General features: G+C 47.2%; 46 protein-coding genes and 1 riboswitch (1 of these 47 running past the window's edge). Of the genes, 20 read left to right on the top strand and 26 right to left on the bottom strand.

Annotation, left to right across the window (positions count from 1 at the left end):
- The 6 genes from N836_RS55745 to N836_RS55720 all read right to left on the bottom strand — a co-directional run.
- Positions 1-541, bottom strand: partial view of a hypothetical protein gene (locus N836_RS55745; RefSeq protein WP_152532170.1) — the start only. 833 nt of this gene lie to the left of the window's left edge; 541 of the gene's 1,374 nt are visible here — the first part of the coding sequence; its start codon is at positions 539-541; its stop codon lies off the left edge, out of view.
- Positions 542-1,149: 608 nt separating this feature from the next.
- Positions 1,150-2,238: a chemotaxis protein CheW gene (locus N836_RS55740; RefSeq protein ID WP_023073544.1), complete on the bottom strand. Its 1,089-nt coding sequence runs from the start codon at positions 2,236-2,238 to the stop codon at positions 1,150-1,152.
- A gap of 9 nt (positions 2,239-2,247) precedes the next feature.
- Positions 2,248-3,348 carry a CheR family methyltransferase gene (locus N836_RS55735; protein WP_023073543.1) on the bottom strand — a complete coding sequence of 367 codons (1,101 nt, stop codon included), beginning with the start codon at positions 3,346-3,348 and terminating at the stop codon, positions 2,248-2,250.
- A 37-nt stretch (positions 3,349-3,385) separates the two neighbouring features.
- A complete protein-coding gene (cheB, locus tag N836_RS55730) occupies positions 3,386-4,459 on the bottom strand; it encodes a chemotaxis-specific protein-glutamate methyltransferase CheB (RefSeq protein WP_023073542.1) in 1,074 nt (357 codons plus the stop codon).
- 28 nt (positions 4,460-4,487) lie between these two features.
- Positions 4,488-7,559 carry a hybrid sensor histidine kinase/response regulator gene (locus N836_RS55725; protein ID WP_023073541.1) on the bottom strand — a complete coding sequence of 1,024 codons (3,072 nt, stop codon included), beginning with the start codon at positions 7,557-7,559 and terminating at the stop codon, positions 4,488-4,490.
- A gap of 250 nt (positions 7,560-7,809) precedes the next feature.
- On the bottom strand, positions 7,810-9,696 hold the full coding sequence (locus tag N836_RS55720) for a methyl-accepting chemotaxis protein (RefSeq protein WP_023073540.1): 1,887 nt from the start codon (positions 9,694-9,696) through the stop codon (positions 7,810-7,812).
- A gap of 1,397 nt (positions 9,697-11,093) precedes the next feature.
- Here N836_RS55720 and N836_RS55715 point away from each other — a divergent pair.
- Positions 11,094-12,335, top strand: coding sequence for a response regulator (locus N836_RS55715; protein ID WP_023073539.1), 1,242 nt, complete (start codon positions 11,094-11,096; stop codon positions 12,333-12,335).
- Here the strand turns inward: N836_RS55715 and N836_RS55710 are convergent.
- Positions 12,332-13,312 carry a phosphotransferase enzyme family protein gene (locus N836_RS55710; protein WP_023073538.1) on the bottom strand — a complete coding sequence of 327 codons (981 nt, stop codon included), beginning with the start codon at positions 13,310-13,312 and terminating at the stop codon, positions 12,332-12,334. The genes N836_RS55715 and N836_RS55710 overlap by 4 nt on opposite strands.
- A gap of 211 nt (positions 13,313-13,523) precedes the next feature.
- A riboswitch (cobalamin riboswitch) is annotated at positions 13,524-13,739 on the top strand.
- 381 nt (positions 13,740-14,120) lie between these two features.
- Between N836_RS55710 and N836_RS55705 the strand changes: the two genes are divergently transcribed.
- From N836_RS55705 to N836_RS55690, 4 genes are all read left to right on the top strand, one after another.
- Positions 14,121-16,151, top strand: coding sequence for a TonB-dependent receptor plug domain-containing protein (locus N836_RS55705; RefSeq protein ID WP_023073537.1), 2,031 nt, complete (start codon positions 14,121-14,123; stop codon positions 16,149-16,151).
- 35 nt (positions 16,152-16,186) lie between these two features.
- The gene (locus tag N836_RS55700; protein WP_023073536.1) at positions 16,187-17,548 is read left to right on the top strand and encodes an ABC transporter substrate-binding protein; all 1,362 of its coding nucleotides are present in this window, start codon (positions 16,187-16,189) and stop codon (positions 17,546-17,548) included.
- Positions 17,545-18,339, top strand: coding sequence for a metallophosphoesterase (locus N836_RS55695; protein ID WP_023073535.1), 795 nt, complete (start codon positions 17,545-17,547; stop codon positions 18,337-18,339). The genes N836_RS55700 and N836_RS55695 overlap by 4 nt, the downstream gene beginning before the upstream one ends.
- A gap of 84 nt (positions 18,340-18,423) precedes the next feature.
- Positions 18,424-19,536 carry an iron ABC transporter permease gene (locus N836_RS55690; RefSeq protein WP_023073534.1) on the top strand — a complete coding sequence of 371 codons (1,113 nt, stop codon included), beginning with the start codon at positions 18,424-18,426 and terminating at the stop codon, positions 19,534-19,536.
- Between the two features lie 33 nt (positions 19,537-19,569).
- On the opposite strand, the gene N836_RS55685 is transcribed toward N836_RS55690, so the two are convergent.
- From N836_RS55685 to N836_RS55680, 3 genes are all read right to left on the bottom strand, one after another.
- Positions 19,570-21,555 carry an amylo-alpha-1,6-glucosidase gene (locus N836_RS55685; RefSeq protein WP_023073533.1) on the bottom strand — a complete coding sequence of 662 codons (1,986 nt, stop codon included), beginning with the start codon at positions 21,553-21,555 and terminating at the stop codon, positions 19,570-19,572.
- A 255-nt stretch (positions 21,556-21,810) separates the two neighbouring features.
- Positions 21,811-22,602: a PEP-CTERM sorting domain-containing protein gene (locus tag N836_RS73460; protein ID WP_152532169.1), complete on the bottom strand. Its 792-nt coding sequence runs from the start codon at positions 22,600-22,602 to the stop codon at positions 21,811-21,813.
- A 228-nt stretch (positions 22,603-22,830) separates the two neighbouring features.
- A complete protein-coding gene (locus N836_RS55680) occupies positions 22,831-23,730 on the bottom strand; it encodes a hypothetical protein (protein WP_031293040.1) in 900 nt (299 codons plus the stop codon).
- A gap of 464 nt (positions 23,731-24,194) precedes the next feature.
- On the opposite strand from N836_RS55680, the gene N836_RS74205 reads away from it, so the two are divergent.
- The 5 genes from N836_RS74205 (at position 24,195) to N836_RS55655 (ending at position 30,740) form a co-directional block, all read left to right on the top strand.
- The gene (locus tag N836_RS74205) at positions 24,195-25,376 is read left to right on the top strand and encodes a response regulator (RefSeq protein ID WP_023073530.1); all 1,182 of its coding nucleotides are present in this window, start codon (positions 24,195-24,197) and stop codon (positions 25,374-25,376) included.
- Positions 25,377-25,423: 47 nt separating this feature from the next.
- On the top strand, positions 25,424-26,512 hold the full coding sequence (locus N836_RS55670) for a chemotaxis protein CheW (RefSeq protein ID WP_023073529.1): 1,089 nt from the start codon (positions 25,424-25,426) through the stop codon (positions 26,510-26,512).
- A 66-nt stretch (positions 26,513-26,578) separates the two neighbouring features.
- Positions 26,579-27,937: a methyl-accepting chemotaxis protein gene (locus tag N836_RS55665; protein ID WP_023073528.1), complete on the top strand. Its 1,359-nt coding sequence runs from the start codon at positions 26,579-26,581 to the stop codon at positions 27,935-27,937.
- Between the two features lie 20 nt (positions 27,938-27,957).
- Positions 27,958-30,324, top strand: coding sequence for a hybrid sensor histidine kinase/response regulator (locus tag N836_RS55660; protein ID WP_023073527.1), 2,367 nt, complete (start codon positions 27,958-27,960; stop codon positions 30,322-30,324).
- A gap of 2 nt (positions 30,325-30,326) precedes the next feature.
- Entirely contained in the window at positions 30,327-30,740 is a 414-nt protein-coding gene (locus N836_RS55655; protein WP_023073526.1) for a response regulator, read from the top strand.
- A 331-nt stretch (positions 30,741-31,071) separates the two neighbouring features.
- On the opposite strand, the gene N836_RS55650 is transcribed toward N836_RS55655, so the two are convergent.
- Positions 31,072-31,449, bottom strand: coding sequence for a hypothetical protein (locus N836_RS55650; RefSeq protein ID WP_023073525.1), 378 nt, complete (start codon positions 31,447-31,449; stop codon positions 31,072-31,074).
- Between the two features lie 207 nt (positions 31,450-31,656).
- Here N836_RS55650 and N836_RS55645 point away from each other — a divergent pair, with 207 nt between their 5' ends.
- On the top strand, positions 31,657-32,658 hold the full coding sequence (locus N836_RS55645; RefSeq protein WP_023073524.1) for a hypothetical protein: 1,002 nt from the start codon (positions 31,657-31,659) through the stop codon (positions 32,656-32,658).
- A 54-nt stretch (positions 32,659-32,712) separates the two neighbouring features.
- Here the strand turns inward: N836_RS55645 and N836_RS73450 are convergent, their stop codons facing one another.
- Positions 32,713-33,648: a response regulator transcription factor gene (locus tag N836_RS73450; RefSeq protein WP_023073523.1), complete on the bottom strand. Its 936-nt coding sequence runs from the start codon at positions 33,646-33,648 to the stop codon at positions 32,713-32,715.
- A gap of 879 nt (positions 33,649-34,527) precedes the next feature.
- Positions 34,528-36,003 (bottom strand): AAA family ATPase, encoded by a 1,476-nt coding sequence (locus tag N836_RS55635; RefSeq protein ID WP_023073521.1) that lies wholly within the window; start codon positions 36,001-36,003, stop codon positions 34,528-34,530.
- 221 nt (positions 36,004-36,224) lie between these two features.
- Here N836_RS55635 and N836_RS55630 point away from each other — a divergent pair, with 221 nt between their 5' ends.
- Positions 36,225-38,624, top strand: coding sequence for a VIT domain-containing protein (locus N836_RS55630; protein ID WP_023073520.1), 2,400 nt, complete (start codon positions 36,225-36,227; stop codon positions 38,622-38,624).
- A 9-nt stretch (positions 38,625-38,633) separates the two neighbouring features.
- Here the strand turns inward: N836_RS55630 and N836_RS55625 are convergent, their stop codons facing one another.
- From N836_RS55625 to N836_RS76580, 3 genes are all read right to left on the bottom strand, one after another.
- Complete coding sequence (locus tag N836_RS55625) at positions 38,634-39,542, bottom strand: cytochrome b N-terminal domain-containing protein (protein ID WP_023073519.1); 909 nt, start codon at positions 39,540-39,542, stop codon at positions 38,634-38,636.
- A gap of 1 nt (position 39,543) precedes the next feature.
- The gene (locus tag N836_RS55620; protein WP_023073518.1) at positions 39,544-39,873 is read right to left on the bottom strand and encodes a PadR family transcriptional regulator; all 330 of its coding nucleotides are present in this window, start codon (positions 39,871-39,873) and stop codon (positions 39,544-39,546) included.
- A 518-nt stretch (positions 39,874-40,391) separates the two neighbouring features.
- The gene (locus N836_RS76580; RefSeq protein WP_161634981.1) at positions 40,392-40,544 is read right to left on the bottom strand and encodes a hypothetical protein; all 153 of its coding nucleotides are present in this window, start codon (positions 40,542-40,544) and stop codon (positions 40,392-40,394) included.
- A 370-nt stretch (positions 40,545-40,914) separates the two neighbouring features.
- Between N836_RS76580 and N836_RS55610 the strand changes: the two genes are divergently transcribed.
- Positions 40,915-41,169 (top strand): hypothetical protein, encoded by a 255-nt coding sequence (locus N836_RS55610; RefSeq protein WP_152532168.1) that lies wholly within the window; start codon positions 40,915-40,917, stop codon positions 41,167-41,169.
- Positions 41,170-41,199: 30 nt separating this feature from the next.
- On the opposite strand, the gene N836_RS55605 is transcribed toward N836_RS55610, so the two are convergent.
- The 3 genes from N836_RS55605 to N836_RS55595 form a co-directional block, all read right to left on the bottom strand.
- Entirely contained in the window at positions 41,200-41,412 is a 213-nt protein-coding gene (locus N836_RS55605) for a hypothetical protein (RefSeq protein WP_152532167.1), read from the bottom strand.
- Positions 41,384-41,596, bottom strand: a complete 213-nt coding sequence (locus N836_RS55600; protein ID WP_161634980.1) for a hypothetical protein — start codon at positions 41,594-41,596, stop codon at positions 41,384-41,386. Before N836_RS55600 ends, N836_RS55605 begins: the two co-directional genes overlap by 29 nt.
- A gap of 295 nt (positions 41,597-41,891) precedes the next feature.
- Positions 41,892-42,302, bottom strand: a complete 411-nt coding sequence (locus N836_RS55595; protein ID WP_023073513.1) for a hypothetical protein — start codon at positions 42,300-42,302, stop codon at positions 41,892-41,894.
- 256 nt (positions 42,303-42,558) lie between these two features.
- On the opposite strand from N836_RS55595, the gene N836_RS55590 reads away from it, so the two are divergent.
- The 4 genes from N836_RS55590 to N836_RS55575 all read left to right on the top strand — a co-directional run bounded on the left by N836_RS55590 (position 42,559) and on the right by N836_RS55575 (position 46,403).
- Positions 42,559-43,347 (top strand): DUF4230 domain-containing protein, encoded by a 789-nt coding sequence (locus N836_RS55590; RefSeq protein ID WP_023073511.1) that lies wholly within the window; start codon positions 42,559-42,561, stop codon positions 43,345-43,347.
- Between the two features lie 64 nt (positions 43,348-43,411).
- Positions 43,412-44,206 (top strand): glutathione S-transferase family protein, encoded by a 795-nt coding sequence (locus tag N836_RS55585; RefSeq protein ID WP_023073510.1) that lies wholly within the window; start codon positions 43,412-43,414, stop codon positions 44,204-44,206.
- Positions 44,207-44,253: 47 nt separating this feature from the next.
- Entirely contained in the window at positions 44,254-45,504 is a 1,251-nt protein-coding gene (locus tag N836_RS55580) for an FAD-binding oxidoreductase (protein WP_023073509.1), read from the top strand.
- 164 nt (positions 45,505-45,668) lie between these two features.
- Positions 45,669-46,403 (top strand): 2-phosphosulfolactate phosphatase family protein, encoded by a 735-nt coding sequence (locus tag N836_RS55575; RefSeq protein ID WP_023073508.1) that lies wholly within the window; start codon positions 45,669-45,671, stop codon positions 46,401-46,403.
- Between the two features lie 21 nt (positions 46,404-46,424).
- Here the strand turns inward: N836_RS55575 and N836_RS55570 are convergent, their stop codons facing one another.
- Positions 46,425-47,390 carry a Gfo/Idh/MocA family protein gene (locus tag N836_RS55570; protein ID WP_023073507.1) on the bottom strand — a complete coding sequence of 322 codons (966 nt, stop codon included), beginning with the start codon at positions 47,388-47,390 and terminating at the stop codon, positions 46,425-46,427.
- A 521-nt stretch (positions 47,391-47,911) separates the two neighbouring features.
- Here N836_RS55570 and N836_RS55565 point away from each other — a divergent pair.
- Positions 47,912-48,211, top strand: a complete 300-nt coding sequence (locus tag N836_RS55565; protein WP_023073506.1) for a ferredoxin — start codon at positions 47,912-47,914, stop codon at positions 48,209-48,211.
- 144 nt (positions 48,212-48,355) lie between these two features.
- Here N836_RS55565 and N836_RS55560 read toward each other — a convergent pair whose 3' ends face one another.
- The gene (locus N836_RS55560) at positions 48,356-50,074 is read right to left on the bottom strand and encodes a SpoIID/LytB domain-containing protein (RefSeq protein ID WP_023073505.1); all 1,719 of its coding nucleotides are present in this window, start codon (positions 50,072-50,074) and stop codon (positions 48,356-48,358) included.
- A gap of 315 nt (positions 50,075-50,389) precedes the next feature.
- On the opposite strand from N836_RS55560, the gene N836_RS55555 reads away from it, so the two are divergent.
- Positions 50,390-50,872, top strand: coding sequence for a Dps family protein (locus N836_RS55555; protein ID WP_023073504.1), 483 nt, complete (start codon positions 50,390-50,392; stop codon positions 50,870-50,872).
- A gap of 119 nt (positions 50,873-50,991) precedes the next feature.
- Here N836_RS55555 and bchH read toward each other — a convergent pair whose 3' ends face one another.
- The 4 genes from bchH to N836_RS55540 form a co-directional block, all read right to left on the bottom strand.
- Complete coding sequence (bchH, locus tag N836_RS55550; RefSeq protein WP_023073503.1) at positions 50,992-54,771, bottom strand: magnesium chelatase subunit H; 3,780 nt, start codon at positions 54,769-54,771, stop codon at positions 50,992-50,994.
- A 111-nt stretch (positions 54,772-54,882) separates the two neighbouring features.
- Entirely contained in the window at positions 54,883-55,020 is a 138-nt protein-coding gene (locus N836_RS77905; RefSeq protein ID WP_081716890.1) for an element excision factor XisI family protein, read from the bottom strand.
- Positions 54,996-55,172 carry an element excision factor XisI family protein gene (locus N836_RS78055; RefSeq protein WP_023073502.1) on the bottom strand — a complete coding sequence of 59 codons (177 nt, stop codon included), beginning with the start codon at positions 55,170-55,172 and terminating at the stop codon, positions 54,996-54,998. The genes N836_RS77905 and N836_RS78055 overlap by 25 nt, the downstream gene beginning before the upstream one ends.
- A gap of 131 nt (positions 55,173-55,303) precedes the next feature.
- Positions 55,304-56,317 (bottom strand): class I fructose-bisphosphate aldolase, encoded by a 1,014-nt coding sequence (locus N836_RS55540; protein ID WP_235071113.1) that lies wholly within the window; start codon positions 56,315-56,317, stop codon positions 55,304-55,306.
- Between the two features lie 185 nt (positions 56,318-56,502).
- On the opposite strand from N836_RS55540, the gene N836_RS55535 reads away from it, so the two are divergent.
- The gene (locus tag N836_RS55535; RefSeq protein WP_023073500.1) at positions 56,503-56,940 is read left to right on the top strand and encodes a hypothetical protein; all 438 of its coding nucleotides are present in this window, start codon (positions 56,503-56,505) and stop codon (positions 56,938-56,940) included.
- 209 nt (positions 56,941-57,149) lie between these two features.
- On the opposite strand, the gene N836_RS0138390 is transcribed toward N836_RS55535, so the two are convergent.
- On the bottom strand, positions 57,150-57,671 hold a 522-nt coding region (locus N836_RS0138390; RefSeq protein ID WP_023071891.1), incomplete at its 5' end, for an HARBI1 family protein.

The following is a 57,671-nucleotide window of genomic DNA, read 5'->3' as shown; positions in this document are numbered from 1 at the left end:
AGATTGCGAGTTCCCAGTAACCCGCGCCTAAACAGTTATTAGTTAGGCCAATTGACAATTGGTCAGCACTATAACCACCAAACCCTCCGGGAATATCAATATGTTCAGAACCAGCAGAAAATATAACCCGCTGTCGATTAAACTCACGTTCGGTCAAAAACCATCGTGTCAAGGCAGGATCATCCTTAGCAAACTCTGGCACTTGGGGAATAAACCGGCTAAGGTCAATATCACGCAGGTTAAGGGTTGTTTCTCCATCAGGGCCAGCAATGTCAAATGCGACATCTGTCTGGTAATTCTCGCCGACTTGAAAACTGATATTTGAGCCAACGAAGGTGGCATCTTCCGCTGGTGTTTGGAGCGCTATCTGTTCGATGTTTTTATTGCTATAGCGATTAATGAACAATAAAAACCCCGAGCCTGAAATAAGCGCGGGGACTAAAAACCATAAAAGAAAGGTTCTCTTGCGGGTCGGTGTTTCCTTGGGATTAGGTGACTGATCAGGCAGAGCTTGCTCTTGATTTGGGAGCGAAAGAGTCATGGTAAAGCCCAGATTCATATATGTACATAAGCCATATTACTTAATAAATTAAGCAGTTTTTGTAATCAAGACTGCAGAAAATTTAATACAAGTAGGTAAATTGTTGATATTACTTAGATGAATTTGATCAAAATTATCAGAATTAGGCATCTTCTCCCAGTATTTACTCGTATGGCATGTAGTTTTTTACAATAAACCATCCTTGAAATTACTTAAAGCGTCATGGAGGCCTGATATTGTTAACTTTTAAAATGTTTTCTGAGATTTATCCTGCTGGGCGTGAAAGCCTTGAAAACACGTTTATTTTTCTTGGTCAATAAAAATAAACAACCTCTTATATCGCAGTTTTTCTAACCAATAAAATAAGAAATTTCTTATTTTATTGGTTGCATACAAATGTATATTTGTAGTTGTATTTCCGATAAATTTTTACAGTTTTTTATTGGGATTAGATGTATTGAAAATAGCCTATAAGACGCATTGAAAATAGTCCATAAGCTTAATTATCAAATATCCATTAATCACTAAATTTTAAGCATCTGGTTATCCATGTAATGCCATGCTTGTTTGCTGATTTTTTTGTCTTTAGTGAATAACCTAAAAGACGTTTAGAGGATTTCGTTAACTACAAGTTCACTGCTGCCTAAAAGCGTTGGCAGATCCAATATTTGCATCACCTGTTCCCCATAGGACACTAGTCCTTGAACATAGGTGCTGCCCATACTCAGAGAGTTATCGGCGACTTCTTGGATGTCGCTTGGGTTGGCAGAAAAGAGTGCATCCCGAATATCTTCTACGAAGATAGCGATCAGAATATCTTGATACTCTACGACAATAGCTTTAGGTAGTCTTGGGATTGCCTTTGATGGTAGCCCTAAGAGCTGGGCAATATCGATAACAGTTAAAATTTCGCCCCGTAAATTGACGGTTCCAATAATGTGTTTTGGACAGCAGGGGACTGGAGTTGCCTGATTAACTGTGATAAACTCTCGAACCAGACCGGAGTCAATGCCAAAAAGATTGTCGTCTAAAGAGACCACGATTAAGGCTCTAGATTCTGTAGTTGCACCTTCCTCATCAATTGACTGCCTCAAGTTTTCAGCTCGCTGACGAAAGGTTGCTTTCTCCTCCAGGGTTGCCGTAGGTGCAAATGTCATGCTGGAATCAGCATTCAATACCTGTGCTTCAGAGATAGATTGCTCAGTTTGGGAGCTATAGAAATCATCAACTAAAAAGCGAGTAACAGAGATAAACTGCTGAATTTCACCAGTTTTGAACCAGTCTTGAGGGGCATTTAAAATAAAAATGTCAGTTTCATCTGTGACCATGCCTGAAAAAAATCTTTTTAGATCAAGATTAGATGTCTCATGCTGTTTATCTATATTAGTATTTACCTCTAATGTAGATATTTCTTGAATTCCTTTCACTGAGTCAACAATGATACCGATGCTTAAATCTGCTTGTTTGAGCACAACAATGCTGTCACTGAGTTGGTAATGTCGTGGTTGGGACTCATCATGAACTCGGAAGTCAACAATGGGTAAGCTTTCTCCGCGACGATCAAGAACCCCGATAATACTCAGGGGCGCATTGGGGATAAGTACAAGCTCTGGCAAAGCAAATACTTCTTCAACATAGGCTGCGTTGACTGCACCTTGACACTGGTTGATTTCAAAGAGGCAATAAGATGTTTCCATAACGTTTCTCTAATCAATTTTCTTTAAGGCTTGTTCGTACTGTTGAATCAGCTCGGAGGCTGTGAGATTACCAAGTTTGGCAATTCTAGTTTCCCCAGGGAGTTGCCGGAGAAGATTTAAGGCTGCTTTTTGCATTTGCAGGTTAACACCTGTTAGGGAATTATCTAGAGTCTGAAGCTGATCTTCAGTTGTTGCTGTTGGAGATGGGATCTGTTGGGGGAGAGCTGATGACCGGCTGGCTATTGGCTGGGTAGTTGTATCTCCTGGTCGCTGGTAAGCCATCGATTCTTCAAACATTTTGACCCAAAATCTGTCGGGGTTTTGACTGTAAAGCTCAGCATGTCCTACGAGGAGATAACCCAAGGGGCAAAGGGCATTATAGAATTTATCTAAAACTGTTTTAACCGCTGTACTACTAAAGTAAATAAAGACATTGCGACACAGTATTAAATCTATGTCTTTGACGTGACAGAAGGGATTTGAGGATGAATTATCAAGGAGGTTGCCAGTCTGGAAACTGACCATGGTTTTGATATCATCACTAATGTGATAGTGATCGTTTGTTTGCCTAAAAAAACGTTTCTGAATATCTTGATCAACTCCTCGAAAGGACCAGGGGCGATAGATTCCTTCTCTGGCTTTCTCCAGTGCTATCGAGTTAATGTCTACTCCTAAAATTGTCAGGTTCCATTCTTTGATGTCTGGGATTAAGTCGTATAGCAGCATAGCGATGGAGTAGGGCTCTTCACCGGTTGAACAACCGGCACTGCAAATACGCATTGTTTTTGTCTGCGCCTGGCGCTTAATTAAATCTGGAAAAATATGATTTTTGAGTAGTTTGAACTGCCCCTTATCCCGAAAAAAGAAACTCTCGGTATTGGTGATTTCTGTGGTTAAGCTGTCCCATTCCTCCTGACTTTTGTACGTCTCGGCTGCGAGTAATCGATAGTATGCGGCGATGGAATCTGAACCTGTGAGTTTAATTCTTTGGGAAATCGTTTCTTCAAAGGCTGTCTGATCGCTTTCTCTAATGATGATGCCAGTACGCTTGACAATTAGCTGGATAAAAGCTTGAGTCAGCTCTGGACTTAATGACTCTGTGGGTGGCACGATTAGTTTTTACTCTAGATGTAAAGATAAACATTGATTATTGAGGACCGAGCACAAACTGTTGCACAACATTTAAAACTGTTGGTCCAATTGCTTGGATAGGTAAAACGTGTTGGGCAGCTCCTAGAGCAATAGCTTCTTTGGGCATCCCAAATACGATGGACGTTGCTTCATCCTGGGCAATGGTTAGACCACCGACATCAGTAATAGTTTTCATGCCATCTGCACCATCGCGTCCCATTCCTGTTAATAAAACTCCGATGGTTCGACGTCCATAAAATCCGGCAATTGATTTAAATGAGGTGGTCACAGAAGGACGATGCCCATCGACAGGAGGTAATTTTGAGTGAACAAATCGACCTTGGCGATCAATCTCTAGATGTTGGCGCTCAGGTGGAAAGTAAATGTTACCGGGTTTAGGGCGTTCTCCTGCTGGAGCGATCTGGATGGGGAGATGACAGGATTCACTGAGCCAATCTATCAGTCCCTGTAAAAATCCAAGGCTGATATGCTGCACACAGACTACCGGTAGTGGAAAATCTGGGGGTAGTGATGCTAATACCTTTTGTAATGCCAGGGGACCACCGGTTGAAGAGCCCACCGCTAAAATTTTTGGTCTGCTACTTAGTTTTATGGATGAGGCGATTCGATTATGGCGGTTAAATGCTGAATGAGGCTGAGATTTTCCGTGTTTTTTCTTAAAGACTTTGACGCCGGATAGTACTTTAATTTTATTAATAAGAGCTTGCTTAAGTCGGATATTGTCGCTGTCTAATCCAGCTTTTGGTTTAGGTAAAATATCTACTGCTCCAGCCTCTAGCAGCTGAAAAATACGATGGGTATCTTCTTCCTCTTGCACTGAGGCACTGACCACTAATATAGGTCGCGGGTAGCGCAGCATGACCTGGGATGTGAATTCAAGACCATTCATATGGGGCATGAAAAAATCGGTGCAAATCACATCGGGACATGCCTCAGGAATCAGTTCTAATCCTTCCATTCCGCTGCGTGCTGTCCCCACGATTTCAATGTCAGGTGATGAACTGAGAATTTTTTTGAGAATTGCCAAGGCAATGGGCGAGTCTTCAACAACTAGAACACGAATAGGCATCAGGTGCTAAGAATAATATAGATAGGTACTAGATCAGTTTGCCTAAGGTTTCTAAAAGTGCCTCTTGGTTAAATCGACCTTTCAGAATGTAGGCATTGGCCCCCGCGTCGGCACCGCGTTGGCGATCCGCAGCCGAGTCTAACGTGGTCACTAGAATGATAGGTAAATTGTCAAACTTTTGATGTTGACGAATTTTAGTGGCCAGGGAAAACCCATCCAGGTAGGGCATTTCTACATCCGAGACAACGGCATCAAAGATGCCACTTTGGAGTGTGTTATAACCTTCGAGACCGTTGTTAGCTGTGACGACTACATAGCCAGCACCTTCAAACAATCGTTTTTCTTGAATCCGAACGGGCGGCGAGTCTTCTACTAAAAGAATGACAGGTTTTTTCTGTGTGTTTGCTTTATTTGTCGCTAGTGTTTCGGATAGCGATTGTTGCTGTAGGGACTTGAGTAGATCTGGCGGGTTGAGAATCATACAGATTTCTCCTGAACCCAAAACGGTGGTTCCAGAAACATTGCGAACCCGCTTGAGGATCTTACCCAAAGGTTTGCTGACTACTTCCTGTTGGCTAATTAACCGATCGATAAAGAAGCCGGCTTGTTCATGGCCAACATTGAGGATCATGCAAGGCCGGGTATCATCGACACTCAAGCCTGGTTTAGCCACCCAGTCATAGATGGGGGAGCTAGACAGCTCTAAAACATCGGTTAAATTGGCCACTGGAACCGCTTCGTCCCCTAGCATGATTGTGTATTCTCCATCGGTGGTCACAATTTGCTGAGGAGAGACCAGTAATGTTGTTTTTAGAAATTCAATAGGCACAGCAAACATCATGCCCTGGGTTTCCACTAAGACCACATTGGCTGTACTGAGAGCTGTGCTCAGCTGTAGGCGAAACGTGGTGCCCTGAGCGGGGGTAGATTCAATCTGAATGCTTCCTTTGAGGTTTTCTACCTGGTTGCGAACAACATCTAGCCCCACACCTCTGCCGGAGATTTCAGTAATAAAGTTACGGGTTGAGAAACCGGGGGCCAGAATTAGCCGTTGGATTTGGCTGGTGGACATGGCATCCAGTTCAGCTGAGCTGTAGAGTTTCCGTTTAATTGCGGTTTGTTTAATTTTTTCTAGATCTAGACCTCTACCATCGTCTGTGATTTCAATAATTAGGCTGATAGCCGTTTGATAGGCTTTGAGCCGTAGGGTAGCCGCAGCGGGTTTGCCCAAGGTCTCACGTTCAGCTGATGTTTCAATTCCGTGGTCGATGGCATTGCGCACAAGATGCATTAATGAGTCTTTAATGCCTTCTAATAGCCGCTTGTCACTGGTAGCTTCTGCGCCTTCAACTACGAGATTGATAGCTTTGGACTGTTGTTTGGCTAGATCACGAACTACACGCTGTAGAGGTTGGAAAAGGGTGGATAGTGGCAGCAGCTGTAGTCTACGAACCTGATTTCTTAACTCTTCGGAGACTAGCTCGAGCTTAGTGCTATTAGTTTGCAGGGTGGATCTTAAATTTAAGATCAGGGTTTCTAAACGCTCTTCATAGGACGGACCTGAGACAGCCTGCGGTTTCCCTTTGTTGGCTTGCCATTCGTCCCACAACGTCATCAGTTGCTCAGTTTGGGTCGAGGTTTGGGCGATTTGAATACGGGTGACAGCTAATTCTTCTGCCTGGGTGGTTAGGGCATCAAGATCGCGTAGCTGGACGCGAAGAGTATCGGTTTGAGGGGTGTCTTTATTGCTGGTCGCTGGTGATGGCGGTTCGGTTTCTGGAGTGGGCTCTAGTGGTGACGCGATGGTTTCTGGCTCGACATCGATCGTAGTGGTGGCTGCCGGTAGGACTTTGGCCAGAGTTTCTAGGAGCTGTTTGGTGTCGACGTTGGCGGATACACCAGTGACAGCTTCATAGGCCAGGTAGGAGATCGCATCTAAACCTTCATACAAGCGATCGCTAACCGTTGCATCCAGCTCCAGAGTCTGACTTTGAATGCCAATCAGAATATCCTCTACCCTATGGGTGAGGGCTTCTACTGATTTAAGCCCCGCACTTCTGGCATCCCCCTTCAGGCTATGGGCCTCCCGCAGCAGTACTGATAATGACTCCTGATCGTCAGGATTCTGCTCTAAATAGAGAAGATTGGACTCTAGTGTTTGGAGACGTTCTTCGGTTGTAGTTTGATAAATTTGTCGCAGTTCAGGGTCAGCAATAACGCTGGCACTGGAGATCATCTCGGGTTCAGGAAGCGTTACGCCTGGCGCTTCCAACGCTGGCGACTCCAACGCTGTTGTTATTTCACCCAGTCGTTCAAACACTTGAGGCAGCACCACATGGCTTGGTTCGCCTGTTGTCGCTTCACGGACCAGCTGGTCGATGGCCTCTAACCCATCTTTCAAACAGCTACCGACCTGAGCGCTAAAGGGGATGGTCTGATGTTGAAGATCGTTGACAATCTTTTCAATAACATGGACAAGATCGCCAATCTCGTCCATGTCAACCGCCCTAGAGTCACCTTTGAGACTATGGGTTTCTCGTCGCAGCACTTCGATGGTGGTGGCATCGTCCGGGCTGTGCCCCAGCTCTTGGAGACTAGCTTTTAGGGCTTGCAGTCGACTATCGCTGGTAATCCGATAGATCTCCCGTAGTTCATCGTCTCTAATATAAAGGGTTTTGGTCGTGGAGTCTGGGCTGGCAACTGGTGTTACGGTGGTCGAGGCGGCAACTGCTTTGAGAAAATCCAGGGTCTGGTTGTAATCGATGTCAATTGGTTCACCCGTGACCACTTCGTGGACAAGTTGACTAATGGCATACATGCCCTGATAAAAGCAATCGCTGATATCCAGAGTAAACTCAGCATGCTGTTGTTGCAGGGCTTTGACTACCTCCTCTAGTTCCTGAGCTAGGATAGCAACAGTATCTAGACCGATGACTTTAGAGTCGCCCTTAAGACTATGAATTTCTCGCCGTATGTCTTCGAGAATTGTTGGGTTATGGGGATCTTCTTCTAACTGCAGCAGACTGGATTGGAGGTTATTGAGTCGCTGTGTGCTGGTTTCTTGATAGAGGCTGCGCAGTTCTTCATCTTGGATCATCATGCGTTTGAGTCATCGGGTTAAGGATTACGGTGGATGCGGCTTTGCTGCATAAATTTAGGGATATGGCGAAGAACAGAAGCAGAAGGCAAATCCCTGAAATCGCAAACTTTCAGGCCTCTAAATTGTTCTCACTAATTCTTCATCTGTTATATTGCCGGTTTCAAGGAGGAAATCCAGACAATCCTAATATTTGGTCGGTTGCCTAACGCTTCCCTGACTCAGCCAGGGAAGCGTTAGGCAGTGAGGTGGCCTAGATGATTTTTTCCAGATCTAGAGCGGCTTCATTCAGCTGCTCTGTGCCAATTTTGGTTTGGTTCAAACCACCAGCCGTTTCCTTAGCGCCTCGGTTAATGAGTTCCATCGCATTGACAACCTGTTTGATGGCGTCTACCTGCTGTTTGAGGTTCAGTGACACTTGCTGATTGTTGAGCACCACCTGGTTGACAGAGTCCTGGATTTGATTGAAGGCTGATTCTGTGCGTTTGGCGATTTCTACACCTGTTTTCACAGTTTTGGTACCTTCTTCTGTCACCATCACGGTTTCGTTAATTGCTTTTTGGATGTCAGAAACCAAGTTGTTGATTTTGTCAGCTGACTGCTGGCTTTGGTCTGCAAGCTTACGAATTTCGTTGGCAACTACAGCAAATCCTTTACCATGTTCCCCGGCTCGGACAGCTTCAACCGATGAGTTCAACGCCAGCATGTTGGTTTGGTTGGCAAAGTCAATCACCAGCTGGGAGATATTACTAATTTGATCCGCCTGGCTGCTGAGGTCTACGATTTGCTCTGCGATCGCATCCACCTTGCTCTCCAAACTAAACATTCCCTCCAAACTGGCACTCAACGAATCAGCGCCTTCTTCTGAGGCCGAAAAGGCCAGCTTGGCCGCTTCAACAGCTGCATTAGCCTGTTCGGCAGCGTGACGAGAAGAGGCTTCTAGCTCATCCATAGTGGTGGTGGTTTCATTCACCGAAGCGGCTTGCTGACTGGCAATCCGTTCTTGCTCGGCCACGGTGGAGGCCATTTCCTGGGTGGAGGTGGCAATGTTAGAGGATACTTTCTCCAGTACCGATACCAACTGCCGTCCACGCCAAATCGCAAATGGAATCACCAGACCCAGAGATAATAAAACTGTTAAACCGGCGAAAAGTTTGAATGAAGTAACCGAGGCAAATACTTCACTGCGGGGTACTTTTGCGATCGCAGTCAGTGCATAAGCTCGCTCTGGATTAGGGACAAACCGCTTATAGGCAAGAATGTTTTGACCTACGTTAATAGTGCCCGACTCACTGGAGAGGATTTGTTCCGCCAGCTCTGGGGAATATTCAGTTGCCAAGGTTTCCTCTTTACCCAAGTCAAATCCCCACAACTTGTCAGGGTCTGGGTGAGCAAGAAAATAACCATCCTGGTTAACCAGCTGTAGCTCCTCCGACTTCAACTCCTCTGAATCACTCAGAAACTCTAAAAACTTATTGGCAAATACATTAGAAATGATGATACCCCGCTGTTGGCCGGATGCATCGAATACAGGCGTAGCGTAGCGAATAACCGGTTTAAAGGGTACTTCAATTTCTCCCTGTTCCTGGTTGAGATTCACGGGGGATGTATAAACGCTACCGGATGATAACGAGACCGTCTCAGTAAAATAGCCTCGGTCCCCTTTATTCTGCAGCTGATCTGCGGGAATGGGGATAACTGAAGTACCATCGGAATCTACCCGCACCAGCTCTTCACCAGACTCATCAATATATCGCAGCTGCATATATTGAGGCTTCTCCTCCATAATGCTCTTAAAGACGTCCTGCAGACGACCAGCCCATTCATCATAGGAAGAACCATCTTCAGGATCGTTACCACCATTGGCCCGAGCACGAATCATCCCCTGGACCGGAGGCAGCTTACTCATAAACAGAACATCCTCATTGAGCCCGGTTAAAAAAGTATCAATTTTCTCAGTATTTTCCTGGGCCTCTTCCTTCAGTGCTTCGGTCGCATTATTGCCTAGAGCGCTACTGGCAGAGGTTGTACCCAATAGTCCAACGGCTGAGGCGGGAATTGCGGCGCTCAATATGATCAGAAGTAGAAGCTGCTGCTGGATTTTAAGCTTTTGGAAACTGCCAAAGATATTTGCAAACATAGTGAGTGATCTTCTGAGAGTAAGAAACTAAAAAATTAGACAAAAATCGAGAATTAGGAGCAAAGAATGAGAAGACGCTGTAATTCCGCCTGTTTAATGCGCATTTAAGCCTTTAAAGCCAATATTGTTGACTATCCCCTCTAACAAAAGCCATCAACTTTAATTAGACGCATCAAAACATGACTTCCTAATGAGCAAGAATCAGGATAAACATGCAAGAAGATAAAAAAACTCGATAAAAACCTTAAGCGCTATAAAAACAATTTAAAGATGAAAGTTTTCCTATCCATAAGTCTATAAGTACAGACTAAAGATGAAATTTTTCTTATCCATAAGTCTATGAATACAGGTCAAAAAATGAATTTTTTCTTATTTATTGAAAAGTGCGAGTTAAATTAGACGATTAACCCTCTAAATAAGCCAGGATTTGCTGAAACTCAGCAATAATAAGTAATGTAAACTGTATTTTTTGCGACATTTTTTCCTTTAGATCCTAAACAATAGAGATAGCTTCCATAGGGAATTCAATTCATTGAAGCTACGCTATTAGAACCTTATAAAGGAGTCAGAAAAGATACGTGTTGGTAGATGAGAATGCCTGAAAATCCTTTTTCTTCAAGGATTTCAAGTGCTTAGCACTGTAAAAGCTTAATGGTTAATCCCTGTGAAAAACTGTTTAAGCTTCCCTCTAATCTCACCCTGTAATTAGAAAATCGATAAATGATTGCAGCTGATTTTACTACATCTTTAAAAAAGTTGTTGATAGGATTAAGTTAAAAGAAAAATCAGTACTTTGCCTGACCAAAGGCGATTGGCTTTGAAAAGATTGCTGATTGTAAGTGGAGTGATATTAGTTTAATTGAGATCCAGATTTTATAACTAAAGCTGTCATGGGTTAGTCGTTAATGCAGACTAAGCTATTATTTTCAGAAAATATATCTTCTTTAAATTGACTACAATTCTGTTTAAGTGAATGTTTTGCTGGTTATATATCATTCATAGTCTCATTGGCCCCGCCCATGATTATTGGTTAAAAAATTGGATAAAAAGTATCAAATATGCTGGTTAGGCCTCTTAAATCCACCAAATTTTAGAGATTTCAAGATAGAACTCCCCAAAAACTTGGAAAACTTCCAATTGACTTCATTGGGAGTTTAGGACTCTTTCTGACTAAGGTAGCTGATCAAATTTGAATGCTACCTCTAAAACCTCCTCTAAGAAGTCAGTCACCATAGTTGATCCCTCTTAAAACGATTGCTGTGAATCCTATGTACGATTTTATGCGCCTTGAATACATTCCCCTTGCCCCCTATCCCAGCATGTATTCATCTCAATCGAGAAGCGTTATAAAATCAGAAATTTCTTTGAAACTACCTCACGTTTAACTACTGTCGCAGATGGAAATTACAGAGCTGACTCAACTGTTAAAGCTTCCCAATACTAATCTTGATGGACACTTAATCCTCAGTGATCAACAGTTGAGCTGGAAGCTCACCGTTATCCAGGGCCGATTGCTCTACGCTGTTGATAATATGCATGTTGTTCGACACTGGAACAGAAACTTTGAACAGTATTTTCCTAATGCTAGTTGGACTAATACGGAGATACAACCGTCAGCTGATCAGCCCTGGCAAATACAGTGGCTTGATATGGGAGTGAGTCAACAACATTTAAGTTTGATTCGCGCCAAACTGATGATTCGTACGATTATGCAAGAATGCTTATTTGAGCTAAGCCTGTGTAATTTTCTCCAGCATCACTGGCAGCCAAGCACATTGCCCCTCTCTCAAGTATCTCGAAGTCTAGCGCTATCTACTTGGGAAACCAAGATGACCCATAGCAAAGTCAAAAACCTGCGACAGCAATGGCAGGCGGCGGGATTGACGGGGCTTACCCCCAGTCTATCTCCAATCCTGAAACGGTCTGTAGAGCCTCAAAGATTGCCGTTGCCCCACCAATATTTCACTGGCCGAAACACGCTATGGGATATTGCCACAAAGCTTGATAAATCTGTTGTAGAGGTCACTCAGCATCTGCTGCCCCTGATTAAAGATCAGGCATTAGAGTTGAGGACTATACCTGACTTACCGTTATCCAAAGTTAAACTCTCAGTACCAGCCTCCTCGACACCCCCAACTCCTGCAGCGACGGCAACGGCGTCCCGTAAACTAGGGAGCTTGTCATCATCAGTCATTTCAGCAAAACCGGCAAAACCCGTTTCATCATTCATTGAGTCTGCGCCTGCACCCAAAAAAGAAGCGGGCCAGCCGCTAATTGCCTGCATTGATGACAGTCCCGTATTGGCCCACAGCCTTAAGAAAATCTTGGCCACGGCTGGCTATCGTACCCTGATTATTCAAGAACCCATGCAGGGGTTTTCTCAGTTGATTGAGCATGTGCCTGGTCTCATATTATTGGACGTCATGCTACCCAATGCTGATGGTTATAATATCTGTCGATTTTTAAGAGACACGCCAGTCTTTAAAAATACACCGATTATTATCCTGACTGGGCGCAGTAAGCCAGTTGATCGGGCGCGGGCCAGTATGGCTGGCGCAACAGAATTTTTAGTGAAGCCGCCAGAACCTAACGAACTCATCAGCATGATTCGTAAATATCTCCAACCAAGCCCCAATTAAGGCACAATGAGTTGCTTGGAAATTTGTTTGAGAAAATTCAGATGAAGATCAAAATAGCAATCATTGAGCTGGCCCTGTGCTAAAGAATTGCTGGCATTGAGTCCAAAAAACCAGATGTCTCGCATAGCGATAAACGGCTCAATCAGGTTTAAGTCTAAATCAGTGATCTTTCGTCTGGATCGATAGCCGTCTAAAAAGTTGGACCACAGCGGTTCTTCTTTTCCCAACAGCTGCATGACCCACTTAAAGGTAGCCAGGTCATAGATGCGCCAGCCTAAACCACAGCAGTCAAAATCAAAATGCGTGACTTTGCCGCCATAGACATGGGCATTCTCTCCATGTAAATCACCGTGACAAAAACCATAGTCAAGGGTATCCATATCTGTAGCCTTGATGATAATAGAAAGCTGAGTGGCTAACCCACAGAGAAACTTCCAGTCTGAACGTCTATGGGATAGATACGGCTGAATATTCACTAAAGGAATATTAATTAGATAGTTAAGATCTAGAGGAGCACGACTAGCCCGAGACGTAAACCCTGAGGAACAATGATGTATTTCGGCCACGGCTTGTCCAAACAGGATGGCATCGCTTGGGTATTCAAACGTTAAGATAGAGCCCGGAGCAAATTGGGTGACGATAACATATCGCTCTCCTTCTGGAGCCATGATCGGGGTGATAAACTCACCATCCTTTCTGGCGATCGGTGTGGCAACAGCAGCATTTGCCCTATGCAAGTGTATGAGGGCGTCTAGCTCAAATTCTATAGCTGAGCGTGTTCTCCAATTATTTCGGTATACCCGCAATATAAAACTCTCGTTTTCAGAAGATACTTTATAGGTATCATTGATGCCCTTGTGCCAAAACTCACAGATCTTGGGAGTGGGCAGCTGATAGTGAGGCACTACTTTATGCAGGAGCTCAGATGTACTGAGGGTAGAATCAGCTGCTGCAATTGTTAAGTCTCGATGGTCCAAGGTTTACCTCTCTAGACGATGACGGATTGACTAGAACAGTTTAGATCCTGAAAACGTTCCTACCTCAGACATCATCTTTATTCCTCTGTCTTCACTCTTTCGTCCTTCACGACAGGTGCAACGCGTTGGCCAGTTATGCATATAGCTCCTCTTTAGAACTATCCTAGCAATCACCAAAATCTGAATATTTCTGACTGGAGCAGTGTGATATGATCCTATCCACTGAATCGGTTCTAGCGGGGAACAGCCGCTAGAGTTAACGGGGAAAGCGCAGTGAAAATCTGCCACTGTCCCGCAGCTGTGAAGCAGGTTCTGACCTTTTACTGCGCCCAAGGCTTAAAGTCTTGTCGTGGAAAAGAATTCAGGTTTTAGCCTGGATGGAGTCGTACCTCTGAGTCAGAATGCCCGCCGATGCTGATTACCCCAAACAATATCTGCGAGGTACGGATAGTGAATCAAGTTTTCTTTGTGCGTTCAAGACTCCATTGGCAAGTGTACTCTCAGTATAGCTGCAGCTCCTAATGCAGTATAGGCCAGAGTCTATAGATAGTGTTTTCAAGGCTGATTAGTCGAATATATCCTTGCAGACGCTGTGGCTTCAAGCCTTAGCGGCTCTGTAATGCGTCACACTGGCTATCACAACTTTTAAGATTCTCTCCTCGGTGCGAGAGGGTTTGGCTCGAAAAAAATGGCTCAGAAGACCTTTTCTTTCTCTCCCTTGGAGAGGGGCAAAGTTTCTGAGAATAATGCTTTGGTCATTAACCTGCATGCATACCATATACTTCAAATTCCAAAAACAATATCTACCATGTCCAAGTTTCCTGTTTCTCTGACTCTTTTATTCTTTTTATTGGCAGCACCTGCCTGGGCTGGAGAAACAGCTCGCCCAGACAATTTTGAACTCTTGACCCAGAGTCCTGAAATAGACGACGTTATCCGCATCAACGTTGTTGAAAGCATTTTAGATCAGCCCGTTTATTCCCCCTTTCGGCGTGAAGGGACTGTTCGTGAAGCAACACAACCGGTCTATGTCATTAACCGTGAACAAATTGAAGCCCAGGGAGCCCGCACTGTAGACGAAGCTCTCCTCTATCTGCCTGGCATCCTGAGTGAAGGAACAGCCGGTGGACAGCTAGGAGCCCAGAGTGGCCAGTTCATTCGCGGTAGTAGCACCGCTCAAACACTGATTCTGCTTGATGGTCGTCCCATTAACGAGATCGGCGCTGCGGGTGGTTTTGATCTATCGAATTTTACAACAGATGCAGTAGAGCAAATTGAGGTGCTACCAGGGGGAGGTTCTGTACTATATGGCTCTAACGCCATTGGCGGTGTTATCAATATCATTACCCGCAGACCCCTAGCAGAAGCAGGAATTGAAACCACAGCTAGCTTTGATATCGGCAGCTTTGGCTATAACAATCAAACTGTGCAAGTCCGTGGCAACACCGGCACTATTGATTGGAGACTGGGGTATAACCGTACCGATGCCGACAATGATTTCCCCTTCAGTTTGAACACAGTCGATTTTGAAGGTGATCGCACCAATGCTGAGGTCCTTTATAACAATTTTAATTTTCAGCTAGCAGCTGACCTGGGTGAGCGCAATCGAGTTAGTCTGGGAGCTTTGTATCTAACAAAAAATTTAAACGTTCCTGGTGGTGTACCGACTCCCGATGGCTTTGGTGCGTTTAATACCCTGACTGAGGATGACAATCAGTACACAGAGAATCTGTTGCTGGATCTAACCTATGAATCCAGGTTAGGGCAGGGGGATGACTCATTATTAACGGCACGATTGTTTGGTGATTTTCTTGACCTGACGTTTAATGATCCTGTGGCTGATAGTAATTTTGATACGCCTTCAGAAGATCGGATTGATCAAGTATCTTTAGGTGGCCAATTGCAGCATGCCTGGCAGTTTGCTGACAATCAAAATATTACCTATGGCATCGACTACCGCAATGTTCAAGCTGAGAATGAGACTACTAATTTGCTGACAGGGATAACGGCTGATGCCTATGACGAGAACATCAATCAAACGGGTATTTTTGCGCGATATCAGGCTAATATTACCTCTCGTTTTGGGGTGAATGCTGGTATTCGCCAAGATTTCAACGACCTGGCTGATGGTTCGTTTACCTCGTTTAACCTAGGCACACGGGTAGCTTTAACAGACGCCACCAGTCTCCGAGCGAATTTTGCTCGGAATTTTCGGGTGCCGACGCTATCAGATCTGTTCCTGACTACCTTCAACACCAATAACCCAGACCTTGAACCTGAAACTGGTATTAGCTTTGATGTTGGTGTTGATCAACAGCTTGGAGATCGAGGTTTGTTGAGAGTCACGTTCTACCGTAATGAAATTAATGATGCGATTAACTTTAATAGTGATAGCTTCAGGTTGGAAAACATTGACCGAGTAGAGTCTATCGGGATTGAGACGGAGTTGAACTACCAAGTGTTTGACGGCGTGTTTGCCTTTGCCAACTATACGTGGAATCGTCCGGAAATTCGGGAAAGTGATAACCCTGATAATCGAGGTAACTCTCTACCGTTTATCAATGCCGACAGCTTTAATTTAGGTTTGGCTTACGAACCTGGAGATGGGCTTTACGCGGCACTATTTTTACGTTCCCTCAGTGATACTTTTGTCGATCGAGGCAATCTAGAATCCTTGGATGGACGGACAACTTTAGACTTGAAGCTGCGGGTACCCCTGTCGAATACCTGGGCGTTAAATGCGAGTATGGACAATATTTTTGATGAGCAGTTTGAAGAGTTTCCAGGATTTCCAGGAGTTGGTCGCAGTCTCCAGGTAGGTGTAAAAGGCACTTTTTGATTACTTGTGTATATACGGTAGAAGATGAAGGGGGAATGATGGAGCAATTTAGGCCATTAGATAAAGACGTTGTTTCCCTGCTGCAAAGGGGGCTAAGGCAGGCTTTGGCTAGTGCTATTGAGCGTATGCCCTTCCCCTATCGGCCCTCCTCTGCAGCGGGAAAAAAAGGGAAAAACAGCCCTATCCAAGATTTCTCTTTATTGTCTGTTCCTAAATCTTTAACGATTGTCCTAGTGGTAGGGCTGTTAGTGACTGGTGGTTGCCGACAGCTCCCCTCAGGACCTTCTGTTGCCGAAAATTCTGCTTGCGTAACAGATTATGATCCTGATACAGATTATTTCCCAGATAAAATTCAGCCAGAGTATGCACAAGGGTTTTCTGTAGACTATTACAATCACTACAAACTGGTGACGGTTACTCAGCCGTGGACAGCGGCTAATGAGACATTTAAATACTTGCTAGTGCAGTGTGGTACGCCAACTCCCAGCGGGTTTGAAGCGACTCAGGTGATCCAGGTACCTACTCAGAGGGTAGTTACATTATCCACAACCTATATCCCTCATTTAGAGTTGCTAGACCAGGTGGATGCTCTAGTGGGGATGGATAATTTGAGCTTTGTCTATGCTCCTGAGGTTCGTAAAAAGATCGAGCGTGATCAACTGATCGAGTTTAGCTCTGGTAGAACTCTTGATATGGAGCGCTTGTTGATCAGTGCCCCGGATTTGATTATGGCCTATGGCACAGGTGATCCGGATGTGGATAGTTATAATCGCTTGATGCAGGTTGGATTACCGGTAGCCTTAGTGGGAGACTATGTGGAAAATTCTCCCCTGGGACGAGCCGAGTGGTTGTTGTTTACGGCGTTGTTCTTTAACCAAGAGGCTCAGGCTCAACGGGTGTTTGGGGAAATTGCTACAGCCTATGAGTCTTTGGTGGAGTTAACGGCTCATCTATCGGCACAACCAACGGTTTTCTCTGGCTTTAGCTATGAGGGTACCTGGTATATGTCGGGGGGCCAAAGCTATGCAGCTCAGCTGTTAAACGATGCGGGAGCTGCCTATTTGTGGGCTAATAATGATTCGACGGTGACCATACCGCTGGACTTTGAATCGGTATTTGACCAGGCGGCGACGGCGGATATATGGGTGAATGTAAGTCAGGATTGGTTGAGCCGTGATGATGCGATCGCAACCGACCCCCGCTACGGCCAATTTGAGGCCCTCAAGCAGGGCAATGTCTTTAATAACAACGCCCGGATGAATAACACCGGCGGCAACGACTACTGGGAAAGTGGCGCGGTCAACCCCCATATTATCCTGGCTGATTTAATTAAGATTTTCCATCCAGAGTTACTACCTGACCATGAATTGGTTTACTACCAACAGCTAGAACCATGAGCAATTCAATTCTGTTAGTCCAAATCACCGATAGTCACTTATTGGCTCAAAAGACGGCCCAGCTGCGGGGCTATCATCCCTGGCAGTCGTTTAATGCTGTATTGCAACAGGCGCTCCGGTGTCGCCCCGATGGACTGCTGCTGACAGGGGATCTGGCTGATCAAGGAGAAGCAGCGGCCTATGGGCATTTGGTGGATGCGATCGCAGATGGCGCAGCCCAACTACCAACCTACTGGCTACCGGGTAACCATGACTGCTTGGATAATCTTGAGCAGATGTTTCAAACTTTACCATGCAGCCAGGGATTAAAGGCAGTTGACCTAGGAGCCTGGCGGTTGATTCTGTTGAATTCGGTATTCCCTCAGGCCAAGTTTGGCGAAGGCTATCTTTCAGCGCCACAGCTGCAGCGGCTGAGATTTTATTTAACCCATGATTCGCCTAAGCCGACCTTAATTGCACTACACCATCATCCCCAGGCTGTGGGTATTGATTGGGTAGATCAAATACAGCTACAAAACGGCGATCAGTTTTGCAGCCTCATTGAGCAATTCTCTCACGTTAAGTTAGTGGTGTTTGGACATATTCACCATGAGTTTCAAGCCCAAACCACCAACGGTATTCGCTTGTATGGCTGTCCATCAACCTGTTCTCAGGTGACACCAGCAGCAGCTGAGCTCCATGACGAACGGCCAGGATTTCGGCTGTTGTGGTTGAACGAGGATGGCAGTTATCGAACGGAGGTGAGACGAGTCAGTTGTGTCCCCGCCTCAGTTAAGGATCATGCTTTTTAGGAGTTGGGTATACCGTGTCAAAAGGCTAATTTTTTTGCTGCTCATCATGCCACTGAGGCCAATTCTCACCTTGTAAACATCACTATGGCCAACAAAATCTATCCCCTAAAACCTAGCTATACAACATCTCCAACCATCTCTCCGCCAGCTAATGTATTCAACAGAATTATTAGCCGTCGCCTCAAAGCATTTTGCTGCAGTCGTCTGAGCAGATTTGTTCTCCTGAGCCTGGTACTTCTGATCACGTTTCTCGTTAGCCTGGCCCTAGGATCTGTGGCGATTCCCCCCAGTGAAGTTATGACTGTGTTGTTAGGTGGGACCGCCACCAAGCCTGCCTGGCAAGAGATTATTCTGACTTTTCGTTTACCTCGCTCTCTGACGGCCCTGGCGGCTGGTTCGGCCCTGGCGATCAGTGGTCTGCAGCTGCAAGCATTGTTTCGCAATGCTCTGGCGGGACCGTCGGTGCTGGGTATTAATGCGGGAGCGAGTTTGGGGGCGGCCTTGGTTGTGCTCACCGGCGGGGGCATTGGCTGGTGGGGCCAGCTGAGTGTAGTGGGTGCAGCCAGTGGGGGGGCTGCGATCGCAATGCTGCTGGTGCTGCTGATGGCGCGTCAGGTCCGTAGCTCTTTAGCGTTGCTAATCTTTGGTCTGATGCTGGGTTATGTGACCACAGCCCTGGTCACAATATTGCTTCACTTTAGCCGTTTAGAACAAACCCTGGCCTACCTCAACTGGACTTTTGGTAGCTTTAATGGTGTCACCTGGCAGCAGATGCCGATTTTACTATCGGTTGTAACCATGGGTCTGGTGATTGCTCAGCTTACCTGCAAACCGCTTAATCTTTTACTCTTGGGTGAAGAACAGGCCATTAGCCTGGGGCTATCGGTCACAGTGGTACGGTGCTATTTGATCTTTAGTGCCTCTCTTTTGGCTGGTAGTATTACCGCGTTTTGTGGTCCCATCGCTTTTCTTGGTGTGGCCGTGCCTCACTTAGGCCGCAGTTTGTTTCGGACTCAGGATCATCGCATACTCGTGCCAGTGGTTGCCTTCCTGGGGGGCTGGCTGGCCCTAGTAGCCGATAGTATTGCCCAGGTTCCTGGCAACCAGACTGTGCTACCGCTGAATGCTGTCATGGCCTTATTAGGGGCTCCGGTGCTGATTTGGCTGATGTTAAAACAAGGACGACAACAGATTTAGCCCAGTCACACCCAGTCATACCCAATCACACATTTAGCTCAGCAACCGCCAGACTCTGAGCACTTCTGCCACTGTCCAGGCCTGGGCAAAACATCCCCTCGGTGCCATCGGAGCATCTCCGTCAAAAATCTCACTGAGATTGCCAATACAGCCGCCCTGGAGATGCCGGATCAAAGGAGAAAGTAACGCCCGTGCTTGGGCTGCATTTTGATAAACCCGGAAGTGGGCCTGGGCATAGGGGCCTAGCAACCACCCCCAGGTGGTGCCTTGATGATAGGCACCATCGCGCTGAAGCGGGTCGCCGCCATAGGTGCCAATGTATTGGGGATGGGTGGGGGATAGCGATCGCAACCCGTGAGATGTCAGTAATTCTCGCCCACAGGCCTCTACTACCGCCTGCTGCTGCGCGGGGTCTAACAAAGCACCACCAGCTTCGCCACCAGCAAACGGCAATGAAATGGCAAAAATTTGATTAGGGCGCATGGCCGCATCATTCCCATCGGGTCCATCCAAAACATCGTAACAGTAGGCTCCTTGCCAAAATCGCTGAAACCCGATCAACGTGTGCTGTGCCAGCGTTTTATAGTCCTGGGCGGGTTTACCTAAAACCTGAGCAAACAGCGCCATACAGCACAGCGCATTGTACCAGAGAGCACTAATTTCAATCGGCTTACCCATGCGGGGAGTCACCACCCAATTTCCCACCTTGGCATCCATCCAAGTCAGCTGCAATCCGGGCTCACCAGCATACAATAACCCATCACTATCTAAATGAATGTTGTAGCGTGTCCCGCGCTGATGCCAATCAATCACTGCCGCCAGCTCTGACCAAATCTCCTTAAGCAGCGTGTCATCTCCCGTGGCCCCATAGTAAGCGCGAATGGCCTCAAAGTACCAAAGAATTGCATCGACTGTGTTGTACTCTGGCATCTCCCCAGCGTCGGGAAACAAATTAGGCAACATGCCCTGATCAAGATAGCGAGCAAAAGTCCGAATAATAGTGCGGGCAATCTGAGGACGTCCGGTAGCCAGAGTCAGCCCTGGCAGACTGATCATGGTATCCCGCCCCCAGTCACCAAACCAGGGATAGCCAGCAATCACCGTTTTCCCCTCCGGTTCATCCACCAAAGGACGCTCAACAATAAACTGATCGGCAGCCAGAACTAACCGCTGAAATTCTTCTGATATCAATGTTTTCTGCTGTTCGGAGCCGATTAGAGACTGTTTTAACAGCTGTTGCTCATAGGTTTGTCGCATTGCTATAGCCGCTTCACTATCCAGACCGGGACTCGCATCCGTACTGGTCGCTAGCAACACCGATTCTCCTGGAGCTAGCTCCAGGGTCAAACTGGCAACACATAAATGATCGTCCCGATCGCCTAAGCCTCGATAGCGCTCCATAGCCAGGGCAAACTCCTGATACCAGTCGTGATGGAGCTGAAACTGACCACGATTGCTCAAAAGATAGAAGGGAACAGCGTCGGCAAAGGCATGGACATAAATCCCGTCAGGGACTCGTCCTGTTTGCATCAGCCAGCCTTGCCCTTGGGTGTTGCTATGGTAGTCCCGATAGTTGACCAGAGCTTTTAGGGAAAGTTCTACCGGATCGTTACTTCGCTGCAGATGGTATCGCATATAGGTCGTATTGGCCCCAGGCTGCATCCAAATGCGCTTTTCTAACAGCACATCACCCAGGGCAAACGTCCACACAGGGGTGGTCCCGTCCAGGTAAAAGCTTTCAATTAATTGATAGCCCTGGGGAGCAACACTGCCATCTGTCCAGCGGTTGGTAGCCAAATCATAGTACTGATCGGTGTATACAGTTTCCTCGAACTTGGTGACCAACAGGGTTCGCCCTAAGGGGGGCTGCAGTGCCGCCACCAGCAGACCGTGGTAGCGACGAGTGAGAATACCTGCCACTGTGCCTGCAGCATAGCCACCAATGCCGTTAGTCACTAACCATTCGCGAGTTTCAGCCGTTGCCAAATCTCCACAAACTTCTCGTCCAAAAGCCAGCATGTATTCACCTTAGTCATTAGGGGCTGATGAGTGTTCTCAGGGAGAATAAACAATATTTACTCAAACAATATGCACCCAGATGATAGCAAGCTGAGGTGAATTACCCAAAATCATGACAAACTGCCAACAATCATGGAAAAATATACCATGCTGTTTAGGGATCAGGATTTTATCAGATCCAAAAATGTTGTCTGCTGAGGCGTTCTATGGGACGCCTGTAGGGCAAAAGATAGGATCTAATTGAATCCTCATTCCTTAGTGATCTCGCCGCCGTAGCCAGGCCATTCCCATTAGGCTCAGTAGACCAATAGAGACGCCTGGTTCTGGCACTTTCACCGCTGGCAACGGTTGTTCGGAAATCACCTCCGGTGGCGGCGGTGGTGGGGTTACCGGAGCTTCTACAATCGGTGGTGCAGTCGGTGATGGCGGCGTCGATGGTGGAGCAGGTGCGGCAGGGACTTGAGGTGGTGGTGGTGGTGCCACGACTCCCACGCCACCAGGGGCAAAATTAGGACGCTGTCTGAGAAAAAATAAATCGTTTGGGCTGTTATCAAGGATAAGATACCGAAAGGTCACCGTTTGATTTGGATTAATCACACCTCCAGTGAAATTCACAAAATCTCGGATATCTGTTACTTCGTCAACTGTTGAAAACTGGTCTGAAGTCGGTCTAGCAAATGCAAACCCTTGAGCAAAGGATAAACCGTCTTCCTCAGGACTCGGTACTCCCAATTGTTCTTGCAGCTCATGATCAAAGAAAACCCAAGGCGTATCAGTGCGGTTAGTGACTACAGATTCTAATCGAAACCCCAGTAAGCGTTCACGCCGCAATCCCTCAATTGACATAAACAAGTCTATATTTGGGCCAGTCACATCTTGAAAAATTCTGAGGGCATCCTGAGTTGTTTGACCGCCTGTAATCGTGAAATCACCTGAAACTTCACTAAACTCCAAACTCTCTAAAACAAGACTGGCCGCTTGAGCTGGTGTTGCTAACAGCCCTAACGCAATTATCCAGGGAACAGACAGCCTCCATCTAGATCCCACAGCCTGAGAAAACATGATGAGCAACATAAAGTAGATGCCGTTACTGATCCGAACTATAGTTTCATCTGAAAAGTCTGGGCTAATTGCCCTGCTTTCAGATCAGCTCATGCTCTAAATCAGCAACGGCGTATAGAACCTAATATTGCTCTCAGTCTAGCTAAAGGAGAACGAATCGTACGGGTAAACCCCTTAAAAATCCCTAAATTGTATCCCCCCTCACCAAACTAGCTATTTCTTGATGGAACTTAATCTTGATTCTAACTGTGTGGTTAATCTTTCTAGAGTAGCGTCTGTACTTAAAACAGGTCGGCCTTGAGTGATTAGCCCCTTAAGACTATCTGCGGTAGATGGGTGAAGAAACTTCATTGGCTGATGGCTTAATGTTTGCTGTCCCCATTTAGTCCGCAGCCATCCTGCCTGCAACGACGAGCGTAATCCCCTGACATAGGTTGGATAATCTGATAGTGGCAACAATCTCCAGGGACGATAGGGCACATTGATAGAAGCACACCAGTCTTGCCACTTAAAACTTAAAATTCTCGGACTGGTGACGACGGGAATCCAGGCGGTTCTGAGGGCGTCGGCTACAATGGCTCCATGCATTGCTTCAGCGAGTAAAACTTCTGTACGACCGATAGCTCCCAACACCTGCTCTATGGGCCAACGCGGATCAATGTAACCAATCCCGATTTCTTCACACAGTCGCTTCCAGGTAACACCAGCAAAATTGGCATGGTGAATATGGGGCATAAACCCATAGGAGACAGTCTTGTTACTGGCAGGAGTAAAGCAGCGACGCACTAAGATACCGCCATCAGTAATTGCTTTTTCACGGGGAAGCCGCAAACGGCTAGCCGATAGAGGCCCCCTGACACAGACAATGTGCCAGTGTGCAGGGATCGTTGACAGCGGTTGTTCATACCCAGCACCGCTGCTAAAGATAATCAGCCGTTTAGCTGTAGCTGTTCGTTCAGCTAGGCGGTGATTCAGTAAGGTTCCTGTACCAATAAACTGGGTAAACTCCTCATCATCAAAGAAGTCTGGTCGCAGTTGGGGCCATAGCCAGGTATTTAACTCATCGCCGAAGTTAGGCTGAGCATCCCGCCGTCTGTAGTAAAAAATCTTCATGCTGCCTAACCACCGAGCCTCTATGTTCGTCTTTTGATTAGATGGGCACTTTAACCATATCAAATCAACAATGAGATTAAGAATTGAGGCGCTGCTAATCGTCAGCATTCATTGATCTTGAATAGGTAGAGACTAAGCCCCATGGTCCGCCCAAGTCATCTGCTAAATCAGCAACGATGAAATTTACGTCTTAATTGTGTTGTTAGTGAATTAGTAACAACAAGTTGAGTTGATATTTGATTCTCTTTAAAGAAGGCTCAATTAAGGGACTGGTTCGAAGATGCAATGCCCGTAGAGCGAGTTTCGGCTTCGCTCAACTCTCAAAGCTGGTAGGTTGAGCGAAGTCGAAACCGGATTGATCGGGTACATTATTTAGCTGCAGATCCTTAAGCCAATTGTTGGTGTCAGTTTGGTCTGTGCAAACTCTTTTTACGATCTTCTAAATTCTCTTGGGGAGGATGTTAATGCTTCAGTTTAACGCCAATCAATTGGGCAGTGTGCTCTTAAAGCTGCAGCATGATGGTTTTTCTGGGGTTGCTTATGTTGAGGTGCAGGTTAGTGAGCCAAAACTTCGGCGTCCTAGAGTTCTTAGTTTTTTTAAGGGTGAGCTGACCTATGCGGGTCTATATTTACCAGAACCCTATGAGCTATCTCAAAAATTAGGAAAGAAATTTAAATTGCAAATTATGGATGCAGCATTACAGCTGGCCAGTAGAAAAGTTGCGGATCAATCTTCTATTCGTCAGTATTTAGACCTCTTTATTCGCCTTGAGTTGTTTAAATGGCAGGATGTTGAGTCATTTATTCGCAATCAGATTGTTCTGACTCTGGAAGAAATCTTACCCTATGCTGGACAGCTCAAATGCAATTCCTCGGTGATGGTAGATCTTACCTATGGAGAGGATAACCATGGTTTTAGGTGGCAACAGCTAGAGGACGATCTTGCCCAACGACGACGGGGGTGGGCTGGGTTATTGCCTGCGATCGCATCCAGAAATTCAATTCCCCATCGCATCTCTGCCGCACAACAAACCATCAGCGATCCCTGGGTGCAACAACATTTACACCAATGGATAGATGGTCAGCGCACCCTCGGAGAGATCGCCGATGGAATTGGCAGAGATCCCCTGGAGTTAGCTCACAGCTATGCGCATTATGTGCAGATGGGCTGGCTGACCTTCAGGCCAGATAAAAAGCAGGATACACCTATTAATTTGAGTTCCCCAATCACTATGCCATCTAAACCTGTTGCCGCTCCGGCTCGTCAACAGGTACGGACTATTCTCAGCGTTGATGATAGTCCTGTCGTACAAACAATGATTAAACGGATTGTTGATGATCGCTACAATCTCCTATTGGCTGACAATGCCATGGATGCCCTTAACTTATTAAATCGAGAAAACATCGACTTGTTGCTTTTAGATGTAACCATGCCAGATATTGATGGTCTGGAACTTTGTCGAACCATTCGTAAGATTAATAAATTTAGGGAGCTACCGGTAATTATGTTGACAGCCAAAGACGGTATGTTCAACAAAATTAAAGGTCAAATGGCCGGTTCAACCCACTATTTAACAAAACCCATCGATCGTCAAAAGCTCATGGAAGTACTCAACAGATATATACCCGACACAGTGATGTCGTAGTCATGTCGTAGTGATGTCATAGAAGATTTACAACTAGAACACCCACTATGGAAACCCAAGCTTACCTAACCTTTGAACTTAATGGTTTACACTATGGACTTGCCACAACTCAAGTACGAGAGGTTTTTCAGCTACCTGAGGTAACTCCCATTGCCGATGCACCAGGCGATATTATCGGTATTCTGAATTTTCGAGGCAAGATTCTGCCGATTATGCACCTTGCCAAACGATTAGGACAGGACATGCCAGGCTGTCAGCTGAGTGATAGCGTCATTGTTATAGAGTGGCAGGGGCTGCAGGTGGGTATGGTGGTCAACCAGGTGGATAATGTGCGGTCTTTTCACATTTCCAGTATTGAAGCCGCACCTAGTTATGAATTTAGAGATCATTATCAAGCAGCATTTGCAGCAAACGTCGCTAAGCTAGACGATGAGATCATTATTTTGTTAAACCCTGAGGCATTGATTCGTCAAACTGACGACGTGGCAATGATGACCTGGGAAGCAAAACTCAACACATCAGACAGCGATGATGATGCCTATCCTAGTGAGCGAGTTTTAGAAGCTCAGGAGATTCCGGTTCTCACTAACTTTTTCTCCCTTTATTGCCCTCATAGTACACCAGAAGAGCAGCAGGTCTTTCGACAACGAGCAATCGATGTGAGACAGTCTTTAGAGACTTCTGATATTAGTAGCTTGATGCCCCTGGCGGTAATCGGTCTAGGAGGGGAATATTTTGGTGTAGATCTACACCGTGTACGAGAATTTATTAATACTCGCCATGTGATGTCAATTCCCTGTTGTCCGTCACACATTGTGGGCAATATGAACCTGCGAGGAGAAGTGATGACCCTAATTGATATTCGTGAGGAGCTAAATCTTTTCCAACCTGAGTATGTTTCTTCCAAGGCTGTTGTCATTGAAGTTGATGACATTGTTGCGGGGATCACCGTTGATCAGGTTTTAGATGTGATTTATTTGTCCCCCTCTGAGATTACCGCTATGCCCACAGTAGTCTCAAATCGTTGCCAGGCATTTTTTCAAGGGGCAACCCGCTATGCCCAAAACACCTTAAGTATTCTTGATTTGTCAAAACTTCTCTCTCAAGGTGGTTTGGTTGTCAATCAGGCGATGTAAATCATGACATCCCTTGCCATTAACGTTTGCTAAAAAAAATCCAGATTATACTCTAGGAGTGATCGCATGAAAATTACTGATCAGTTAAAAATCACCATTGTTGGACTAGCTTGTTTGACTATAGGCGTTACCGTGTTTGAAAACGTCCGTACACAAGAGGGTGCATTAGACGGAAGTGTTGTGAACAAATCTGGTATTGTGCGAGGGGCTACTCAACGACTAGTCAAGTTAGAAACCAATGGACAACCCAGTGATGACTTGATTCAAAACCTGGACCAATTGATGAATGGTTTGATCAATGGAGACAAATCTTTAGATCTACCTAAAGCTACTGATCCAACCTATCTAGCTAGGATTCAAGAGGTCGAGAGTGCCTGGCAACAGCTTAAAACAACGATTGTCCAGTACCGTCAAAATCCCAATCTAAAAACAAAACTGCTCGAAGATAGTGAAGCGTTCTTTGAATTGACTAATGAAGCTGTGTTTGCAGCCGAAAACTTTACCACAGCTCATATTAAAGAAGTAGGTCTCATTCTATGGGCATTTTTAGCCGTGGACTTAGCCATATTAGGTTTTATTCTCTGGAGTATTTATCGCGTTTCTAAGGTGCTTCAGCAATCAGTCACGACGGTGGCTGATAGTTCTTCGGACATTGCAGCGACGGTTGAAGCCCAGGAGCGTCTGGTTGCTGACCAGACAGCGTCTGTGCATGTGACTACATCGACCATTGAACAGCTAGGAACATCCTCGCTACAGGCGGCTCAAAAGGCTAATTCCTCTGCTACGGGTGCCCGTGAGGCTCTAGATTTATCTGAGACAGGTAGTCAAGCGGTGGAAAACACGGTGCTGGGAATTGAAGATCTGCAGGACAAGGTGAGTGCGATCGCAGAGCAAATTATGCAGCTAAGTGAGCAAACCGACCAAATTTCAACAATTTCCAGTCTGGTGGCCGACGTAGCCGATCAAACCAACATGTTAGCCCTAAACGCAGCGGTAGAAGCAGCACGGGCAGGTGAGCAGGGCAAAGGTTTCGCTGTGGTAGCCGGTGAGATTCGTAAATTAGCCGACCAAAGTCGCGACTCAGCCGGCAAGATTAATATCTTGGTTGAAGCGATTCAATCTTCAATTAACAGCACGGTGATGGTAACCGATGAAGGCAACAAAACCGCAAAAGCAGGGATTGAAGTTGCTAAAAGTACAGCCAATGTGTTTAAGCAGATTGCTGCGGCCATTAACGAGGTGTATTCCAACACCCAAGAGATTGCTCAAACTGCTAAACAACAGGCGGTGGGTGTACAGCAGGCCGTATCTGCCATGAACGCAATTAACCTGGGTGCGAAAGAAACAGTAACCGCTGTAAATCAGGTTCAAAATTCCACCGAAGAACTCAAGACCATCGCAGAAGAATTACAAGTTGCTGTGTAACCCTTTTCTCCAATGACGCCATGTACATCGAAGATGAAGAGCTGCGTGCGCTCTATCGAGACGCCAGCAAGGACCATTTAGACAAGTTAGAAGCGGGTTTTCTTTACTTAGAGAAACATCCAGAGGACTCTACCAAACTCAAAGAACTACTGCGAGCAACCCACTCCCTAAAAGGAGACTCTCGTATGCTGGGAGTAGAGGATGCAGAGACCCTGACCCACCAGTTAGAAGAGCTGTTGAGCAGTGTAGAACAAGGTGAGCGTCACTTAACCTCAGCTTTCTGCGATTGCCTTTACCAGGGGTTAGACTCGATTCGTAAAATAGCCCATGAAGCCGTCACAGGTGAGCCCGCAAACGTGAGTGTATTCCACGTGCTGGCTCAGCTGATGAACGCTGGCGACGTGTCTACACCTGTTTCTGAAGCTATAGAGCCAGATGAGAGTCAGGATTTGTTGGAAGCTGACAAAGACGACTTCTATACCGACAACAAAACTGATCCGATACTGACTTTGCCTGCATCAGAAGAGTTAGAACTAGAGGCAATCAATCAGTCAACCCCAGACGCTGTCACTCTAAAAAGTACGGTTTCTGAGACGGTAGCGACAGATGATAGCGTTAGTGAAGCCTATCACATTGATACAGTTAGGGTTGAGTCGCTAAAGCTAGATGCCCTGATGATACAAGCAGGAGAACTATCTGTAACTAAACGGCGTATCACCCGTCGGATGGATGATATTGACAAAGCCCTTCTTTTTTGGGAAAGCTGGGTTCGTGATAGTTTTATCAATCGTCTGACCTTTGATAATCAAGATCTCCAGCTTGAGGCTGGCGTTCTGGCACCGCTACAAACAGTTCAACAGCTTACTGAAGATCGCCTAGATCAGCTGGGTGGTTTATTGAAACAGCTGCGGACAAAAGCTTATGAAGACTCCGCTCGGTTAGAGACTCTCTCCAATAACCTGGAATCAGGTATTCTCAGGCTGCGTCAGCTCCCTTTGTCCAGTATGTTTAATCTGTTTCCCCGAATGGTGCGCGATCTGGCAAAAGATCGCAGAAAAAGCGTTAATCTAGTGATTGAGGGGGGCGATATCCAGGCAGATAAACGGATTTTAGAAGAGATGAAAGCACCGCTGACTCATCTGATCCGTAACGCCATTGATCACGGGATTGAGGCTCCGAGCGAGCGTATTGCCATGGATAAGGTCTCTATGGGCACAATCTGGCTCAAGGCTCGTCAGCAGGGTAGCCATATTGAGATTGACGTGGTCGATGATGGTCGTGGACTTAGCTTAGCGAGTATTAAACAAACAGCTCTGCGTCGGGGACTGTATAACAAAGCTGAATTGGATCAGATGAGTACTGAACAACTTCAAAACCTGATCTTTGTCCCTGGCTTTTCCACCCGTACAACCGTGACTGAAATTTCTGGTCGAGGGGTAGGTTTAGATGTTGTTCGAGTCAACGTTGAACGGCTGAAGGGATCAATTCAAGTACAGTCTAACCCCGGTCAAGGCTGTATGTTCCGATTTATCCTCAATACAAGTTTAGCGACAGCATCAGCCTTAATTATTGAAGTTAATCACACCTCCTATGCAATACCTGTTGAATGTGTTGAAGTAATGATGCGGGTTGCTCCCCAGGATATCTTTGCCCTTGAAGGTAGCCCTACAATCACGTTTCAAGGTAATCCCCTATCGGTTGTTTGGTTAACAGATCTGTTAGATTTGCCTCTGTCTGTTGCTACACGACCTCAGATCAACGCTACTAAACAATCTAACCCCTGCGTTGTGCTGAAGGTCGGTTCAGAGCGATTAGGCGTGTTTGTTGATGCTTTGGTAGATCAGCAAGACATTGTATTAAAGCCCCATAGTAAGATACTCAAGCGAGTGCGCAATATTGCTGGCGCTACTATCCTGGGAACAGGAGAGATCTGTATGGTATTGAGCCCTCAAGATCTGATCAAGTCGGCTCGGGGCCAAGGCATCGATACCCTATCGACTGACCGAGAACCTACCGTAACTCAACCGAGAGTATTGTTAGTGGAGGATTCTATTCCGATTCGCACCCAGGTACGACGAATCTTGGAAGGAGCTGGCTATCAAGTAACGACTGCCGTAGACGGTCTTGATGGTTTTAGTAAATTACAGCAGGAGGACTCATTTGACGCAGTTGTGTCTGATGTAGAAATGCCTAATCTCAACGGTTTGGAGCTAACTACACGGATCCGACAGGAAACAAAATACGAAAATTTACCGATTATCTTAGTTACAACCTTGGCTCAAGATGCTGATAAACAGCGTGGTGCTGACGCTGGGGCCAACGCTTATATCACTAAAGGTGATTTTGACCAAAGTTTACTGCTCAATACCCTTAGGAGTTTAATTTAACGATGGTTACCCCAATCAAAGTTGTTCTGGTTGAAGATTCTGCTATTGCTCTACAAATTCTGCAGCGACTGATTGATTCGTCGCCGGAAGTCGATGTTGTTGGCACGGCCCAAGATGGCGCAGATGGCCTTAGGGTAATTGCCCAAACTATGCCAGACGTTATCTGTACCGACCTACAGATGCCTAAAATGGATGGTCTGGAATTTACCCAAAAAGTCATGTCTGAGTTTCCCCGTCCCATTTTGGTGGTAAGCAATACGGTACATCCTGCTGATGTGGATAACATTTTTAACCTGATGCAGGCGGGGGCACTAGACTTTTTTCCTAAGCCCACATCTGGCTCAGCTACGGACTATGAAAAACTCAAAAGCTCTTTGATTACTAAGATTAAGGTTTTAGCCAGCAAAAAGGTATAGCCTTGTAGCGGGGCAGGGATGTTCTAAATGCCCTGCTTTGCTGCTCCCCATAGTTTGTCTTTTAGTTCACTCCTGGTTACTCACTTTTGAGAATGCCGGGAGTGAACTCTATATATGGAGAACATATAGCAATACAGTTCCTATGATAGATTTGAACGTATCGCTATTGATAGTCTGGTGATAGCGGTGAAAAGTTGAAATAACCAGTCAACGTCTGATGACGTAAAAAGTTTCAGTTAAAAAAAATATCCGTGTTCAAAAGGATCAATGACCGTTCTGAACATGGATAAAATCTAAGCTAATTTGCCACCAATCCAGCCGATTGTGAGTGCTACACTTTCAGGCTCTGCTCAATTTGACGTAGTTTGAGACGAGCGAGACCTAAATTGGATTTTTCTCGTTCCATCACCATATAGAAGAAAACACCTTCAAGGGTTTCACAAATACGGATTAAATGATACTGATCCTGTAAAGTGATGAGTATGTCTTCAATAGGAGATGTTATTCCTAGGCCCTCACGGGCTCTATTTTTAGCTTTAATTACTTCAGAGTTGAGAGCAATTGCTTGCTCCAACTTCAGGGTAGAGAAAGCGTTTTCATCTTTACTAACCTGGCCTAGGGAAAATCCTGTAGACCAATCTCCGAGAGCGGCACCAATAGTACCATCAATAGACAGAGAACTTTGAATAGACTCTTTAATGTTATCCATATTGGACCAACAACCTCAGTAAAAACAGCAGCGTTGTCACACAAAACAAACACGCTTGACAAGCTAAGATGCCCAAAAGCGTCTCTGGTATTGATCTGTGGAAGCTAAAGAAATAATAATGACAGCGCATCATCAGATTAAAATCCAGGTATCTCCACTAAAATCAGTGTGAGCTGTTTAAATCCCCTTTAGTAGGGTTGAATTTTTTTGCCTGCAGACGTTTACTTTTATATTCCAACAACTTTCTGGCCTAGTCGATTACCAGCCTCTAGCAATGAAAACTGGTCTGGTTTTGGACTCGGGATTTATACTTGGACTGTACAAACATATCTAAGGCTGCAGGAAGCGGGGTTTGCCTGTCGGCTAATTGACCAACTGCCCGAAGCAGGTATTGTTCTGTTTCATGCCAACGCTACTCGTGGAGCAGATATTCAACCAGGTCCTAGGCGATTGCTAATTTGCTTAAAAGCAGAAGCGCCCCTATGTGCTCAGGCACAGCTCCATGTGGTACAAAATCCCTGTGAAGCGTCCAGGTGGCTGGGCTGTCACTTTATACCCCACTGGCCTCAACCGGGACTACGGCCTCGTTTACCTGAGCAGCGGTTTGAAACTGTCGCGTTTCTAGGACATCGCAACAGCTTGGCTGATGAGCTGATGACACCGGCCTGGGAGAACCAGCTACAGCAGATGGGCTTGCGGTGGCTGCCTGTGGTCAATACTAATCGTTGGGATAGTTACCAAACTATTGACACGCGTTGGCATAATTATCAACACATTGATGCTGTTGTTGCTGTACGTCAGTTTAATTTGCGACGTCCCGGCTATCGTAGTAAACCAGCTACTAAACTTTATAATGCTTGGCTAGCTGGGGTGCCAGCTATACTCGGTCGAGAGCTGGCCTATCGCGCTGAAGGTAATGTCAACCTGGATTATTTAGAAGCGAACTCTACAGCAGAGTTGCTGACCCATCTAGAGCAGCTTCAGCAGGATCGTGTGTTTCGGGCTAGGCTGATTAAAAGAGGTCAAATTCGGTCGATTCACTATGCTCCAGAGGTAATTACACAACGATGGCAACAGTTTTTGTGTGATGTGGTGATTCCTGCTTATCAGGCTTGGTGCGAGGGGACTCAGTGGCAACATCAGCGGAGCTATGGACGGGCCAGGATGCTTAATTATTGCGATCGCATTACCCGTCGCTTCAATATCTAGCCAACAATATCATCTTAATGATTGATTTAATGTTACACCGGCTGTTGCGACCGATCAGACAAAAGGCAAAATACTGCGCTGGTATAGGTTTTCCATCAAACTAACCGGGGCTGGATGTAAGTACTTGTTGAGCAACTTAACAACTCTTTCCTCTTTGACAGGCTTACTAAAGAAGCCGGAGGCACCTACAAATCTGGTCCTAACTCGGTCAATGATGCCGTCATTGTTGGTAACAATGATAATCGGGGTGGATCGAAAAACTGAGGTCCGTCGAATCTGGGCACACATTTCATAGCCGTTAGTATCGGGCATCACCAGGTCTAGAAAAATTAGCTGAGGTTTGATTTCTAAAAGTAACGGCAGTGCCTTGAGTGGTTCGCTAATGTTGTTATAGCCATAGCCTGCACCTTCAACTATCGCCGCCATGGTCTGGCTATCCAACGGACTATCGTCAACGTAAACCACTCTGGCCTCCTGGGATTCGGTAGCGGTCGTCATCAATGCTGATGATCTCCTCAGCATGTGTGATGCCGCTTTATAGGAGAGCTGGTATTTTGGGAAAAGTATGGGATCTGGCTCAGTTGATACTGTTGAAACATCAGCTCCTCGATCAACAGCAATGGGTTCTGTGAGGGCTTTGATTTTCCCTAAAATCCCCTTAGGATCAATTGGTTTTAGTTCGCAGGCATTACAGCCAGACTCCAGGACTCTATTCCAATCTGCATCTGTAGCCGGTGCCGTGAGGGCAATAACCGGTATGTTCTGAGTCACTGTAGATGCTTTGAGAATTCTAATCACTTGCCAACCATCGATCACTGGCAAGTCCGTATCTACTAAAATCAGATCTGGCGACTCAGTAACCGCCAATAAAATCCCTTCGTCTCCACCTTCGGTGGCAAAAGCAATCTCATATCCATTCTGTGTTAGACAGTTCTGCAACAGATTACAGACAGAGCTATTGTCTTCTATTATTAAAATTTTCTTAGTCATGAGACCAGTTCAAAAGCTTATAAGTGTTTTGGCCTGAACGATTGTCGGTATCTAAACACTGGCGGATCTCTAGAGCTCCCCATTTTTTTGGAAAGCCTAAAAGTATTCTCCCAAAGGTTAAGGAGAACAGATTATATCCAGTTAGGCCAGTTCAAATATGTCCATTGAGGGCAGCTGGTCCGGATTGAATCTCCCTTTAAAGCATCCCTCACACAATCTCAATAACTGAAGTATCAACCAACAACATTGGGGCCAGTATTGTTGTTGATAAGCACCCAAAGTACTTTCTCTTTTTAACATAGTGGGAATTAAAGAATTGTTTTATCTGATACTGTAGGTAGTATGCTTGTTATTTTGAAACTTGAGAAAAAGTATTGTCAAAAAAGAACGTTTCCAGGTAACCATGGAGACAATGATGCCTGGATTTACCTGGATGATTTATGCAATCTCAAGTTAAAGCGTACTGTCTAATTCCCCCCTTTGAACATCTGAAGCTGCCTAAGCACCTACTGAAAAATTCGTTGTTGCTGATGCTCGATATGATTTCATCTGTAAAGTTTGGGCTAATTGCCCTGCTTTCAGATTGATTCATCCTTAATAAATCAGCAACAGCAAAGATTCAGTGCATTTACTGAGCCTATTACGCGATTATCAGCTAATACACTTCTTTTTAGGAAGGGTCAAAGATGAAAACTCTGTCATCATTTTAAGGTTCCCAGGTTTTTTCTAAGATCTTTCTTAGATTTCACTAGGTTATCCTGATGAGTCGTTGCCAGGCTTGAAAACTGGTCGATAGTACTTGGCAGCTCTTTAAGGTTTTATCGCTTTGTCACAGTGAAGACGGAGCTGAACCCAGGGCTCCTGTGGAAAGGTATCGCTCTAATCGTCACCGTTAGGGAGCATCGTTTTTAATAGAGTCAGATTAAACCTGAGATAGCCGTCGTTTGGATAATGGTCTTTGGCTAGAGCGAGCCAAGTATCGATATAGTTCGATAATGGCTGAGATACTTGTTGGCGATAGGCTGTTTGCAATGCTGTCAGCATGCGATCGCACAAAATATCATCCGTGCCAGGTCGTAACAGACAGTGGGTCTGCAACAGCTGAAAATGCTGAAGCGTTGGCTGGGCCTGGGCTAGTATCAGCTCCTGGATAATCGCCTCTACGAATTGATCCCTGACAAAAGCCATCACCATGGGCTGCAGTCCAAAGGATGGTTCGTCCGTAAGAAAATGCTGGGTGATGAGGGCGCGCTGCATCAGCGCCGAAAGAGCTGTAATTACTGCTGCTGGGTTAGGGTTGAGCAGATGGGTCTGGAGCCGACTCAGTGCAGTGGGTTCCTGCCAGATGGCTAGCCAAAAAAGCAGGCTTTTTTCCAGTGGACTCAGTGCTTTAAATTGTTGGGCTAAAAGCAGACGGATGGGTTCTGGCAGAATGACGGTTTCTTGGGCTAAAAAAGAGGCTAGTTGCCCCCCAAAAACAGTTTGAATGGTGGCTGCAACTAGCTTGAGGGCCAGGGGATTATAGCTATACATCCGGGCTAAGGATTTGAGCTGATGGGTAGGTCCCTGACATTGGCAGGCGCGTAACAGTGCTGCCCCCGCCGCTGCAGATAGCCCCGAGAGCGACAGATGCTGCGTTTGGTTTAAGGTTTGAAACTGCGATGGTAAAGGCTGACGACTAATAATCAGTAAACAGCTGTGATGACGAGAACGGGTCAGGCGATAGAGCATATCTAAATAGACGTTAGACGGCCCTATGTCTAAATCATCTAAGATAATCAACCAGCGCTTTTGCATGGTTTTAAGCAGCTGTCGTACTCCTTGATCGACGGTTTCTATGGGAGCATCCAGAAGGTCGGTCAATAGCGCCTCAAGGGATGCTGCTGTGTTGAGCGAACGCCAGATGATACCTGTAATCTCTGGCTGTAGTTGTTCTGCCAGGGCCAGGGCCAGGGTTGTTTTACCGCTGCCCCCCAGACCACTAATATTGATTAGCTTAGTGCCGCTGACTAACACCCAATGCTGCAGCTGTTGGAGTTCTTGTTCTCGTCCATAAAACTGTTCGATATCAGGGGCCTCGCCCCAATCGATCCGGGAGTCTGCTGTCGGTGCTGGAACAGCCTGAGGAGATAGCTCAGCAATGGTTTGCCAATCATCAAGACCAACGGCCTGACAGATGGCGATAAAGGCGTCTTGCTGAATGCGCTCACCGCGCCAGAAGCGTCGTAGGGTAGCTCTGGAGGTGTGGGCATCTTGCCACCAGCGGGCGGTGCTGGTTTTGGTCCAGCCACGGCGCTGGCGAGCCTGGTTTGCGATCGCTAACCCCTGCTCCGATGCCCTGACGGAATTCCCCATGACTGATTTCCTAACTTATCCTGGACTGGGTACCGGTGCGATGGGCATCCACGAGGGATGCTCCTACAGTAGTGTTTTTGGCCCAGCCTGTTGTCCATAGTACGTAAGGATTCCCTGGGTAGATGTTCACTACTGAGTCAATTGACTGAGCCCAAAACTGAGCACGTTTTGCTAACTGGCCCGCTTAATCTTAAGTCAGTTCACCTCCTGGAGGTCTCACCATGGTACAAACCCTAGCTCCTAAAACCACTGGCTTATATATAGATGACGCTGAACAACCACTGGCGTTTCCGCTTAAACATACAACTGTCAAGGCCCAGGTTAGCGGCAACATTTCCCGTGTAAACGTTACCCACAGCTTTGAAAATCCGTTTACTACTGCTCTAGAAGCAACCTACGTCTTTCCGTTGCCAGATGAAGCAGCTGTCGACACCATGACGATTCGCTTTGCTGATCGCACCATCCAAGGCCGTATTGAGAAGCGTGAAGAGGCCCAGACCATTTATGACCAAGCCAAAAAAGCTGGCAAAACTGCCGGACTGTTAGAGCAAGAACGGGCCAATATTTTCACCCAGTCCCTGGCTAATATTCCACCAGGGGAGCAGATTGAGGTCACAATCAGCTACAGTGACCAGCTGGCCTATAAGCAAGGGGCATATGAATTTGTCTTTCCCATGGTGGTGGGGCCACGCTACATCCCAGGCCACCCCATTGCTGAGCCTGCCACGCCCTCAGGAGCGGCACCTGAGCCCATGCCCTTGAACCAAGACACAGACCTGGTACCGGATGCCAGTCGTCTCAATGGGCCAATTTTGCCAGCGGGCATGCGGTCTGGCCATGATATTCAGGTAACCGTAGACCTTGAGACAGGCGTTGAGATCTCAAACCTGCAATCCCCATCCCATCAAATCAGCGTGGATACCCAGGATGCACTCACTCGTATTACCCTGGCTCCCAGGGATACATTGCCCAATAAAGACCTAGTCCTGCGCTATCAGGTTGCTGGCGATACCACCCAAACATCTCTCTTAACTCAGTCAGATCAGCGCGGTGGCCATTTTGCAGTTTATTTGATTCCGGCCATCAGCTACGACACCCAGCAATATATCCCAAAGGATATGGTGTTTTTGATCGATACCTCTGGCTCCCAATCAGGGGCACCGTTAGCTCAGTGTCAGGCATTGATGCGGCGCTTTATTCAAGGGCTGCACCCCCAGGACACCTTTAACATTGTCAACTTTGCCAATACCACCCAGCAGCTGGCAAAAGTCTCCCTAGAGAATACTCCCCGTAATTGCAAACAGGCCCTGAACTACATCAACCGTTTGCATGCCGGGGGTGGCACTGAAATGTTACGTGGTCTCAAAACAGTACTGAATCTCCCTCAGTTCAACCCAGAGCGCATTCGCAATATTGTCCTCTTAACCGATGGCTACATTGGTAATGAACCCCAGATTTTTGCTGAAGTACAGCGATCGCTAGGGCCATCGACCCGACTGCATAGCTTTGGGGCCGGTAGTTCGGTTAATCGCTTTTTGCTCAATCGAGTAGCTGAGTGTGGCCGTGGCATCAGCCATGTCGTTCGTCATGATGAACCGATTGACACGGTTGTTGATCAGTTCTTTGGCCAAATCAATAATCCAGTTTTGGGGAATCTCTCGCTCAATTGGCAAGGACCAGGGGAAGCTCCAATTCTTTACCCGATGGCTCCCCCGGATGTATTTGCAGAACAACCCCTGATCTTGTTTGGCCGTAAGACCGACAATCAGCCAGGAACGCTGCAAATCACTGGCATTGCCGCTAACGGTCAGCCCTTTGAACAATCCTTTGCTATGAGTTTTGAACCATCAGGCAATCCAGCTGTCGCTCAACTGTGGGGACGGGCGCGGATTAAGGAATTAATGAACCAAATGGTTAGCGGTGAGACCACCCGTGGAGTCAAAGCTGTTACGGATACGGCTTTAGCCTATCAGCTGCTTTCGCAATATACTGCGTTTGTTGCCGTTAGCGATGATGTCCGTGTAGAACAGCCCCATAACGCTGTCTCTGTGGATGTGCCTGTGCTGATGCCAGATGCTGTTAGCCATGCAGGCGTGTTTGGGGCAGTCGCTCCATCCACTAGGATGATGCCACGCAGACAAGTCTTGAAATCCATGGCATCGTCAGCCCCGACAGCCTCCATGCCGATGCCAGGCAGTCCTGCGAAGAAACAGGCCAGCCCACCTCCCCAGGTAAAAATAGAGCCGCTGGAGGACTTTGATGCAGCTCTGATCGTGCCGGATATGGAAACTACGGCCTTTGCCAGCAGGTCTGAACCTGTTTTACCGCAGGAGCTGCCTCAGCAAATTCAGATTGTCAAAGCAGAGGGGTTGGACAACGACGATCTCCAACAGCTTGCCCAACATTTACAAAGTCTGCAGCTGGTTGATCCTCAGGATGGATTGCTGGTGTTTGAGCTAGTGATTCAGCGGGGACGAGTCAGACGGGTAATGTTGGATGATCAGGCATCAGACTCACAAAACTCGGCTGTGGTTGCTCAGATTCGGCAGGCGTTGCTGACATGGCATTGTCCACAAACCCTAACAAATCCTCTAAGACTAGAAATGCGCATTCAGTCCTAGGAAAGTTAGCTATTTTGGGTTGGCTGCACAGTTGGAACGCTCGGCAGATTGCCACTGTTGTTCTTGAAAGATGAGGGCGGTGAGATGGGTGATGGAGATCAAGATGGCTGCGATCGCAAGCACATAGCTATGCAACATATACATATGCTGCAGGGTAAAGCTACTAATCCCACTCCCGCCAGATAATATATCCCGGAGCGTTGGCCCCACCCATGGCAGCGAACCCAAAATATTCAGCTCAATCTTCAATCGCCAAAATCCTGTCTGCTCCCAGGCCAGTACCACAGCTGTCCAACTTAGAGCCATCGCCGTCAGTGCCAAACCAATGCCACTAATCCAGGCCGTAAACCAGGATAGTAAAAACTCCCGTCCCAAAAACATGACAACAATTTGAATCAGGGCAAAGACGATGAGACCATCGCCAGCAACATTATGCAGACTGAGAATTAGGGCACCGTTGGCCACATTATTGACAATCATCTTTAGCGATGTGTATGCCCCCAATGCCGTTGGCTGATAATAAAAGGCCAGCATCACCCCCGTTAAGGCTGCAATGCCACACAGGGTAAGCTCTACCATGGCCAAAAGCGTTGCTACTCGCTGCAGAATGTAGCGATACTGCCCGCGGATAACCGGCTGCTCGCCCACTGTTTCCCCATCGACAGTCCGCCAAGCCCCTTGTTTATGGGCATAGCGCCGTAACCGACTCCAGAAAATTCCACTGGCAACATAGACCATAAAATAAAACAGCCGCCAGCGAAAAATCATCGTAGCTTGCCAGGCTGGGTAACGCTCTAGCAGTACGGACCGAGACGACATAATCGCCCGCAACCAATCTTGATATTTTTGCCAATCATCAGGAAAACGATTGATAAATTTCGCGACTTTACCCGCTAATTTGACGTCTTGATTATCCATGTCATACTCCCTTTGGCTCCGGTATCCACTGAGCCATAGCCTCTAACTGCTGTCGCTTTGTATCTAGCGCCTGCACCCCTATGCCTGTAATTCGGTAGTACTTCCGTCGGGCTCCCGTATGTTCTTCGGGCAGTTCATCCCCCCATTCAGATTTAACAAAGCCCTTTTTCTCCAACTTTTTCAGGTTGGGATACAGCGAGTTAAAGCCAATTTGCTTACCACCGCTATTTTCAATGGCTTCCATAATTTCTAGCCCATAGCGCCTGCGTAGCCGCAGCGCAGCCAAGATGATTTCTTGGTTAGGAGTCAGACTTAACTCTTGATCGCCCATGGCAGATGTGAAACAAGTTTTTATCTAAGTGTAATACCATTATCTAAATAATGGATATATGCCTATTATTTGGATTTTGAGCTCAAATAATTGTTCAGCTTCAGAAAACCCATGGAACCAGGGAAAAGTAAAGGATGTGCGTCACAGTGGTTGAAGCTTGTCGCTTGGCGGATATTTGTCCTGTATCCCATGAACATGTCAATTACAGAGCTGTCCGTAAACTGAACTTAGGACATTGTAGGTAAAGAAGGCAGACATACTGCCATCCCACCCTATAGCCGAATCAATATAGCGAATCAGCCCCCGATGCCCTGTGCATTGGGGGTTATTTATTGCAGAAGAGATGTGCAGTTGAGAAATTGTCGGGTTGTTAGGACAAGCCACCCTTCGCAGAGAGTGCCAAAACACTTTGTACAGAAAGCAATCCTATGTTCTTGCAAGGATGCCATTAAGCTTTTCTAAAACTTGAGTTTTAAAAGATTGTTGATCCAACTGTCTCCCTAAAAGCCTGACAACATTCAACCAGAGTCGCTATTAGAGCGAGAAAAAGCGAACTCACCCAGTTGATTGTTGACTGGCTGGCCATAGGAGACAGCCCTTTTTACATTGTCCGCAACTACATCGATCACGGTATGGTGATGGGTGTCATACAGCACCAAGAGACAAATCATTGCGGAATATCCCTTTTGCTGGTAATAAACCCTAACAATTTAATGGCAGAACAGATTTTGGATAATGCGATCGCACTATCCAAAATCCAGATATCATCAAGATCCCAGGGCCATTGTCAGATTGACTACAATGATGACTTGTTAATATTTGCTCACCATAAAAAGCACAATTTTCACCTACAGCTCTTTGAAGTTGTCATTGACAAACTTTAATCTGAATAAACTGTTGATGAAAACTCAATAAATATGAACTTTCCCGGATTGTTTCTGTCAAGGATGACTGCAACAGTGATGCTGTTGCATCACGAAACGCTTTAAAACGATGAGCTCTAAATTTTCTCCTAAATTTACAATCGCTACGGCATATCCTATGATGTTCTCCTCGGCAGATCTGAAGCATATTGAACTAGAAATGCTCAATGCCGTTTCAGCTGATTCAGCTCCCTGTCAATCACCTGAGCCATCGAAAAAAGTTTTCATAGATGCTATAGAAACTCCAACTGACTTGTACATTTGGGCTAGGAAAAATGAATCTCAGCTGCTCCAAATTTTGGGACAGTTAGAGCGACTCTGGCAAAATAGCTCGGAAGATGCTCCCCAAAAAGGCTATAAAAAACGAGAATAATCTAAATTTTTCAGTCGTTGATCAAAAGCGTCAATCGTCGATGAACTCTTGTTTATTTTGTCGTTCGGCTGTGAGTAATACTTGGGCAGTAGACTCCGGCAGCGCTTTTTCGTAGGAGTTGTCAAAGGTACGGGCAATGTCGGTTTTGGCATGCTCTCCAGGGACAGCAACGCGGATTAGCACGTCTGCACCTTTACGTTCAAAACCACGCACATTAGTTGGGCTGATATTGTGGTTGTTCATTATTGCGAACTTGTCGAATAATATAAAGGGAGAGTAACAGACTGGTAGTAGCAACAGCACCGGCGATAGCGAGAGCCCCAGCGACAGTGGCAGCACCGGCAACAGTGCTAGTGAAAGCCCCGGCGACAGCACCCACGCCCGCAGAAACGACAGTAAACGTACCAACGACAGCACCCACGCCCACGGCAGCACCCGCGACAGCAAAAGCACCCGGGACGGTGCTAAGAGCTTTCAGAGTGAATCCTTGATGGGCGATCGCAACAAGAATGATGATCGTAATGACTAGACCAATACTGCCTGAAACTAAGCTCTGGTGATTTTTGCTGTTCCTTCCATCCTGGCTCCCAGGCTCTGTCTAGCGAGCACATCCTGTGGCGCTGCCACTCTTTCGGAGGTAGAACCTCCCGGAAGCTTCTCAGCCAGAGGCTGGGCACCAGATAGTACTGTAGGGCTCGGCGTAGGCGCAGCGCTAATTATGGCTAGGTTCGAAAGACTTGGGTGATCTCTGCGTTCATCAGGGCAATTTGGGGATCGCTCTGAATCGCTTCAAAATATTTAGCCGCCAACGGTGTGGATGAATTTTCATTGGGCTTAAGCATCAGCCGTCCTTTTTCCAGGAAAATAGCTGCTTTTTCCTCGGGATCGTCGGGCTGTTCTTTGGCGCTGGTAAATTCATCAATCTGCACAATAAATTGAGAAATGGGCCGGAGCCAGCTGAAGGCATCGTCACTGATCACCAGCTGAAAGAATTCACCTTTGTTTTTAATTGGGCCATTGACTTGTTCGTAACGTACGCGTTCTGCCTCCAGGAGTAGTTTGTGGAGTTTGAGTAGATTGTTGCGGAAAAGCCGCAGGCGCTGCTGGTTGGTCTCGGACGAAGGGGCAGTCATAGGTAAAGCAAGTGGTCAGTGCTCTAATCACCTTATCGCGTTTACCTAGGTTGTATGGCAGCTGACATGACGGCTCAAGTCGCGATCTCAACCCGCAATAGCCAACAGGTTTTGCAACATCAGTCTTTCAGCGATTATCCGTAACTTAACCAACTGGGTCTGTCCAAAAACTAGGACATTTAATACAACTGGTTGAATTGACCGTTCATTACTTGCAACTGACGCTAGAATCATCCCTAGCGTTCTAGGCGGCTTCATGTTTACTCGTCCTTCTCGTATTGCAAATCGCAGTCGAACTCGCAAAACGGATAAACAGAAACAGACGGATCCACCGACAAAGCGGCAGCCTCAACGGCAGCCAGGGATGTATCGAGTTTGGTCAATGCTATCGATGGCTGTCTTAGGGGGTGGCCTGATGATGGCTTCAGTGGTGGGCTATGGTCTGTGGCGCACTGGCGATCAGTTTATGGATGGTGTGCAGATGATGTTCACACCGCAACCCCCAGAGGATAAGGTGGATGCACGTACCCTGATCGTTGAACAGGTGCAGGGGGCCAGCGAGCTCACCACCGCTATCTTTTCTATGGAGGCGGTCGTGCCTGCGGAAAGTAACCGCACCGTGGGTAACTACGTGATTGGTCAAACCAATTTGCTATATATCGCCCATGGCGAGGTCAGAGCGGGCATCGACCTGAGTGCAATCAGTGAAGATAATATTCAGGTCATTGCTGGGTCTGAGGAATTGCCACCCAGTCTGATTGTCACTTTGCCAGCCCCTAAAATTTTGGATAGCAAACTCGATGTGACACGTTCCAAAGTGTATGACTATGACCGTGGTTTTTTGAATTTAGGTCCAGATCGGGCTCCAGAATTGCAGACACTGGCTCAGCAAGAAGCACTGAATCAGATTCGTCAGGGAGCCTGTGATGAGGGTATTTTGGCCATGGCCAGTGAACGGGCTGAGGTCACAATGCGTCAGCTGATTGAACCCCTGGGCTATGAGAACCTGACCATACGAGTGGCTGACCCGGCAGGCTGTTCTTAACGTTTGCCATCTTTACTATCATTCGAAACTATCATTCGAAAACTAATCGAAAACCTACCCAACAATGATCGAGCTACATCAGTTTGAAGCATCTCATTACTGTGAAAAGGTCCGGCTGATTTTAGACTATAAACAGCTGCCGTATAACACTGTGGAAGTGGTCCCTGGTGTAGGTCAGATTGAGCTGTATCGGCTCTCAGGGCAGCGTCAGGTGCCGGTGCTTAAGGATGGGGCGATGGTGGTGGCGGATTCTACTGCGATCGCAACCTACCTGGATGAAACCTATCCTGAACGGCCTGTGCTCCCGGCTGACGGAGCCATGCGGGGTCTGTGTCTAATGTTAGAAGACTGGGCCGATGAATCCATTGGTCCCAATGCCCGCAAGGCTATGATTGGAGCCTTTAGCCAGCACCCTAGTTTTCGCACGGCGCTGCTGCCCGCTTCAACTCCCGATGTATTAAAAGGATTAGTCAGTGCTGTCCCCGGTGATTTACTCAATCTGCTTGGGACTGGTGTAGGGTTTGGCCCCGATGATATCAAAACTGCCACATTAATTCTACAAAGAGCCCTGACGTCTATCTGTGGGGTGTTAGCCGAGCGTCCCTATCTGGTGAGCGATCAGCCCACCCTGGCAGACTTTGCCATAGCCGGTATTTCCATGTACCTCAAGTTTCCAGCCCAGCGCTATGTTGATCTGCCTGAGGGCCTCTGCGGCAACGGCGTCCCTGGTCTGGCCGATGCTCCTGAATATGAATCCTTTTGGGTCTGGCGGGATCGGCTCTATGCCGACTACCGCCAAGTGCGCTCTGGGCCACCTAGGGAGTCGGGCAGTGGTCCAGTCAAAATTGGCATTGAGTAATAATCCAGCCCGCCCTATATGATGGAAAGCGCAGTTAGCGCAGCACCATGAGCCCCGTAGTTAATAAATTTGAATCACTACTTGGTGCCGATCAAGTAGTGTCCTGGACCAGCCTTGGCGATGCTCGCTTTGAGGCCAATGATGACCTAAGTATTCTTTTCCCAGAATCAATTGAGCAACTGTCAGCGTTGGTGCGCACCTGTTATGACCAGCGCTGGCGCATGCTTAGCTGTGGCCAGCGCACCAAATTCCACTGGGGCAATCAACGTCAGCTCACCAATATTGACGTGGTGATTAGCACTGCCCGCCTTAACCATGTGGTTGAGCACTGGGTCGATGACTTTACCATGCGGGTGGAAGCCGGTTTGGGACTGGTGGCGCTACAGAATCGGCTGCAGCCCCACAACCAATTTTGGCCCGTAGATCCGCTTTATGAACAACAGGCCACGGTGGGTGGCATTGTGGCCACTGCCGATGGGGGCTCGCTGCGTCAGCGCTATGGCAGCGTCCGCGATACGATCATCGGTGTGCAGTTTGTACGCTACGACGGTGAAGTGGTGAAAGCCGGTGGCCGGGTGGTAAAAAATGTGGCGGGCTATGACCTGATGAAGCTAATGACTGGAGCCTATGGTACCTTGGGCATTCTCAGCCAGCTGACGTTGAGGCTTTATCCAATTACGGCTCAGTCCCAAACGGTGGTGCTGTCGGGTCCCACTGAGGCCATTGCCAAAGCCGCGTTGCAGGTAAGGCTACGGGGTCTGACCGCCAGGGCGATGGATCTGATTGGTGGGGCGCAAGGCTTGCAGCTGACCGGACGATTTGAAGGTATTGCCGCTGGTGTGGAAGAACAGGTGGAGCGATTTCAGGCGATCGCAACTGAATCAGGTCTTACCTATGAGCTGGTAGACGATTCCCTGTGGTCAACCCTACCGCAGCAATTGGGTGAGGCTGACCAGGTCCTGTGCAAAGTGGGTATGCTGCCAACCCAGCTGGTCCCCTTGCTAGAGCGATTGGCCAAATTGCCTTCAGGCTGGCTAGCCCGGTTGCACAATAGTAGTGGTTTAGGGTTGATTGCTCTACCAGCGGACGGCACGGTGGATATGGTTAAGAGTCTGGAAATGTTGCGATCGCACTGCAATTCACATAAAGGCTTCCTGACAATTCTGCAGGCTCCTCAATCACTGCCCCTAGAACCTTGGGGTTACACTGGTAACGCACTGACGATGATGAACGCCATTAAACAGCAGTTTGATCCCCATGGCCTTTTAAACCCAGGCCGATTTGTCGGCGGACTTTAACAAAACCTGCCACAAATTTTGAGTTTTAGGGCGAAAACCTGTATGTTTAAGTCCCCATACGCAGTATTACTCCGAGAAACTCAAAATCCAAACTCTAGCACTCATACCTTTATGAGCCCGTTCCCGCATAGAATAGTCAGGTCTTCCGCTCTTTCTAAATATTTGTGAAATTATTCGTATACCATACCCCTGAAGAAACACCGACTGATGATTTGCCCACATGTGCGATCGCCATTGATGTTCTTAGGGCTACCACAACCATGGCAGCGGCATTTGCAGCAGGTGCTGAGGCCATAGAAGTTTTTAGTGACTTAGACAAACTAGTACAAGCCAGCCAACACTGGCCCTCCGAAAAGCGTATTCTGGCCGGAGAACGGGGTGGTCAGCGAGTGGATGGATTTGACCTTGGCAATTCCCCTCGCGATCATGATCCTGAGCATACCGCTGGTCGGCGCTTATTTATGAGCACTACTAACGGCACTCGCTGTTTGCAACGAATTCAAGCAGCGCCCTTAGTGATGACGGCGGCTCTGACCACTCGTCAAGCCGTGGTCGATAAACTGATCGCTAAACAGCCCGAGTCTGTCTGGCTAGTCGGCTCTGGTTGGGAAGGCACCTACTCTTTAGAAGACACCGTCTGTGCTGGTGCCATTATTCATGCTCTCATGGCCCAAACCGGTCAGAGTTTTGTGGATTGTACCGGCAATGATTCTGCCATTGCGGCTGTGGGTCTATACGAGCAATGGAAAGACCGCATGCTTGATTTAATGCATGTGGCTAGCCACGGTCAACGACTGCTGCGCCTAAACAACACCGGTGATTTGGAATACTGTGCTCAGATAGATGTGGCCACCATCGTACCGGAACAGGAAAGTCCAGGGGTTTTGGTCAATCGATAGTGTAGTTATGACTGTGGCCTTTTACATGGTCACCCGCTCTCCCAAGGTCACTGCCCGCTCTAGTGCTGCAGCTATCTGTAGTGCATATAAGCTCTCCTCTGGCTGCACGTACAGCGGTTTGCCCGTGACTAAATGATCCACAACCCAGAGCGTATCTTTTTGAAAGAGACCCTGACGCGGTTCTGCCTCTATTGTTTGTTCTCCCGCCGCTGTCACCAGGCACCCTTGATTCCCATTAAACGTTAAACAGCCCTGGTCGCCTCTGATTTCTATGCAGCGACTGCGCTGCCATAGACCTTCACCTTTACCATAGGTCAGTTCGGCCAAAACCCCATTACAAAATTGTAGCTGGGCGCTGTACAGACATCGCCGAAAGCGCTCTGAATTTAGCGGCGCTATCATCCCCTGACAGGTAACATGAGCCACTGGACCCAACAGATCTGTTAAGCGCTGAATGCGCGATAGAGCCGCCATTAGGGGAAACCCTAACAACTTTTGATGATAGCTCCACTTGTCAGGTGCTGGCTGCTGGGGCGCAAAGGTGCGGTAGTTCACATAGTGGGGCTTGCCGATGGCTGCCATGTGGTGTTTCATGGCCAGATGCAACCCGCCAAGCAGTTCAATATGCTCGACATGCAACATTCGTTGACGGTCGCGGGCCAAGGAGACTAACTGGGGCGCCTGCTCCACATTCAGTGCCAAAGGATATTCGACAACAACATGTTTATTGTGCTCTAAGGCCTGCTGCACCAGAGTTCCATGGTCTGCATTGACCGTACAGATCACGATCAAGTCTAGCTGTGGATGCCCCCAAAGCTCATTGCTGCTGTTGAGGGCCGTGATCTGATGCTGTTGTCCAAACCGTTGCGCCCGCTCAAGACTGCGGCTGACCACAGCAACTAACTCAACTTGTGGAATTTCCCGTAACGCTTCAACGCGTTTGCGAGCTGCAAAACCAGTACCGATGATGGCTGTGTAAATAGTCATTGGAGTTAGCCGTTTGGGGAACGAAGTCTTGGGAGGAGACAGGTCACCATTTCAACAGGTTGACCTATATTTGACAACATTAATTAGACTACAAAGACCGTCATAATATGCTTACCCTTGGTAGTAAAAGAAACCTGGACTAAATTGAAAATAACTATCAATAATGTCCAGGTAAAATGGGATATAAGTTTTTTTAATGAAAAGATTAATTAATGATAACTAGTTTGGGGTGTATCCAGACAATTACTAAAATAGCTAAGCCTCTGAAGTGCTTGTATGGAGAGGGTTTTCCTGGGATTTGAAAATTTTCTAGTGGGTAGATCCATAAGTAAAACCATAACAAAAGCTTCAGTTTGATTACGAATACCATTCAGCCATACCTGAGAAAAGTAGCGCAGCATTCTGGTTTTCTCGTAGTATCAGAACTGATGTTGATCTAATAGATTCCTAAGCAAATACTTCTATGGGAACTATTGAGAGCAAACAGAGTTACAATCACTGCAATAGTAGAGGATACTGGCATGGCAACCTATAAGGTTACTCTGATTAATGAAGCTGAAGGTCTGAACACCACTATCGACGTAGCTGACGACGAGTATATTCTTGATGCTGCTGAAGAGCAGGGTATCGATCTTCCCTATTCCTGTCGTGCAGGTGCTTGCTCCACTTGTGCTGGCAAAATTGAGTCTGGCACTATCGACCAGTCTGACCAGTCCTTCTTGGATGATGACCAGATCGAAGCTGGTTATGTACTGACTTGTGTGGCTTACCCCACTTCCGATTGCACTGTTAAGACTCACCAAGAAGAAGAGCTTTACTAAGGTTTTGCTCAGTTGACTGATTGGTGACTTTAACGTCGCATTAGAGTTTTAATCAGTTAAAAGCTCAGGTCTCTTACTTATAGTAAAGACCTGAGCTTTTATTGTTGTTAGGTAATCATCAAGAGACTTTGTTTTAATCGCTGGCTAAGGTAGTGAAAAGGCTGGTTCTGCTGTTGCCGAGGGTTCTGTCTCAACAGTCTCTGCAGGGGGTTCGGGATCAGTCCAAAACACAATGTCATTACTCAGGGGTAGCAGCTGGGTGTTGGGATAGTAAAACTGCAAAATGCGTTGATAGGGCCAACCGCTTTCGCCCAACCGGTAGGAGCCGGTTTGGCTCATGCCGACACCATGGCCAAAGCCACCTCCGACAAAGGTATACCCTTTGAGGACGGGCGCAGCTGGCTGCGTTGTGGGGCTAGGGGCTGCGTTGTCAGGGGCTGTGGGAGCGGTGTTAGCTGTAGTCTCCTGTGGGTCTTCAGGATCTGCAGAGTCTTCATATAGAGGCTCCAAATAGAAGAACTGGCTGCGGGGTGGAAGCAGAGCACTGACCACTTCGTTTTTATGCAGTTCAAAATCACCAATATCCGTATTTACCAGTAATGTCTGCACACGTCCTGCCTTGGCACGTTCGGTTACGGTTAGCCCAGTGACCCTGGTCAGACTGGCCATCGGATTCTGACGGTTGGTCAGATATTCCTTCACCCCGGCAGTAATTTCTTCTAAGGTGCCAGAGCGCTGCCAGCGGAAAGTTGGCCAGTCGTCTTCGTTAAAGCGGCCCTGCTGGTTGATAAATGCCCGAAAGTGATTTTCATCTGATAGGGGACGGGCGGCTAAATCCCAGGTAACGGCCAGGGAATCGAGCACTGGCTGCAGGTAAGGCCGGTCAGGGCCATTCCAAACGTCGCTAAAGCGAGCTGTGATGCCGCCTGTGGTGGATGAATAGAGGGCATCAATCAGTTCACCGTCATAGGTGAGTACCTGACCCTGGGTGGTTGCGATCGCACGATCCGCCCTGGGTACCGTACCGCTCAACCCGCGATACACCTGGCATTGCGTATCGGCACATAGTTCATAGTTATCAATGACAAACCGTCGCAGATTACGCAGAGCATAGGTTCTAGCCAGCACAGCCTGAGCTTCCACTGCCGTCTGGGGTGCACTGGGACCAATCTCATGGGGCACCACACCGCGCAGGTAAAGTTCTATCGGTACCTGATTGACCAGCGTATAGGTGCCATACGCATTAGGCTGGAGCTTAAAGTCTCCCCCAAACAGCTTTTTAGCCCCGCTATTCTCAGCAATCTGAACGCGACGATTGGCGCTGGTGATCCTAAAGACATGGCGATTGTAGCGGTAGCCATTGGCAATAAATGCCGCCTGAGGAGCTTCTGTCAGGACGCGACTATCAATAAAAGTGTTGGTATGTCCAGCCTCATGTAGGCTTTCCAGTAACAAGCGACGCAGCAGCGGCGTGTTGTAATCCTCACGCTTAGCCCATACTTGCCAGGAACTAGGTTGTGCCACTTCTGTCGCGATCCCTTTTGCCTGCCACTGGTTAGCACTTTCTTCTGCACTTTCAAAGCTGCGATGGCTGCTCAGTACCACCCATTCTTGCAAAATTGGCTGGGCAAGCGGTGCTGACCCCACCTCCAGGGTGAGCTCCTGGGTAGTCAGCGTCTGGGGTTCTCCACCTGTCTCAAAGTTCACTGTTAGTGTATCCCCGCTCAGTGGGGTCAGCACTAGCTCATCATTGTCTTCTTCACCAAACCGCTGAATTAACCCGATCTGAATTTCAGGATTAAGCGGTGTTTGAGCCAGGGTACTAGCGGGGATCACTGTCCATATCCCCAAAGCGATCACCATCGCCCGTGAACGCTTTATTATTCGCCAATCAGCCAAAAACATACGCGCATGTACAGTAACCCCTCAAACCATAGCCCAAACCTCAATCGACTGTGTGAGAAATTTGTAGAGGTTGCAAGTCGAAGTCGTTATGAGTATGATTAGGGGGTTCGTACAATACAGCCAAGCAACGTTTCAACATTTATAATTGCTGAGCTGCACTATAGTGTTTGACCAGATAGGTTGCTAAGTCATGTCCAAAACTAAGGTTTTATCCCATAGAAAGCTGTAGATTTGGATGTGGTTTAACCCCACCCCATTAGCAGGAGACACGTCATGTCCGCTTCAACTCTCCCCATTAATATTGGTATCAGTGATGATCAGCGCAAAGCGATCGCAGATGGGTTATCTCGTGCCCTGGCTGATACCTATACTCTCTATCTCAAGACTCACAATTTTCATTGGAATGTGACTGGTCCAATGTTTCAAACATTGCATCTGATGTTTGAAGGGCAATATAACGAACTGGCCCTGGCCGTGGATGCGATCGCAGAGCGCATCCGTGCCTTAGGATTTCCAGCCCCCGGCACCTACAGCGAATATGCCAAACTCAGCTCCATTAGTGAGACTGAAGGCGTCCCCACGGCAGAAGAGATGATTGCATTGTTGGTCGAAGGGCAAGAAGCTGTGGCTCGCACAGCCCGTGAGGTGTTTGCCGTAGCTGACGAGGCTAATGATGAACCCACCGCTGATCTGTTGACCCAGCGGCTGCAGATCCATGAGAAAAATGCCTGGATGCTCCGCAGTTTGTTGCAGTAGTAGCATCTGATATCCCAGGGCAGGACTTCGGCGTGAGACTTCGGCGTGAGCTCAGTCGAACGCACAAGTCCTGCCCCTAGGAGATTAGGCATAGAGAATCCTCACCCCAACTCAAGGGGTTACGTTGCCACACCTTCTAACGTCTCATCGGCAATATCATACAGATCCTGCAGTCTCTCCAGGGTTTCCTCCTCTGCTTGCCATATCCCTCGGCCATTCGCCTCGATCATGCGGCCAACAATATTCCGAAACGCTTCTGGGTTAGCCTGTCGTAGTCGATTAGCCATCGTCTCGTCCAAAGCGTAGGTTTGCGCTGCTTGATCGTATACCCAGTTATCCTGAAAGCCGGTGGTGCCGCCCCAGCCCACCAGAGCCGTCATCCGCTGAGAAATCTCATAGGCACCACCAGAACCCTGATCGGCCATGGCTTCTGCCCATTTGGGATTGAGCAGTTTGGTACGATACTCCATCCGCAGCACTTCTTCTAGCTTGCGGGGGGTGGTGTCCTGGGAAAAGCTTTCGACAAAACTGGCGGTAACGCGTTTACCCTGGCGTTGTTCGGCAGCTTGCTTGAGAGCACCAGTATTGGCGTAATATTCCTGAATATCGGTGAGACCATACTCCACCGAGTCAATCTGTTGGACAATGCGACCTGTGCTCTGCAGTAAGGTATTGAGTACCTCGGGACGGGCTTGTCCCTTATCGGCCCGACCGTAGCTAAAGGCGTTGCGATCGCGCCAGGTATCCCCCAGTTCATTCCCCGACTCCCAGTTAGAATCCACCACCCGGTCATTGACCAACGAACCATAATCTCCTGATGGATTCGAAAACAGCCGAGCAGAGACATTCTCTATCCCTTGAGTTTTGAGCACCAGGGCATGCTTGCGAATAAAATTCTGTTCTGGCGGTTCATCAGCTTCCGTCGCTCGCAAAAACAGATCGTCCAACAGCTCGATAATGTTGACAAAGCTATCTCGAAAAATCCCCGACAGGTTTCCTAGGATATCGATGCGCGGATGGTCCATTTGCTCCAGCGGAATTAACTCATAGCGCACAATCCGCCCCGTACCTTCTTTAACCGGTGCCGCTCCCACCAGCTCAAGTAAAATCCCTAGAGATTCTCCTTTAGTTTTAATCGCATCCAGCCCCCACAGCATTACCGCCACCGTTTCAGGGTATTCACCTGAGTCTTCTAGGTTTTGGGCGATTAGCTTGCGCCCGATTGCCCGTCCTCGCTCGTAAGCCGCAGGTGAAGGCATGCGATACGGGTCGAGCGCGTGAATATTGCGGCCTGTTGGTAACGCTCCTGGTCCATCCCGTAACAAGTCACCACCGGGGGCTGGGGGAATATATTCACCATTGAGTCCTCGCAACAGATTGGTTAGCTCGTCGGTGGTTTGGGTTAGCCCTCGACGAATAATCATGGCTTCTTCTAATAGCTCTGTGGTCAGCGGTTCGCTGGCTGGATAACGTTTAGCCAGCGTTTCAATCTGAGGAGTATCCGGTAGAGCATCAGCCGCAATTTGTTCTATCAGCTCAGGCGACAGTTGTTTGCCAAAATAAGCGGCAAGATAGCTGCTGAGATCTTCTATCTGAGGCTGTTGTCCTAGCACATGCAGACCGCTGGAGAACAGACGATTTTCCAATATCTGCAGATAGTCATAGACGGTGACAAAATACCTATCTAACACAGCATTGCTAAACAACCTGGCGTTTTCTGGCGTGAACTCTAAGCCTTGAGCCTTGAGTTCTGGTAACGGACAGTCTGTTGCTATGCCGGTATCAGTAATCTTGGTAAGGATTGCATCTTGCAACACTCGGTTGGCCTGGGGATCTTCTCGAAACTCAGCGATTAGCTCCCGCAGCGTGATCAGTTCCTTGTATAGACCGGCCCGCCCATAGGGGGGCACATTGTGAGAAACCAGCACTCCATAGCCTCGTCGTTTAGCCAAAATTGATTCCGATGGGTTGTTGGCAGCATATACATAGAGGTGAGGCAAGTTACCCAACAGAATGTCAGACCAGGAATAGCTGGTGTTGCCCAGGGGAGAACCTGGCAGCCACTCTACCGTGCCATGCATACCAAAGTGCAGTACCGCATCCGCCTGAAAATCTTGCTGCAGCCAAGTATAGAAGGCCGCATACTGCGGGTGAGGGGTTAAATCCCGCTCAAACATCAGCCGCATCGGGTCACCGGCCAGTCCCAACGGCGGTTGCACCCCAATCCATACATTCCCCAGCTGAATCCCGCCTACATGAAAGTCTTCGCCAACCGTCTTAATTCCACTTTTGGTTAAAGACTGCCACTGTTTTTCGATCTTGTTGGTCTTTAGATATCCTAACCAATTCTCTAAAGTTCTGACATTCACCGTTGCTGGCACCGACAGCTCGGGTAGATTCTCCGCTGTTTCTGCCCTCTTCACCATCCACTGGTTTTCATCATCTGCGGCTTTTACCCAGTCGATAATTGTCTCACCATCATTGGGTAATTCACCCACGTGATAACCATCAGTCTTGAGGGCCTCTAACAACGCCAGGAGAGATTTTGGTACGTTTAACAGAGCGGCTGTACCGATGGCTCCATAACCGGGGGGAAAGCCATAAAGAATGATGGCTAGCTTGCGATCGCGCCGTTCCTTTCGCCTTAGCTCAATCCACTGCTTGACCCGACCAGTTAGCCTGCGCACCCGCTCCGGCACCAGATAAATCTGATCGCCCACCAGACCGCCCAGCGGGATTGGATCAATTGCTCCGTCTAGTTCTGGCAGCGCATACAGTACCACGCTCTGCAGACCGCCAATGCCCTGCCGTGTCCACGAATGGATATCCTGAATTAGCAACGGTGCAGCTACAAAATAGGGGACATTCTTTGCCCCTAAAATCTTTTTGGCCACGGCTACCTGCCGACCGGCTTCCATGGAGCCCGCTGGGCCGCCCACTAGTGGAAAGCCGATGGTGGAGACAATTGCATCTACCTGTACGGCCTCTTTCGATAGAGAGGCACATTCCACATGGCCCAAGGCCCTCTGCGTCTGCTCATAGCTGGTGGTCATCAGGTCTCGCACCGCTACGTGGCCCTCGACTCCATTGATAAAAATGGGCACGGGCACCAGTCCGGCTTCCTCAAAGTAGCGAATCAGCTGTGGAATGTAGGCTTGCTTTGTAATGACATGTTTGCGATATAACAGAATGCCAACGCGGGGTTTGTTCTGACACTGTGAAAACGTTTGTTCGTACCAGGTGACATAAGCCTGAGGTGATTCGAAATACCCTTCGTAGTCTGGATGCAACAATCCGATATTAGGAGTCTCCATCACGGCTGGAATCTCTCCGACAGTCAGTCCCAGATATTTCTCTGCCAAGACCCACAGCATTGAGGCCACATTCTCAGTGCCGCCTGCATTCCAGTAGCCATAGATAATCAACCAGTTGCGTAGATCCTGGACCTTACGCGCCGGGATATATTTTAGGAGTTTGGGGCCGATTTTGAGAAAGCTGATATATCCGGCCAGCTTGTCTTCTTCTTTACCACTGCCAAACTTACTGAGGATAAACTGGACGGGTTTGGGCATGCCTTTGGGTTTCTCCCCAATGACAAACTTGCCTAGCTGAGTCAGGGCCATCAGTTCCAGGGCTGATTCGAACACCAGACGAATAGGAATTTTCTGGGCTCGTTCCCGCAGCCATAGGACCTGGTCGTAGTCAAAAATTAGGCTGGCGAAGAAGACGTCGGCTCCGTCTAGGGCTGCGGCGATCGCATTGGGCTGGGTAGTGAGGTCGCGATCGCAAAATACCCGAATGTCCAACTCAAGACAGCGCTTCTGGGCCAGATCCGCCGACTGCTGGTAGAGCTGTGTATTAAAAGCTTCGAACCCAGCAATTAAAACAATCCGTGGCATTCATTAGAACCTGTGGCAGCCCATTGATTTTAACGAATTTTAATGAGTCGGTTTGTGGGCAGCAGCCCTCATCCCTTAAGTTAGAGCTAGCTAAATGCTTGTCTGCTGATATTAGGCCGTTGCATAATCAGTATATTCCCGTATTTCAGGAGCCTGAAACCTAAGGACAATATCCGTCTTAGCGATACCTTTATTAACTAGTACCCGAGGCAGAAATTTAGCAGCTATTTCATCCACCCATCCACCCATCCACCTTTAATAGTGGGTAAACTACGCCACAGAATACTAGTTCGTGGACGACCCTGAATCTCTGTCATATTCTGCTGAATCCAGATTTTTCCTGCTTTGATATCTAAATGCAGGACGCAACCATAGACTCGTCGATGGCTATCCCAACCCATATTCATTAGTAATCATTGTTGTTTTAAAGGATTAAAAAAGACAGTAGAAAGAAAGAAACGAGCAATAACGTTCTTCCTACCGTCGGTTGAGAGAGGATATTAGACTACCTATTCATTGCAAGACAGGGATTTTAGACCGCAGTCAGTTGCTTTTCCAAATCGCTGCTGTACTCACCCTTACTGGCCAAGCTATTAAACTTAGCTCTTTCCAGCAAATGCTTCTGAGCCTCTTTCACATTCTCATCTTTGCCAGACCAATAATCTAGTGCTGGCTGCTGAATGGCACGAGCATAAGAGAACGTCACAGGCCAGGGCAGCTGATCGCCAAAGAGCTTGTTCATAGCATTCAAGTGGGCTGAAGACTGCTCTTTAGTTTGCCCACCAGATAGAAATGCAATACCTGCTACTGTGGCAGGAACATTCTTCAGCAAACAGCGGACTGTTGCTGCAGCTACCTGCTCAACAGTAGCCTGTTGAGCACAAGCTTTACCGGGAATGACCATGCTGGGCTTCAAGATCATCTGATTGTATGCAACACCTTGCGTATATAGCTGTGAAAAGACAGCATCTAAAGTCTCATCAGTTACCTGATAACAACGCTCCAGGGTATGGTCACCATCGATTAACACCTCGGGTTCTACAATGGGCACTAAACCACCTTCCTGGCATAGAGCAGCATAGCGGGCCAGCCCATGGGCATTCGCCTCAATACAAGCGCGACTAGGAATGCCCTCACCAATGGTAATAACAGCACGCCATTTAGCGAACCGGGCTCCCATCTGATAATACTCAGCAATACGATCTCGAAGACCATCTAGTCCCTCAGTCACCTTCTCGTTAGGGTGACCAGCCATATCCTTGGCACCTGTATCTACCTTAATACCTGGAATCATGCCTGCATCGGCAATGACCTTGAGAAAAGGAACACCTGCTTTGCTGGTTTGTCGAATGGTCTCATCATAAAGAATGGGACCGCTAACATAATCAGACAAGCCTGGAGTAGTTAAAATTAATTCCCGATAAGCCTGGCGTGAAGCCTCAGTGGTTGGAATACCTAAAACATCGAAGCGCTTGTTACAGGTACCATTACTTTCGTCCATCGCCAAAATCCCTTTTCCCTTCTGGATCATTGATTTGGCAGTCATTCTAAGCTCTTCAGCGTAAATTCCCATAGGTACCTTCTTAACAGTTTTTATGCAAAGCAACAGTAGAGACAGCTCAAGACCGACGTTTATTAAGCTTGATCCATACTGCACTATTGACATATAATCTCAATAAGCTACAGATGTCAACCATAACTCTCAAGTTAACTCTAAGCGATAAATCTTTTATGAATGCCAGTACTCAAGCCGCCTCAATTGGTGCAATGAGCAAAATTGCCAGTATTCCACTTCTCTTTCGTTCAGAATTTTCATCAGCAATTGTGGATTTTAGTCCTTGGACGATGGACGAACAAACTCAGCAAGAGTGTGATCCTAATTCTTTAGACTTTGCGTTTTCATTTCCAGGCTGGCATTCCTACTTGAGTTGTGGGTGCGTCTTGTTACAGGTCTGTTTTGTTAATAAGCTTTCAGAAAGAAACAATAGCTTTCATGGCATTGAAGCCTTTGGCCATGGACATCGAAAACAGTATTGGGGATTTTCTAGCATGACTGATTGGCAGTTTTATGGAGACTCCTTACCAACCGAAACTTGTCAACAACAGCTCAAGTATATTTTTAATCAAATTCATACACTATTTGGTTGCCCTGCTTCATTATCAAATTAATTGATTTTGTTGAGATGATTGAAAGACCAATTATTTCAACAAAAAAATAAATGTGCTGGTGGCAACATATTAAGGCGTAGAGATCTTCAAATATCTCTACGCCCTTTTTTCAAAATCGCCAAGGATTTTGGTATATATTAGACATTATTGGAAATAGTGAGAGTTGCCATCTGCAGTCCTGATCTGCTCTCTTTGCCTATCCGCTAGTGCTAACGTCGTAGCTCTAAACGGAAGTTGTGAAGCCCGCAAGCTGTTTCCATTACATCATCCACAAATCCCTCCACCCGATTACGGAATTTTTGCACCAAAATCTGACACCGTTTGATACCCCCAATATGATGTTCAACTTCCACCCGAAGACTCGATATGCCTCGATTGATCACTTTCTCGACCTCCGTTAATTCTCCATTCCGGGGCTTCTTCTTCGGTTGCACAATCGTCACTCCCTCGGGGTGATACCCTTGAAATCCCGTGTCTTGAAGTAACGTGCTCCCTTTTGGAAACTGGTAGTCTTCTTCATCGGCTATCTTCTTGTCTTGTTTCTTTCCTTCATAGGTCCCACTCAAGTAAACCACCTTGCCTTTACGCTCATTGATGATGACATTTGTGACACTATGAGTTTTCTTCTTGCCGCTATAGTATTCCTTCTGTTTATCCGGGTCCTTGGGACGGTTAATCCGACGTTCGGTCCCATCAATCATGAACTCTAGGCTGGGGCACTTTGATAGCAC

The organism is Leptolyngbya sp. Heron Island J, assembly GCF_000482245.1.
GTDB lineage: Bacteria > Cyanobacteriota > Cyanobacteriia > Phormidesmidales > Phormidesmidaceae > Leptothoe.
This window is presented reverse-complemented; position numbering and strand designations above follow the sequence as displayed.

Bases quoted from the DNA above. Each gene is read 5' to 3' on its own strand.
- N836_RS55740 (WP_023073544.1), bottom strand. From the start codon at position 2,238: ATGGAAACATCTTATTGCCTCTTTGAAATCAACCAGTGTCAAGGTGCA.
- N836_RS55670 (WP_023073529.1), top strand. From the start codon at position 25,424: ATGGAAACCCAAGCTTACCTAACCTTTGAACTTAATGGTTTACACTAT.
- N836_RS55570 (WP_023073507.1), bottom strand. From the start codon at position 47,390: ATGACTATTTACACAGCCATCATCGGTACTGGTTTTGCAGCTCGCAAA.
- N836_RS73450 (WP_023073523.1), bottom strand. From the start codon at position 33,648: ATGACTAAGAAAATTTTAATAATAGAAGACAATAGCTCTGTCTGTAAT.
- N836_RS55560 (WP_023073505.1), bottom strand. From the start codon at position 50,074: ATGGTGATCGCTTTGGGGATATGGACAGTGATCCCCGCTAGTACCCTG.
- N836_RS55705 (WP_023073537.1), top strand. From the start codon at position 14,121: ATGTCCAAGTTTCCTGTTTCTCTGACTCTTTTATTCTTTTTATTGGCA.
- N836_RS55725 (WP_023073541.1), bottom strand. From the start codon at position 7,559: ATGATGATCCAAGATGAAGAACTGCGCAGCCTCTATCAAGAAACCAGC.
- N836_RS55700 (WP_023073536.1), top strand. From the start codon at position 16,187: ATGATGGAGCAATTTAGGCCATTAGATAAAGACGTTGTTTCCCTGCTG.
- N836_RS55720 (WP_023073540.1), bottom strand. From the start codon at position 9,696: ATGTTTGCAAATATCTTTGGCAGTTTCCAAAAGCTTAAAATCCAGCAG.
- N836_RS55595 (WP_023073513.1), bottom strand. From the start codon at position 42,302: ATGACTGCCCCTTCGTCCGAGACCAACCAGCAGCGCCTGCGGCTTTTC.
- N836_RS55715 (WP_023073539.1), top strand. From the start codon at position 11,094: ATGGAAATTACAGAGCTGACTCAACTGTTAAAGCTTCCCAATACTAAT.
- N836_RS55540 (WP_235071113.1), bottom strand. From the start codon at position 56,317: ATGACTGCCAAATCAATGATCCAGAAGGGAAAAGGGATTTTGGCGATG.
- N836_RS74205 (WP_023073530.1), top strand. From the start codon at position 24,195: ATGCTTCAGTTTAACGCCAATCAATTGGGCAGTGTGCTCTTAAAGCTG.
- N836_RS55630 (WP_023073520.1), top strand. From the start codon at position 36,225: ATGGTACAAACCCTAGCTCCTAAAACCACTGGCTTATATATAGATGAC.
- N836_RS55665 (WP_023073528.1), top strand. From the start codon at position 26,579: ATGAAAATTACTGATCAGTTAAAAATCACCATTGTTGGACTAGCTTGT.
- N836_RS55690 (WP_023073534.1), top strand. From the start codon at position 18,424: ATGGCCAACAAAATCTATCCCCTAAAACCTAGCTATACAACATCTCCA.
- N836_RS55685 (WP_023073533.1), bottom strand. From the start codon at position 21,555: ATGCTGGCTTTTGGACGAGAAGTTTGTGGAGATTTGGCAACGGCTGAA.
- N836_RS55650 (WP_023073525.1), bottom strand. From the start codon at position 31,449: ATGGATAACATTAAAGAGTCTATTCAAAGTTCTCTGTCTATTGATGGT.
- N836_RS55625 (WP_023073519.1), bottom strand. From the start codon at position 39,542: ATGGATAATCAAGACGTCAAATTAGCGGGTAAAGTCGCGAAATTTATC.
- N836_RS77905 (WP_081716890.1), bottom strand. From the start codon at position 55,020: ATGGGTGGATGGGTGGATGAAATAGCTGCTAAATTTCTGCCTCGGGTA.
- N836_RS55655 (WP_023073526.1), top strand. From the start codon at position 30,327: ATGGTTACCCCAATCAAAGTTGTTCTGGTTGAAGATTCTGCTATTGCT.
- N836_RS76580 (WP_161634981.1), bottom strand. From the start codon at position 40,544: ATGATTTGTCTCTTGGTGCTGTATGACACCCATCACCATACCGTGATC.
- N836_RS55565 (WP_023073506.1), top strand. From the start codon at position 47,912: ATGGCAACCTATAAGGTTACTCTGATTAATGAAGCTGAAGGTCTGAAC.
- N836_RS55590 (WP_023073511.1), top strand. From the start codon at position 42,559: ATGTTTACTCGTCCTTCTCGTATTGCAAATCGCAGTCGAACTCGCAAA.
- N836_RS55585 (WP_023073510.1), top strand. From the start codon at position 43,412: ATGATCGAGCTACATCAGTTTGAAGCATCTCATTACTGTGAAAAGGTC.
- N836_RS55580 (WP_023073509.1), top strand. From the start codon at position 44,254: ATGAGCCCCGTAGTTAATAAATTTGAATCACTACTTGGTGCCGATCAA.
- bchH (WP_023073503.1), bottom strand. From the start codon at position 54,771: ATGCCACGGATTGTTTTAATTGCTGGGTTCGAAGCTTTTAATACACAG.
- N836_RS55620 (WP_023073518.1), bottom strand. From the start codon at position 39,873: ATGGGCGATCAAGAGTTAAGTCTGACTCCTAACCAAGAAATCATCTTG.
- cheB (WP_023073542.1), bottom strand. From the start codon at position 4,459: ATGCCTATTCGTGTTCTAGTTGTTGAAGACTCGCCCATTGCCTTGGCA.
- N836_RS55660 (WP_023073527.1), top strand. From the start codon at position 27,958: ATGTACATCGAAGATGAAGAGCTGCGTGCGCTCTATCGAGACGCCAGC.
- N836_RS55605 (WP_152532167.1), bottom strand. From the start codon at position 41,412: ATGAACAACCACAATATCAGCCCAACTAATGTGCGTGGTTTTGAACGT.
- N836_RS55680 (WP_031293040.1), bottom strand. From the start codon at position 23,730: ATGAAGATTTTTTACTACAGACGGCGGGATGCTCAGCCTAACTTCGGC.
- N836_RS55695 (WP_023073535.1), top strand. From the start codon at position 17,545: ATGAGCAATTCAATTCTGTTAGTCCAAATCACCGATAGTCACTTATTG.
- N836_RS55535 (WP_023073500.1), top strand. From the start codon at position 56,503: ATGAATGCCAGTACTCAAGCCGCCTCAATTGGTGCAATGAGCAAAATT.
- N836_RS55635 (WP_023073521.1), bottom strand. From the start codon at position 36,003: ATGGGGAATTCCGTCAGGGCATCGGAGCAGGGGTTAGCGATCGCAAAC.
- N836_RS55610 (WP_152532168.1), top strand. From the start codon at position 40,915: ATGATGTTCTCCTCGGCAGATCTGAAGCATATTGAACTAGAAATGCTC.
- N836_RS78055 (WP_023073502.1), bottom strand. From the start codon at position 55,172: ATGGGTTGGGATAGCCATCGACGAGTCTATGGTTGCGTCCTGCATTTA.
- N836_RS55555 (WP_023073504.1), top strand. From the start codon at position 50,390: ATGTCCGCTTCAACTCTCCCCATTAATATTGGTATCAGTGATGATCAG.